The 57,671-nt window shown below is 70.4% G+C and carries 36 protein-coding genes (1 of these 36 running past the window's edge); 17 read left to right on the forward strand and 19 right to left on the reverse strand.

Annotated elements, in window-relative coordinates; translation table 11 throughout:
- Nucleotides 1-245 precede the first annotated feature (245 nt).
- The 3 genes from G4D86_RS42870 (at nt 246) to G4D86_RS42880 (ending at nt 3,248) form a co-directional block, all read left to right on the forward strand.
- Entirely contained in the window at nt 246-530 is a 285-nt protein-coding gene (locus G4D86_RS42870; protein WP_164000487.1) for a hypothetical protein, read from the forward strand.
- 154 nt (nt 531-684) lie between these two features.
- Entirely contained in the window at nt 685-2,076 is a 1,392-nt protein-coding gene (locus G4D86_RS42875) for an ammonium transporter (RefSeq protein WP_164000488.1), read from the forward strand.
- A gap of 143 nt (nt 2,077-2,219) precedes the next feature.
- On the forward strand, nt 2,220-3,248 hold the full coding sequence (locus G4D86_RS42880; RefSeq protein ID WP_164000490.1) for an alpha/beta hydrolase family protein: 1,029 nt from the start codon (nt 2,220-2,222) through the stop codon (nt 3,246-3,248).
- 3 nt (nt 3,249-3,251) lie between these two features.
- Here G4D86_RS42880 and G4D86_RS42885 read toward each other — a convergent pair whose 3' ends face one another.
- Nucleotides 3,252-3,923 (reverse strand): GNAT family N-acetyltransferase, encoded by a 672-nt coding sequence (locus G4D86_RS42885; protein WP_164000492.1) that lies wholly within the window; start codon nt 3,921-3,923, stop codon nt 3,252-3,254.
- A 235-nt stretch (nt 3,924-4,158) separates the two neighbouring features.
- Between G4D86_RS42885 and G4D86_RS42890 the strand changes: the two genes are divergently transcribed.
- The 7 genes from G4D86_RS42890 (at nt 4,159) to G4D86_RS42920 (ending at nt 14,125) form a co-directional block, all read left to right on the forward strand.
- Nucleotides 4,159-6,126 carry a serine/threonine-protein kinase gene (locus tag G4D86_RS42890; protein ID WP_164000494.1) on the forward strand — a complete coding sequence of 656 codons (1,968 nt, stop codon included), beginning with the start codon at nt 4,159-4,161 and terminating at the stop codon, nt 6,124-6,126.
- A 62-nt stretch (nt 6,127-6,188) separates the two neighbouring features.
- Nucleotides 6,189-6,992, forward strand: a complete 804-nt coding sequence (locus G4D86_RS42895; RefSeq protein ID WP_164000734.1) for a hypothetical protein — start codon at nt 6,189-6,191, stop codon at nt 6,990-6,992.
- A gap of 14 nt (nt 6,993-7,006) precedes the next feature.
- Nucleotides 7,007-7,831, forward strand: coding sequence for a hypothetical protein (locus tag G4D86_RS42900; protein ID WP_164000495.1), 825 nt, complete (start codon nt 7,007-7,009; stop codon nt 7,829-7,831).
- Nucleotides 7,832-7,964: 133 nt separating this feature from the next.
- Complete coding sequence (locus tag G4D86_RS42905; protein WP_164000497.1) at nt 7,965-9,290, forward strand: hypothetical protein; 1,326 nt, start codon at nt 7,965-7,967, stop codon at nt 9,288-9,290.
- 65 nt (nt 9,291-9,355) lie between these two features.
- The gene (locus G4D86_RS42910) at nt 9,356-10,291 is read left to right on the forward strand and encodes a vWA domain-containing protein (protein WP_164000499.1); all 936 of its coding nucleotides are present in this window, start codon (nt 9,356-9,358) and stop codon (nt 10,289-10,291) included.
- The gene (locus tag G4D86_RS42915; protein WP_164000501.1) at nt 10,291-11,271 is read left to right on the forward strand and encodes a vWA domain-containing protein; all 981 of its coding nucleotides are present in this window, start codon (nt 10,291-10,293) and stop codon (nt 11,269-11,271) included. The genes G4D86_RS42910 and G4D86_RS42915 overlap by 1 nt, the downstream gene beginning before the upstream one ends.
- Before the next feature lie 19 nt (nt 11,272-11,290).
- Complete coding sequence (locus G4D86_RS42920) at nt 11,291-14,125, forward strand: heavy metal translocating P-type ATPase (protein ID WP_164000503.1); 2,835 nt, start codon at nt 11,291-11,293, stop codon at nt 14,123-14,125.
- A 20-nt stretch (nt 14,126-14,145) separates the two neighbouring features.
- Here the strand turns inward: G4D86_RS42920 and G4D86_RS42925 are convergent, their stop codons facing one another.
- From G4D86_RS42925 to G4D86_RS42935, 3 genes are all read right to left on the reverse strand, one after another.
- Nucleotides 14,146-15,252, reverse strand: coding sequence for a hypothetical protein (locus G4D86_RS42925; RefSeq protein WP_164000505.1), 1,107 nt, complete (start codon nt 15,250-15,252; stop codon nt 14,146-14,148).
- A 164-nt stretch (nt 15,253-15,416) separates the two neighbouring features.
- Nucleotides 15,417-16,007, reverse strand: coding sequence for a HEAT repeat domain-containing protein (locus tag G4D86_RS42930; protein ID WP_164000507.1), 591 nt, complete (start codon nt 16,005-16,007; stop codon nt 15,417-15,419).
- Nucleotides 16,004-19,378 (reverse strand): eCIS core domain-containing protein, encoded by a 3,375-nt coding sequence (locus G4D86_RS42935; protein ID WP_164000509.1) that lies wholly within the window; start codon nt 19,376-19,378, stop codon nt 16,004-16,006. The genes G4D86_RS42930 and G4D86_RS42935 overlap by 4 nt, the downstream gene beginning before the upstream one ends.
- A 453-nt stretch (nt 19,379-19,831) precedes the next feature.
- On the opposite strand from G4D86_RS42935, the gene G4D86_RS42940 reads away from it, so the two are divergent.
- Nucleotides 19,832-21,244 carry an L-serine ammonia-lyase gene (locus G4D86_RS42940; RefSeq protein WP_164000511.1) on the forward strand — a complete coding sequence of 471 codons (1,413 nt, stop codon included), beginning with the start codon at nt 19,832-19,834 and terminating at the stop codon, nt 21,242-21,244.
- A gap of 75 nt (nt 21,245-21,319) precedes the next feature.
- Here G4D86_RS42940 and G4D86_RS42945 read toward each other — a convergent pair whose 3' ends face one another.
- Nucleotides 21,320-24,010 carry a hypothetical protein gene (locus tag G4D86_RS42945; RefSeq protein WP_164000513.1) on the reverse strand — a complete coding sequence of 897 codons (2,691 nt, stop codon included), beginning with the start codon at nt 24,008-24,010 and terminating at the stop codon, nt 21,320-21,322.
- A gap of 222 nt (nt 24,011-24,232) precedes the next feature.
- Between G4D86_RS42945 and G4D86_RS42950 the strand changes: the two genes are divergently transcribed.
- The 3 genes from G4D86_RS42950 to G4D86_RS42960 all read left to right on the forward strand — a co-directional run bounded on the left by G4D86_RS42950 (nt 24,233) and on the right by G4D86_RS42960 (nt 30,895).
- Nucleotides 24,233-27,622: a DUF4082 domain-containing protein gene (locus G4D86_RS42950; protein WP_164000514.1), complete on the forward strand. Its 3,390-nt coding sequence runs from the start codon at nt 24,233-24,235 to the stop codon at nt 27,620-27,622.
- 218 nt (nt 27,623-27,840) lie between these two features.
- Nucleotides 27,841-28,512, forward strand: coding sequence for an SRPBCC family protein (locus G4D86_RS42955; protein ID WP_164000516.1), 672 nt, complete (start codon nt 27,841-27,843; stop codon nt 28,510-28,512).
- Between the two features lie 238 nt (nt 28,513-28,750).
- Nucleotides 28,751-30,895 carry a catalase gene (locus tag G4D86_RS42960; protein WP_164000518.1) on the forward strand — a complete coding sequence of 715 codons (2,145 nt, stop codon included), beginning with the start codon at nt 28,751-28,753 and terminating at the stop codon, nt 30,893-30,895.
- 91 nt (nt 30,896-30,986) lie between these two features.
- Here G4D86_RS42960 and G4D86_RS42965 read toward each other — a convergent pair whose 3' ends face one another.
- From G4D86_RS42965 to G4D86_RS43015, 12 genes are all read right to left on the reverse strand, one after another.
- Nucleotides 30,987-31,340: a hypothetical protein gene (locus G4D86_RS42965; RefSeq protein ID WP_164000520.1), complete on the reverse strand. Its 354-nt coding sequence runs from the start codon at nt 31,338-31,340 to the stop codon at nt 30,987-30,989.
- A 27-nt stretch (nt 31,341-31,367) separates the two neighbouring features.
- Nucleotides 31,368-32,330 carry a hypothetical protein gene (locus G4D86_RS42970; protein ID WP_164000522.1) on the reverse strand — a complete coding sequence of 321 codons (963 nt, stop codon included), beginning with the start codon at nt 32,328-32,330 and terminating at the stop codon, nt 31,368-31,370.
- Nucleotides 32,331-32,405: 75 nt separating this feature from the next.
- Nucleotides 32,406-34,718 carry a penicillin-binding protein 1C gene (gene pbpC / locus G4D86_RS42975; RefSeq protein ID WP_164000525.1) on the reverse strand — a complete coding sequence of 771 codons (2,313 nt, stop codon included), beginning with the start codon at nt 34,716-34,718 and terminating at the stop codon, nt 32,406-32,408.
- Entirely contained in the window at nt 34,715-40,633 is a 5,919-nt protein-coding gene (locus tag G4D86_RS42980) for an alpha-2-macroglobulin (protein ID WP_164000526.1), read from the reverse strand. The genes pbpC and G4D86_RS42980 overlap by 4 nt, the downstream gene beginning before the upstream one ends.
- 182 nt (nt 40,634-40,815) lie before the next feature.
- The gene (locus G4D86_RS42985) at nt 40,816-42,108 is read right to left on the reverse strand and encodes a serine/threonine-protein kinase (RefSeq protein WP_164000528.1); all 1,293 of its coding nucleotides are present in this window, start codon (nt 42,106-42,108) and stop codon (nt 40,816-40,818) included.
- Nucleotides 42,109-42,156: 48 nt separating this feature from the next.
- A complete protein-coding gene (locus tag G4D86_RS42990; protein ID WP_164000531.1) occupies nt 42,157-42,615 on the reverse strand; it encodes a GNAT family N-acetyltransferase in 459 nt (152 codons plus the stop codon).
- Nucleotides 42,612-43,568, reverse strand: a complete 957-nt coding sequence (locus tag G4D86_RS42995) for a hypothetical protein (RefSeq protein WP_164000533.1) — start codon at nt 43,566-43,568, stop codon at nt 42,612-42,614. Before G4D86_RS42995 ends, G4D86_RS42990 begins: the two co-directional genes overlap by 4 nt.
- Nucleotides 43,569-43,582: 14 nt before the next feature.
- Nucleotides 43,583-47,578, reverse strand: coding sequence for an annexin (locus G4D86_RS43000; RefSeq protein WP_164000536.1), 3,996 nt, complete (start codon nt 47,576-47,578; stop codon nt 43,583-43,585).
- A gap of 163 nt (nt 47,579-47,741) precedes the next feature.
- Nucleotides 47,742-48,560, reverse strand: coding sequence for a hypothetical protein (locus G4D86_RS43005; protein ID WP_164000539.1), 819 nt, complete (start codon nt 48,558-48,560; stop codon nt 47,742-47,744).
- A gap of 13 nt (nt 48,561-48,573) precedes the next feature.
- On the reverse strand, nt 48,574-50,286 hold the full coding sequence (locus tag G4D86_RS43010) for a sodium:solute symporter family protein (RefSeq protein WP_164000541.1): 1,713 nt from the start codon (nt 50,284-50,286) through the stop codon (nt 48,574-48,576).
- Nucleotides 50,283-50,447 carry a hypothetical protein gene (locus tag G4D86_RS52360; RefSeq protein ID WP_205520303.1) on the reverse strand — a complete coding sequence of 55 codons (165 nt, stop codon included), beginning with the start codon at nt 50,445-50,447 and terminating at the stop codon, nt 50,283-50,285. Before G4D86_RS52360 ends, G4D86_RS43010 begins: the two co-directional genes overlap by 4 nt.
- Entirely contained in the window at nt 50,444-52,930 is a 2,487-nt protein-coding gene (locus G4D86_RS43015) for a PIG-L family deacetylase (protein WP_164000543.1), read from the reverse strand. The genes G4D86_RS52360 and G4D86_RS43015 overlap by 4 nt, the downstream gene beginning before the upstream one ends.
- A 153-nt stretch (nt 52,931-53,083) precedes the next feature.
- Here G4D86_RS43015 and bshC point away from each other — a divergent pair, with 153 nt between their 5' ends.
- The 3 genes from bshC to bshA are packed head-to-tail and all read left to right on the forward strand — an operon-like array spanning nt 53,084 to nt 56,663.
- Nucleotides 53,084-54,709, forward strand: a complete 1,626-nt coding sequence (gene bshC / locus G4D86_RS43020) for a bacillithiol biosynthesis cysteine-adding enzyme BshC (RefSeq protein WP_164000545.1) — start codon at nt 53,084-53,086, stop codon at nt 54,707-54,709.
- Nucleotides 54,706-55,503: a bacillithiol biosynthesis deacetylase BshB1 gene (bshB1, locus tag G4D86_RS43025; RefSeq protein WP_164000547.1), complete on the forward strand. Its 798-nt coding sequence runs from the start codon at nt 54,706-54,708 to the stop codon at nt 55,501-55,503. The genes bshC and bshB1 overlap by 4 nt, the downstream gene beginning before the upstream one ends.
- Nucleotides 55,500-56,663: an N-acetyl-alpha-D-glucosaminyl L-malate synthase BshA gene (gene bshA / locus G4D86_RS43030; protein ID WP_164000549.1), complete on the forward strand. Its 1,164-nt coding sequence runs from the start codon at nt 55,500-55,502 to the stop codon at nt 56,661-56,663. Before bshB1 ends, bshA begins: the two co-directional genes overlap by 4 nt.
- A 30-nt stretch (nt 56,664-56,693) precedes the next feature.
- Here the strand turns inward: bshA and G4D86_RS43035 are convergent, their stop codons facing one another.
- Complete coding sequence (locus G4D86_RS43035) at nt 56,694-57,539, reverse strand: DUF2911 domain-containing protein (RefSeq protein ID WP_205520305.1); 846 nt, start codon at nt 57,537-57,539, stop codon at nt 56,694-56,696.
- 122 nt (nt 57,540-57,661) lie between these two features.
- Nucleotides 57,662-57,671 carry the 3' portion of a hypothetical protein gene (locus tag G4D86_RS43040; RefSeq protein ID WP_164000553.1) on the reverse strand. 191 nt of this gene lie beyond the right edge of the window, so the window shows 10 of its 201 coding nt (coding positions 192-201); its start codon lies beyond the right edge, outside the window — the gene reads right to left on this strand; the stop codon is at nt 57,662-57,664.

Below are 57,671 nucleotides of genomic sequence, written 5' to 3' on the forward strand. Positions count from 1 at the left end.
CGCCGTAAGAAGGCCGGCTGGGACGAGCGCTACCTGGTCCACTTGCTGGGGGTGAAGGGCGCCTACACCCCCAGACCCTCCAAGCGGAAGCCTGCCCCACCCCGCGGATGAAGATGCGATTCCCCTGGAGTCAGGGCACACGAGCATGCGGATGTCAGGGATGGGACGTATGACTGCGTGGACAACCGTCGCCGCACGCGGCAAGGGTGCGCGACGCTACGCTTCCCATCCAGGGGGATGACGCCATGAAGAAGAAGCTCTCCGCCGTGACTCTCGTGACGGCGCTGCTCGCGTCGTCGGCCGCATGGGCGGCCGTCACCGTGCGCTACTACAACCGCGACTCGCGCGACTACACGTGGTCGGCCGTGTGTAGCGGCGTGAAGACCAGCGTGACGTTCGGCCACAGCCAGACGGCCTCGGTGACCATCCAGGGCTCCGGCCCCTGCACGGTGCAGACGGACGCCGGCAACGTGGTCCTCAAGGGCGGCGAGAACCTCGACATCAAGGACGGCAAGGTCCAGGTGAAGTAGCCGAGCAGGCGAGCGAACCAGCAGCAAGCCCCACCCAGAAGCACAAATCCCGACGAATTTAGGCCAAAGGTCTCGATACCAAGGCCACCCGGGATTGAAATTACATGAGACCAGATCCATAGTGCATTGCGTCAGTCGTCCGTGAGGAGGCGCAATGAAGAAGTGGTTGGCGGTGGCCCTTCTGGTGGGTGTGGGTGTGGCGGGCCTGCTGGTGAGTCCGGCGGCGCAGGCGCGGCAGGGGGGACCCATCAACGCGGCGGACACCGCGTGGATCCTCACGGCGACGGCGCTGGTGCTGCTGATGACGCCAGGCCTGTCCTTCTTCTACGGCGGCATGGTGCGGCTGAAGAACGTGGTGTCCACGTTGCTGCAGAGCTTCATCGCCATGGCGGTCATCAGCCTGCTCTGGGTGGTGGTGGGCTTCAGCCTGAGCTTCGGTGACAGCTTCCACGGGCTCATCGGCGATCCGCGCACCTTCTTCATGTTCAGCGGCGTGGGCGGTGAGACGCACCCGGACCTGGCGCCCACCATTCCCCTGCTGCTGTTCGCGCTGTTCCAGCTCAAGTTCGCCATCATCACCCCGGCGCTCATCACCGGCGCGTTCGCCGAGCGGGTGCGCTTCAAGGCGTACGTGCTGTTCATGGTGCTCTTCACGCTGTTCATCTACGCGCCGCTGGCGCACTGGACGTGGCACCCGGAGGGCTTCCTGCGCAAGTGGGGGGTGCTGGACTTCGCGGGCGGCACGGTGGTGCACATGTCGGCGGGCTTCGCGGCGCTGGCGGGCGCGCTGGTGCTGGGGCGGCGGACGGTGCACGTGGAGAACGCGCCGCAGACGCCGGCCAACGTCCCCTTCGTGATGCTGGGCACGGGCATGTTGTGGTTCGGCTGGTTCGGCTTCAACGCGGGCTCGGCGCTGTCGGCCTCGTCGACGGCGACGCTGGCGTTCGCCACCACGAACACGGCCTCGGCGGCGGCGATGCTGGGGTGGATGGCCTTCGACTGGCTGCGCGGCCGCAAGCCGAGCGGCATGGGCGCCTGCGTGGGCGCGGTGGTGGGCCTGGTCGCGGTGACGCCGGCCGCGGGCTTCATCACGGTGGGCCAGAGCATCGTGGTGGGCCTGGTGGCGAGCTTCGTGAGCAACGCGGCGGCGCACTTCAAGAGCCGCACCGCCATCGACGACACGCTGGACGTGTTCCCCTGCCACGGCCTGGGCGGCGTGGTGGGCATGGTGCTGACGGGCGTGCTGGCGAAGGACGTGGGCCTCATCTACGGCGAGACGCGGACCTTCATGATGCACATGCTGGCGCTGGTGCTGGTGTCGGTCTTCTCCTTCGTGGGCTCGTACCTGCTCTACAAGCTGGTGGACCTCTTCGTCCCGCTGCGTGTCACCCGTGAGCAGGAGGACCTGGGGCTCGACCTGAGCCAGCACGGCGAGACGGTGGGCGAGTTGCCCGTGGCCCCGGCACCCCACGTGCCCGCCGCCGCGAGCACGGCCCCCGTCGCGGAGCCCGAGCCGCGCGGCCCCTCCGTGCCGCTGCCGGCCTGACGGCGCGACGCTTCCGAAGCAGCCCCCGGCGCCCGTGCTCCCCCGCGAGGGAAGGAGCACGGGCGTTCGTCATCACCGCGGTGCCCGCGAGTCGCCATCACCTGGCACTTGCAATGGGTCGGTCCTCCGCGCGTGATGGAGGCATGAGTACTTCCGGACCGCGCCGCCCTCCCCTCCCCCGAGCCCTCGCGCTCCTCGCCCTCCTGCTGGGAACCACCGCCGCCGCGCAGGCCGCGGGCGTGGGCTTCCGCGAGCTTGCGTTGAAGGACCCCGTGGGCGGAGGCGCCATGACGGGCCTCGTCTTCTACCCGTCCTCGCAGTCCGCCGAGCCGCTCCCCCTGGAGATATGGCGTGTCGACGCGGGCCGGGAGCTGGAGCCCGTCCCCGGCCGCTACCCGCTGGTGCTCATCTCCCACGGCCATGGCGGCAGCCGCTGGGGACACCATGACCTCGCCACGGCGCTCGCGCGCGAGGGCTTCATCGTCGCGTCGCTCGACCACCCTGGCGCCAGCTACAAGGATGTCGATGGCCCGGCGGCCGGCACGGACGCGGTGTGGCTCGGGCGTGCGTTGCAAGTGAAGGCGCTCCTGGACGGGGTGCTGGCGGACGCGACGCTGGGCCCCTCTGTGGACGCGGGCCGCGTGGGCGCGATGGGCTTCTCCGCGGGTGGCTACACCACGCTGCTGCTGGCGGGCGCGGTACCGGACTTCGGCCGGCTGGAGAAGTACTGCCGCGCGAAGAAGCAGACCGTGCTCTGCGGGATGCTGTCGAAGGTGCGCGTCACGCGCTCGGACCTGAAGGACACGGCGGAGCCGCGCGTCCGTGCCATCTTCACGATGGCGCCGGTGGGCGTCTTCTTCGACAAGGCCGGGCTGAAGAACGTGAAGGTGCCCATGCGCCTCTACGCCGCCGAGAAGGACGAGGTGCTCCCGGTGGCGGACCACGCCGGCCACGTGCGCGCGTCGCTGCCCAAGCCGCCCGAGTACAAGCTCATCCCGCGCGCGGGGCACTACGTCTTCATGGCCCCCTGCACGCCCGAGTCGGCCCCGGAGGCGCAGGAGCTGTGCATGGACCCGCCCGGCGTGGACCGCCTGAAGCTCCACCGCGAGCTGGCCGCCGACGCGGTGCGCTTCTTCACCCGCACGTTGGCCCCCGTGCCCGCGAAGCCCTGAGCCTCAGCTGCTCTTCTTCGCGGCCGCGCGCCCCTTGCGTGCACCCGGCTTCGCGGCGGGCGCTTCCGGCATGGGACCGGTGTTGGGGCTTGCCTCGACCTCCGGCGCCACCTTCGGCCGCCGCTTGATCCGGCGCGGGGGAAGGAGGTCCGGCTCGCCGGGCACCTTCTGCGCCATGAAGATGGCGGCATCGAGCTTGTAGAAGCTGCGCGCCCGGTACCACGCCAGCGCGGCCTCGTTGTTCTCCGCCACCTCCAGTACCAGGTGCGTGCAGCCTCGCGTGCGCGCCAGGTGCTGGAGCTGATCCATCATGAAGCTGCCCACCCCGCGCCCCTGGTAGTCCGGGTGCACGGCCAGCTCCTCCACGAAGAGCGGCCGCATGCCCCGCTTCTCGAACCAGCGCGGGTTGACCCAGTTGTCGTCACCCGTGGCCTCGAAGGCGCACTCCGAGTAGCCGACAATCTCCCCGTCCACTTCATAGAGGAGCTGTTCAATCCACTCGGAGGTGTAGACCTCCATGAAGCGCCGCTTGGAGCGGGGACGCTGGTACTCAACCGTCTCGCGATTGACATCGCGGAAGACGAGCTTGAGGAACTCCCAGGTCCGGTTCAGGTCCCGGCGGTGGATGCGGCGGACGCGCACCTCGAGCGTGTCCTGGGGCTTGACCGTCGACATACGCCTGCTTCCTTAGCAGGCTGGCGGAAACCCACCAGCGGTTCCCGAGGCCGCCCCGTGTCCCCTGGCCGAAAAACCGGAGGTCTTGGACACCGGCCCCACCCTCACGGGTTCCGCCCCGCGTCAATTCCCCTCCCCGGGTCCGATACGACGACAGGAGGGTTGCCTCGTGGTGGGGTGGGAGGATGGAATGGCGGAAATTCCGCAGTCCGTCACACCCACGAGCCCCGAACCCATGACCCGACCCTCTGACGGTGACCTCCGTACCGACACCGTCTTGCGCAACACCTACAAGATTGCCTCCGTGCTGGGACGGGGTGGCATGGGCTCGGTGTACCTGGCCCAGCACCTGCGGCTTCCCGGCAAGCAGGTGGCGGTCAAGGTGCTGCGCGGCGGCGACCACCTGACGCAGGAAATCTTCACCCGCTTCCGGCGCGAGGCGGAAATCGCCTCCCGGTTGGGCCACCCCAACATCGTCGAGGTGCTGGACTACGACACGCTGGAGGACGGCACCCCGTTCCTGGTGCTGGAGTTCCTGCGCGGAGAGAGCCTCCAGTCCCGGCTGGAGCGCGGGCCGCTGCCGCTGGCCGAGGTGTTCTCGTTCACGCGGCAGATGGGCTCGGCGCTCCAGGCGGCGCACGGCGCGGGCATCGTCCACCGTGACTTGAAGCCGGCCAACGTGTTCCTGGTGCCCACCGACTCCGGCGGGTTGTTGGGCCAGCGCGTGAAGCTGCTCGACTTCGGCATCTCCAAGGTCCTCACATCGGAGACGCTGCAGACGCAGGAAGCGACCATCATCGGCACGCCGCAGTACATGTCGCCCGAGCAGGCGATGGGCAAGAACCGCGAAATCGACGCGCGCACGGACATCTTCGCTCTGGGCTGCATGGTCTACGAGATGATGTCCGGCAAGCCCGTGTTCGGCGCGGGCAGCCTGGCGCAGATGATCTTCCGCGTGGTGTACGAGCCGGCCGACCCCCTCGCCCCGCTCTGCCCGGAGGCGCCCGCGCACGCCATCGCCGCGGTGGACCGCGCGCTGTCGAAGAAGGCCGACGACCGCTTCCCGGACGTGGCCTCCTTCGTGGAGGCGCTGACGGGCAGCCCGCTGCACACGCTCTCCCCGCCGTCGGGCGCCCAGTCCATGCCGCGCGCCACTCCGAAGGCGCCCTCGGGTATCGCCCTGCCCTCGCAGGACGAGACCGAGGGCTTCGACGCCACGGTGGCCCCGGGCAGCGTGAAGGTCGTCCCCGACGGCACCGGCCGCATGGGCGTCGTGGAGGTCGGGAGTGGTGGCTCGGGCACCGGCCGCATGGGGCTGGTGCAGCCCGAGCCGCCCGTGGGAAGTGGCACCGGCCGCATGGGGATGGTGCAGCCCGAAGCGCCCGTGGGAAGCGGCACCGGCCGCATGGGCGCGCCGCTCCTGGACCCGCCGGGCCTGGAGCCCACGCTCATCTCCAAGCAGGTCGCCGCCGTGCCCCCGAGGCCGGAGCAGCCCATCACCGCGGTGACGCCGCCGGCGCAGGCCGTGCCGCAGCCCATCGCCGCGCCCGTCTCCGTGGCGCCCACGCCGCAGCCCGTCCCCGTGGCCGTGGCGCAGCCGGTGGCGAAGAGCCGGGCACCGATGATTGCCGCCGCCTTGGCGGTCTTCGCGGCGGGAGGCGGCCTCGTCTGGTGGATGGGCCGCCCCGTGACGCCGCCCACGGCGCCGGCCACCAGCACGCAGAACCCGGGCCCACAGGCAGCGGTGCAGCAGCCCGTGGTGCAGCAGGCCGCGGCCGGCACGCCCAACGGCACGCAACCCGCCGCGGCTGGCACCGATAACAACACTCAGACCGCCGTGCAGCCCCCGCCCACTACGACGCCGCCCACGGTGGCCACCACCACGACGGACAAGCCGGACACCACCCGTCCCGCCACGCGTCCGGACCCGAAGAAGGAGGAGCTGCCGGACGAGGTACAGCGGGTGTTGGACGAAGCGGCACAAGCGCTGAAGGCCCGCGACTTCGAGGGGGCCATCAAACTGGCGAGGCGCAGCCAGCGCACGAAGGAAGGCGTCATCCCCTTGGCGTCGTACGGCATCATCGTCCGCGCCGCCTGCCTGCAGAAGGACCTGACCGTGGCGAAGCAGGAATGGTCGAAGGTCGCCCCCGCGGAGAAGCCGAAGCTGCGTCAACTCTGCAAGCAGTACGACATCGAGTTCTGACCCAACAGGGCCTTTTCCAAGGGAGGCCCTCCCCGCATCCCGAGGTGATTCGCTTGAGAAACATGGTCGCAGTGATTGTCGCGGCGGTCGCGCTGGGGGCCACCTCCGGCCTGGCCGCGGCCCCCGTGGAAGCAGGCAAGGTGTACTCCGGCACCGAGGGCGAGGAAGTCGCCGTCGTCCCCCTCGCTCCGAGGGCCGCCAAGAAGTACATCCTCCGCGTGCGCGGCACGGGCTCCGAGTTCGACGGGAAGGTCTTCCCGTACGAGCTGAACGACTGGAGCACCAGCAGCACCGAGCAGTACAACTTCAAGACGCAGTGGCACGGCCGCGACTACACGACCCTGTACGTGCGCGACCAGCGCTACGAGCTGTACGTGCCCGGCCGCCAGCAGGCCATCCGCGTCACCTTCGACGAGAAGCGCACTGCGGCGCTCAAGCCGGAAGAGGTCTACGCGACGTACCAGAAGCTCCAGGCGGACGGCACGCTGACGAAGCTGATGGCGTTCGACCGCAAGGGTGAGCAGGCCCGGCACGACAAGGCCTACGCGGACACGCTCCTGGAGATGAACAACGCGTGCGGCACCTCGGTGTCGGCCGCCATCGACTGGAGCAGCGTCAACGACGACCTCCTCAAGGAGCTGAGCATCTCCAGCTACTGCGAGTCCCCCCTCACCTCGCTCAAGAGCCTGTGCGAGGCCTCCAACGTCGCGAAGCAGACCGTGCGCGAGAAGGTGAAGCAGGTCAGCTGCCGCTTCGGGCCCGCCCTGGAGACGAAGGTGGAGGCCGACCGCGTCATCTGGACGACGAGCAAGGACGCCAGCAACCAGGACACGTACGCCACGAAGTTCTTCAAGAAGAACCTGTAGCCGGAGCCTTCCCGATGAACTTCAAGCGTTTCGCAGCGGTTGCGATGTCCCTCGCGTGTGGCGCCTCCCTGGCCGCCGACCCCGTCACGCCTCCGTGGGGCAAGGAGGAGAACCTCGGCCAGAAGATGCTGATGGAGGCCACCTCCGTGTGCACCGACGGCAAGGGGCACTACGTGGTGATGGCGCCCCAGGAGGACGCCAACCAGAACGCCATGTACTACGGCGACGGGAAGACCTTCGTCGTGGTGGATCCCCCCGGTCCGTACGCGTCGTCGAACTCGTTCCTGGACCCGCGCTTCTTCAACAAGGACTCCAACCCGAACTTCCGCGGCATGGACTACCGGGTCATCTCCTCGGTGGACCTGGACACGAAGGAGAAGTCCTGCGTCCTGCGCTGCGGCACCAAGAAGATTCCCCTCACGCTGGTGGACGGCGCGCAGGCCGCGGAGCTCTTGCGCAAGGCCGAGTACCAGCCCAATCCGCAGCAGTACGCGCCCCACGCGCTGCTGCGTGACACGAAGGGCAATTACTACTTCGTGGACCGCGGCTACCAGCCGTCCCAGCAGAAGAGCTACCGCGTCTTCATCGGCCCGCGCGGCACCCTCAAGCCGCAGAAGATGACCAACGTCGTCTCCGACTCCGAGGGCGAAATCTTCTCCACCAAGAAGGGCGAGCTCCGGCTGGTGCTGGACCGCGACAAGTCCTCGATGTGGATTGAGAACACCAAGAAGACGTTCGAGCTGCGCCAGGTGCCCGTGCACGAGAACCTGCCGCTCATCTACAACGACCTGGGTGTCTACGAGGGCATGCGCCTGGGCACGCCCTGCGACGACCAGTAGCCCCACGCTTCACGGCTTTCGGCCTTCACGGGCCGGATGGAACGTCTCCTGAGACGCTCCGTCCGGCCCGCTTCATTTCAGCGGGGCCCCGCCCTTGCGAGAACCTCCCGGTTGGGACAGCGTTCCCTTCGCCGTGAGCCATCCCCGCTACTTCGTCCCCCATGCCGCCAGCGCGGCCGAGCCCGTCCGCTCGGACGCCGCCGAGATGACGCACGTGGTAGACGCGTTCCGCCTGGAGGCGCCCCACCTGCTGGAGCAGGAGTGGGTGGTCGGCGTCGATGCCGTGGGCAACGTGCACGTCGTGCCCGCGAGCGAGCGGGAATTGCTCCCCGCCGCCACGCGCGCCCAGCTCACGCACCACGAAGTGGCGTCCGGCCGCACGCCCCGCCGCATCGCCGCCTCGGAGCTGTACTTCTTCGCCGTGGAGCTGGTGGAACACCCCGCCAACGCGGAGGGCTTCAACGACCCCGTGTACCTCTACGGGCACCTGTCCGGCCCATGGCCGGGAGACGCACCCATGCGCGTGCCCGGGCAGCTCACGGTGACGCGAGGGGACGTGCTGGCCGGGCTGGTGCACGGCGCGGCGGACGCCTTCCACTACGTGCAGACGCCGGAGAGCCCGGCCGCGCCGCGCGGCTACCACGCGCTCTTGCCAGGAGACCGCCCCGAGCGCCTCGCCGAGGGCCGTGGGTTGGTGCTCGCCTGGCCCGCGGTGCCGCCCGAGTTGCAGGTGGGCAATGCCTCCAACGGCCCCATGGTGGCGCGCATCCTCCACGACGTCCTCACGCAACTGCAGGAGGACGCACACACCCACGGAGGCCCGGAGCCGCTCGCGCGGATGGAGCTGCCCGTCCCCAGCCGCGCCATGGCCATCGCGGATTTGGAGATGCGCGGCTACGAGGTGAAGGGCGACGTGGCCATCCTCCGCCGCAACCACCCGGGCCTGCTCACGCGCATGGCGGAGTGGCTGCGCGCGGAGAAGGTGAAGGTGCCTGCCGAGGCGGGAGCGCCCGGCTTCCTCGAGGTGGCGCGCAAGGCACTCGAATCGCTCCCCGGCTGGCCGAGCGAGACGGAGCGGGTGCTCCGCGCGCTCGTCCGTGCCGGTGGCAGCGCGCCCGTCTCGCGAGGCACGCCCCTGCCCATGGCGGCGGCGCCGGCGCCCAAGCGCCCCCTGCCGCCTCGCGAGCCGCCAAAGCCGCCGCGCCCGGATGACTGGATGCGGGACTTCCTGGACGCGCACGCCGCGTCGCACCCCGGCGGCGCGCAGCCGAAGCTGACGCGCGCGAAGCCGGCCTTCACCGCCCCGCCCCCGCCCGCGAAGCCCGGCACGCCCACGTGGATGACGGACTTCGGCGGGGCCGCGCCTGCTCCCCCAGCGCCCGCGAAGCCCAAGGCTCCCTCGGCCCCCTCCTCGCCAGCGGGGAAGAAGCCGGACTGGATGTCCGACTTCGACGACTGACGGCCTGCCATTGCGACGCCTGCCTGGGGGGCTGTACCGTCGCCCCACATCCGCAGGGGGAACACATGGGACACGAGAAGCCGGTAGAGCCGTTTTCCGACCTCCATGTCGAGGAGGGGAAGGTTCGCGCGGTACTGCTGCATGACCCCACCGTCGAGGGCCTGGACGTAGCCATCTACATGGACGCGTCGGGCAGCATGAAGGACGAGTACGCGTACAACACGCCCACGCGCAGCTTCCTGGAGTGGATTCGCGGCGCGCCGATGAAGGAGGCCGCCAACCAGGTCGAGCCGCAGGTGCAGTGGATGCTCGAGTACCTGGCGACGAAGGACCGCAACGGCATGCTGCGCGTGGCCTACTGGGCCTCGGGCGCGTCCGGCCGGGACGTGGAGGTGGTGGGTGAGCTGAAGGGCGTGGACGTCAAGCAGTACAAGTTCCCCGGCGCGAAGAAGCTCGGGAGCCACACCTACCTGACGCCCGCGCTGAAGGACTACGTGCGCTACCTCAAGGAGCAGGTGCCGCACGGCGCCCGCCGCGGGTGCGCGGTCATCGTCACCGACGGCCAGCTCCACGACGCGGAGGAAGTGGAGAAGTTCTCCGAGCAGGTGGCCAAGGAGATTGCCGCCGGCAAGCTGCCGCGCCTCAACTTCGTCCTCGTGGGCGTGGGTGACGGCATCGACGAGGAGCAGCTGGAGCGCATCGCTCACACCGAGTTCCCGGGCGTCGGCCACCTCTGGTGCCACCGCATCGCGAAGGAAATCACCCAGGTGGCGGAGCTCGTCGCCGTGCTGGTGGACGAGAACATGACCGTCGCGGCGGGCGGCACCATCTACGACGACAAGGGCAAGGTGCTGAAGACGTACGAGGGCCGCCTCCCGGCGGTGCTGGAGTTCGACGTGCCCGAGGGCGCGGAGAGCTTCACCCTGGAGGTGAATGGCCAGCGCTTCACCCAGCCGCTGCCGGACGAGGACCACCACGACGAGGACGAGGACCACCACTGATGGCCGGCCACGAAGCCATCGTCCGTCCGTTCTCGGACGTGCACCGGATGGGAAACAAGGTCGTCGCCACGCTGCTGCATGACCCGACGGTGGAGGGGCTGGACGTGGCCCTCTACATGGACGGCTCGGCGAGCATGGAGGACGAGTACGGGCCGCGCGGCGTGCTGGCCAAGCTGGCGCCGGTGAAGAACCTGGTCGAGCCGCAGATGCGGTGGATGCTCGAGTACCTCGCGAGCAAGGACCGCGACGGCGGCGTGCGCGTCGCCTACTGGGCCACGGGGGACGGCAGCCAGCTGGAGCAGCTGGGGGACCTCACCGCCGCGCAGGCGAAGGACTTCCGCTTCCCGGGGCCGCGCTTCTACGGCAAGGCCACGGTGATGCTGCCGGTGCTGCGCGACTTCGTGGCGCACATGAAGCAGCAGGTGACGAAGGGCGCGCGCCAGGGCCTGGCGGTCATCATCACCGACTCGCAGCTGTCCGACGGCAACGACGTGCGCGCCTACGCCACGCAGGTGGCGAAGGAAATCGCGGCGGGCCGCCTGCCCCGGATGAACTTCGTGTTCGTCGGCGTGGGCGACCAGGTGGACGAGGAGCAGATGGAGGAGATCTCCCACGAGACGTACCCGGGCGTGGGACACCTCTGGTGCCACCGCATCGCTGACCGCATGGAGGAGATGGCGGAGCTGGTGGCGGTGCTGGTGGATGAGACCATGACCGTCGCGGCCGGCGGCACCATCTACGACGAGCAGGGGAAGACCCTGAAGTCGTACGAGGGCCGGCTGCCGGCGGTGTTGGAGTTCGACGTACCCGCCACGTGCAAGGCCTTCACCCTGGAGGTGGCGGGACAGAAGTTCACCCAGCCCATTCCCGAGGAGCACGAGGACGAGGACCACCACGAGGAGGAGGAGGCGAAGCAGCCCGAGCCCGTGAGTGCCCCCTCCCCCGCCCCGTCCCGCAAGCACGGCGGCCACCGCCACTAGCCTCAGGAAGACCCACGCCATGTCCGAGCAGAAGAAGAGCACCGCGTCGTCCGGCCACGTCCACGGCCCTGGCTGCGAGCATGACCACGACCACGCGCACGAGCACGGACATGGCGAGCCTCACGTCCACGGACCGGGCTGCAACCACGGCCCGTCCCTGGCGGCGGTGAAGCCCGCCGGGAAGTTGTCCTTCAAGGAGCTGAAGGTCATCGGCCCGGCGAAGGCGGAGAAGCACGTGCACGGGCCCGGGTGCAACCATGACCATGACCACGGTCATGACCATGCACACGCCCACGGCGAGAAGCATGAGCACGGCCCCGGCTGCAACCACGACCACGGGCATGACCACGGCCATGAGCATGGTGCCAGCTGCGACCACGACCACGACCATGGGCACCATCACCCGAAGCCCAAGCGCATCCGTCCTCCCGGGCACCGTCCCGCGGAGGGCGGTGGCGCGGCGCTCCAATTGGACCTGGAGGGCGCGCTGCCGGGAGAGACGGACGACGTCGGCCGCTTCCAGAAGCTGGAGGCCGCGATTGAAGCGCACCGCGGCGTCACCGACGTGCACCTGCGCAGGGACGCGGGCCACCCCGAGGTGTGCATCCACTACAAGCCGGAGGTGGTGAGCGCCTCGCAGCTCCTCACCGCCGCGCAGCGCACCGGCGCCGAGGTGGCGGAGCGCTACAAGCACCAGACGTGGTTCGTGCGCGGGATGACCTCGGCCGACGCGGCCACCGCCATCGAGCACGGGCTGGGGAAGCTGAAGGGCGTGCTCTCCGCGAGCGTGGCGTACGCCAGCGAGCGGCTCGTCCTGGAGTACGACAGCGAGGAAGTCACGCTGAAGGACGTGGAGGCGAAGGCGAAGGCGCTCGGCTACGCGCTGGAGGTGCCCACCAGCGGCCATGCGTGCTCGCACCACGCGCACGGAGGCGGCCTGGCGCCGCTGCTGGAGATGCCGCTGGTGGTGGTCTCCGGCGTGCTGCTGGTGGCCGGCTGGCTGATTGAGCGCTTCGCGGGGCTCCCCGCCCTGGTGCCCACGGTGGTGTGGGCACTGTCCATGGCGAGCGGCGGCTTCTTCGCCATCCGGGGTTCGCTGAAGTCGCTGGTCCAGCTGCGCATCGACATCGAGACGATGATGGTGGTGGCGGCCCTGGGCGCGGCGGTGCTGGGCGCCTGGTTCGAGGGCGCATTCCTCCTCTTCCTCTTCGCCGCGGGCCACGCGCTGGAGCACCGGGCCATGGACCGCGCGCGGCGCTCCATCGAGTCGCTGGGAGCGCTCCGTCCCGAGGTGGCGCGCGTGCGCCGCGGCGGCGACGTGGTGGAGGTGCCGGTGGGTGACGTGCAGCGCGGCGAGCGCGTCGTCGTGCGCCCCGGCGACCGCGTCCCGCTGGACGGCATCATCCGCGAGGGCAAGAGCTCGCTGGAGCAGGCGGCGATTACGGGCGAGTCGCTCCCCGTCGCGAAGAAGGCGGGGGACGAGGTGTTCTCCGGCACCATCAACTGCGAGGGCCTGCTGGAGGTGGAGGTCACCCGGCTGTCCTCGGAGTCGGTGCTCGCGCGCGTGGTGGACATGGTGGCGGAGGCGGAGGCGCAGAAGGGCCCCAACCAGCGCTTCGCGCAGCGGCTGGAGCGCACGGTGGCGCCGCTGGTGATGATTGGCGCGGTGGTGTTCCCGGTGGTGCTGGTGCTGTTGGGCACGCCGGTGAAGGAGGCCATCCTCCGGGCGGTGTCGCTGCTGGTCGCGGCCTCGCCGTGCGCGCTGGCCATCTCCACGCCGTCGGCGGTGCTGTCCGCGGTGGCGGCGGCGGCGCGGGGCGGCGTGCTGGTGAAGGGCGGCATCTACCTGGAGCTGCTGGCGAAGGTGAACGCCATCGCCTTCGACAAGACGGGCACGCTGACGGTGGGCCGGCCGAAGCTCTTGAGCACGGTGCCGGCGCAAGGCGTGTCGCGCGAGGAATTGCTGGGCACGGCGGCGGCGGTGGAGTCACTCTCCGCGCACCCGCTGGCGAAGGCGGTGGTGGAGGCGGCGGCGGAGGGCGGCATCCAGGCGCCGGCCGGGAGCGACTGCGAGGCCATCCACGGCAAGGGCATCCGCGCGAAGGTGGGGGATGCGCTGGTGGACGTGGGCAGCCTCGCGCTGTTCGAGGGCGAGGCCGTCCCGGCGGAGATTGCAGCGGAAGTCGCGAAGCTGGAGGAGGCGGGCCAGACGACGATGGTGGTGCGCAAGGCGGGGCGCTACCTGGGCGTGCTGGGCATGGCGGACACGCTGCGCGCGGGTGCGCGGCACGTGGTGCACACGCTGAAGGAGTCCGGCATCGAGCGGACGGTGATGCTGTCCGGCGATAACGCGCGAGTGGCGAAGTCCATCGCCGAGCAGGTGGGGCTGGACGAGGCGAAGGCGCCGCTGATGCCGGCCGACAAGGTGGCGGCGGTGCGGGAGATGGGGCGCAAGGGCTCGGTGGCCATGGTGGGTGACGGCGTGAATGACGCGCCCGCCCTGGCCGCGGCGGCGGTGGGCGTGGCGATGGGTGGAGCGGGCTCGGACGCGGCGCTGGAGACGGCGGACGTGGTGCTGATGAGCGACGACCTGTCCCGGCTGCCGTTCGCGTTGGGGCTGGCGCGGCAGGCGACGATGGTGATGCAGCAGAACCTGGTCATCGCGCTGGGTATCAGCGGCATCCTCATCATCGCCGCCGTCTTGGGCCTCACGCAGATCAGCCAGGCCGTGGTGCTCCACGAGGGCAGCACGCTGCTGGTGGTCTTCAACGGCCTGCGCCTGCTCACCATCCGGCCCCAGGCCATGAAGCCCGCGCCCGAGCCGGCGGCGAGCGTGCAACCCGTGGTCGGCTGAGCGCGGGGCCTCCGCGGCGGCTACTTCACCGCCGCCGAGTCCACCCACGCCTCGTCGCCCTCCATGGAGCGCACCTTCACCTTCGCGCCCTGCTGCTCCACCACCTTCACGCGCGTCCCCGCTCCCAGTCCCGCGCTCGCCCGGCTCGCCGGAGCCGGCATTGCCAGCGTGTTGCTGTAGAGCTGGTCGATGCGCGCCTGGTCCTTCTTGCGCTCGATGACCAGGTTGCTCGTCATCTGCTGCGCGGCGTAGGCGCTCTGGATGTCCCCGGCCTGGGCGTTCTTCACGTCCTCGTCGTTCGCGAGCGCCTCCGCGGCCTTCTTGGACAGCTTCGCGTCCTCCTTCAGGTACGCCCCGCCCTTCTTCGCCTCGGCCACCGAGCGCACCTGGTTGCGCTGCAGGTAGAAGTGACTCGCGATGTGCAGCACCTTGCCGTCCCCGTAGCGGAACAGCACCGCCACCGGCGCCGCGCCGTACTTCTTCTTCATCTCACGGCTCTCCACCAGCACCTCCACCTTGTCCGGAGCAAGCACGCGAATGGGGTAGGACGAGCCCTCCAGCCACCACTTGGGATTCGCGTTCGCCAGGTGCAGGTGCTTGAGCAGGTTGCTGCCGCTGGACTCCTTCACCTGCACCTCCACCACGTCGTCCGCCGTCTCGCGGCCGTTGAAGGCGATGAAGCCGGGGAAGGCCTTCTCCACCACGTTCGTCAGCGCCCAGTCCGTGGTGTAGAGGAAGCCGCCCGCATTGACGAACTTGCGCACCTTCTCGAGCCCCTTCGGCCCCAGGCTGCCCGAGCAGTTGATGATGAGGAGCTGCTTCGCATTCAGCGGCGTGCGCGCGAGCTGCATCGGCGACACCACGACGTGGGGCACGCCCACCTCCCGCAGCACGTCCTGCACGCGGTCATACTCGCCGGAGACGACCACCACCTCGGCGGCCTCCACCTTCTGGAGGACGGCGTAGTCCTCCGGGCGCTCCTCCTGCATTCGGGCCTTGAGCACCTTGGCCGCCGCCTTGTTGGCGGTGGACATCTTCGCCTCGCCCAGCGGGCCTTCAGCGAGCGCGGGCAAGGCAAGGCACAACACGCCGACGAGTGCGGCGCGCAGGGTACGGGCGAGTGACATGGGGAGGCGTCTCCAGGCGGGTGCGCAGCGTGGTGACGGGCTTCAACGGGCGGGGTGGGAAAAAGGTCTCTGCCTTTCCGAGACTCCGAGCGGCGGAAGGAACGTTCATTCCGGGAACGAGCGCCCGGAAGGAGGCCCGCCCCGTCGACCGCGCCGCGTCGACGTCAGGTCGTCCCCTGCTCCCCTGGCGCCACCGTGCCGAACCGGGACAGGGCCCTGGTCGCGACATGCTTCACTTCCGGGTCGCTGTCTTCCCTGACGAGGCGCTCCAGGTCGGCCCGGAAGTCGGGCCACGCCGTGATGAACGCCGCATCAATCGCGGCGAGCCGGACCTGGGAGTCCGCATCCGAGAACCGTGAGCGGATGCGCTCCTCGATGTCCCGCTCCGGCGTCTCCCAGGCACCGAGCGCCAGGGCGAACGTCGTCAGGGCGCGCTCCTCGGCGGTCGTCGCCCGGTCGAACGCGCCGAGCAGGTCATCCACGTCCAGGAAGTCCAGCTCGGTGCTCAACGAGTACAGCCAGTCACCGTGACGGGGACCGACGACCTGGCAGTAGTCGACGGGGTAGTTGACGCACCGGAAGTAGTGGAACGAGTGCTCCGAATCCAGTCTCCAGACGTACTCGTCCGTGGCGGCGGTGGACGCCGGGAGGGTGTAGAGGAACTCCCACTGGCGCCGGGCCGCGAGCTCCTGGAGGCCCTGGGGCGCGAAGCCGGGTGCGAGTACGAGCCGGCGGGAGGTGTCCTTCAGACTCATCCTCGCCGCCCATGCCTTTGCTCGAGGAACTCGCGCGTCCTGTCACGGATGAGCTGAAGGTCATTCATGTTCAGCACCAGGACGGTGTTGTCGGTAATCATGTCGTTGAGGATGGTATTCGCCAGGGCCTCGGCGGTGGTGTTCAGCAGCGCCGCGGCGCGCGTCTGACTTCCGGAGCGCTCGGGCGTCCTCACTCCGCGCGGGGACGGGTCTCGGAGCGTCGCGACGCCGGAGGCCCCCGTCGTGGTGTCCACCCGGCTGAGGGCATGCTCGGCCAGGCGCCAATCCCGCGCCGAGCCCGCCGCCGCATGAGGTCCTCCAAGCGTCTGCGCGAGCTCCGTTCCAGGCGTCCGCCCGGCCCGCGTCGTGCGCTCCAGGGTGGAGGGAATGGTCACCATGGCCATGGGGTTGCGCACGGACTCGACGACGCCCAGCAGATTGACCGCGGCCGCCATGTGCGCCTCCTGGCGGGTGATGTTCGGCCCACCGGTACGGCCCTCGATGGCTTGCTCCTCGGAGTATCCCGCGGCACGAGAGCCGCTCCCGGCGAAGGCGCCTGAAATGACCGTCGCCGCGTTGGGCCCCGCGGCGGGGGGCGCCGCCCGGACGCCTGGAATCTCCTGGCTTCGAGGGTAGGCACCAATGGCGACGCGGCGCCCGGAGACCGGGTCGAAAGCGAAGACCTCTCCCTGTCCCGCGCTTCGAGGGGTGTTGGGACGTTGCAGGATGGCGGTGACGGGCCGCCCCTCGTGCGTGCCCATCACCCAGGACGTCTCGCCAGGAGCGCCCCGGGGCGACGTCAGCACCGTCTGGATGGCCTGAGGTCGGTTCCCGACCGCTCCCGGGTCGAACGGACGCTCTCGCGTCCCCTCGCCTGTCCTCGTGACGGCCGCGGCGGTCGGCGCGTTGGGGCCCGGTGCGGTGTAGCGACGGATTTCGTCGAGAATCACGGCGAGCGCCTGCTGGCGCTGGAGCGGGACGAGCCGGTCCACGTCCGCGGTCGGGTTGATGGTCGCGACCACCGCGCCCGACGGCTGGATGGTCAGGTCCGTCAGCCGGTAGGTCCGCTTCCAGACGGCCACCCGGAGCCGGAAGAGGCGGCCCGGCGGCCCGCGGCGCAGCAACTGCCGCACCAGGGGCCGCAGCTCGCGGACCGCGCGGTCCAGGTCGCGCTGCTTCTCCTCGGGCGTGCGCGTGTCCGCCCCGCGGACGGAGCTGGCGATGAACCGTCCCAGCCGCCGCGCCTGCGCGACAATCCAGTCCACCACCCTGTCCAGCGCGCGGTCGATGGGCTGGCGCACGCGGTTGACCACGTTCGTCACCGCGTCGCTCACGCGCCCCAGTCCGGCGATGCGCGCCAGGAAGCTGATGACCAGCGTGAGCAGCCCGGCCATCGTCTGCTCCACGCGGTTCGCCGCGGGGCCAATCTGGCCGCTGGCAATCGCGGCGAGCGAGTCGATGACGGACGCGGCGACCTGGGAGATCTGCCGCAGCCGCTCCACGAAGAACATCACCGTGTTGTAGATGGCGATGATGGCCTGGATGAACGCACCCGCCGGGTTGAGGCTCGTCACCAGGCGCGTAATCGCCGCCTGCACCACCCTGTCGCGCACGAAGGTCATGATCTGCCCCATGACCATCTCGCGCAGGTTCGTCAGGCTCTGCTGAATCTGCTCCCACGCGGCGGCGGGCCCCTGGGTGACGAGCGTCCGGACAAGGTCGAACGCCGTCTCCATCGCCCGCACCGCCGGCTCGCCCACCGCGCGCACCAGCTTCTGGCGGATGTTCTGCCACGTCAGGCCCAGCACGCTGAGCACGAACTTGACGATCTCCAGCAGGTTGAGTCCCTGCGGGATGTAGATGCCCGCCCCGCTCATCGCCCCGGTGAGCCAGCCAATCAGCGACGTACGCAGGTGCGTGAGGAACCGGCCCGCGAACTGCCGCAGGCCCTGGAGGCCCGCGCGCACCAGGTGGCCGATGAAGACCATCGGGTTGCGCAGAATCGTCCGGAACGTCGACGCCGCGCGCCGCAGGTACGTCATCACTCCCGGCGCGACGACGGAGAAGATGATTTCGAGCAGGTTCCAGACGGTGTTGCCCGCCCAGCTCAGGAAGCCGCCGATGAAGCCACCGAAGGCGCTCGCCACCCGCGCGAAGGCGCGCGGCAGCAGCACGATGTCCGCAATCTCCAATGAGCGCAGCGCCGAGAGGAACAGCCCGGGAACCTGCCGGACGAAGCCCATCAGCCCGCCCAGCGCGCCCTGGAACCACGCCCACGCGCGGCTCACCGCGTTGGCGCGCTGGAGGTTGTTCCAGATTTCCTCCTGGCCGATCAGCCTCATGAAGCCGCCAATCAGCGTCTCGGCGTTGCGCGGCACGGCCTCGCCGGTAATCGGGTCCTGCCCCAGCACCGCCTTGAGCAAATCGTAGCCGCGAGTGCCCTCGGCCAGCCGCGCGAGGGGCCGCAGGATGGCGTCCTTCACCATCCGGACGATGCCGCTCACCATCGCGCGGGCGGTGCTGATGATGCGGTCGATGGGCTCCGTGAAGATGCGCCGGGCGCGCTCCCACACGCCGCCCAGGTTGAAGATGTCGCGCCAGCTCAGCGAGTCGAGGAAGCGGTTGATGGCGTCGCGGATGGCGCCGCCCGTCACGCCCAGGGACTGAATCTGCTGCTCCACCCACGCGCCCGCGCGCTCGAAGACGCCGTGGTTGTCGAGCGCCTGGGTGATGAGCCCGCCGCCGGGCATGAACTCCACCACCGCCCGGAGGATGTTGGCCGCGCTCCGCTCCACGCGGCCCATGTTGATGGGGTTCACCCCGAGGATGATGGTGAACATGCGGTAGCCGGGGATGTTGTTCGCCCGGTCCGCGAAGTAGTCGAGCGCGTCGCTGAGGCCCAGCCGCTGCACCCCGGGCCCCGCGGTCCGCCCGCTGACGTTGAACGACTCGCCGCGAGAAGCCGCCTGCGAGGCGTGGTCCGCCTCACGCTCGTGAGGCCCGCCCTGCCCCTGCGCTGACTTCTGCACCGCCGGAGCGCCCTGCTGCTGCACGACGTGCGCGAGCTCATGCGACAGCAGCCGGACGTCCGTGGCCTGCTCGCCGCTCCCGAGGAAGACGTGGTTGCCGTAGGTGAAGGCCCGCGCGGAGAGCTGCTCCGCGGCGGTGCCCGCGCGCGCATCCGTGTGCACGCGCACGGCGCCGAAGTCGACGCCGAAGCTGCGCTCGGCGGCGCTGCGCACCGGAGGCGTCAGGGGCGCGCCACCACCGGGAGCCCCGGGCAGGGGTGGCGCCGCCACCATGGGACTGGCCTCCGGCGACGCGCTCACGGCCGGCGCGGAGGACTCCGGCTCCTGCCGCAGCTGGGCCATGGCCCTCTGGAGGCGGGGGCTGCGCCGGGCCGCACCGCCCAAGCGGACGGCCGCGCCGCCCGGTGCATTGGAGGTGGTGGCCACCGTACCCGTGCGCGAGGGGGAAGGGGCGCGCGCGGGAGCCGCGGCGGGACCTCGGGCCGGAGCGCGCGCGGGGCCCGGCATGCGTCAGCCCTCTCCGAACCGTGGCTTCAGTCCCCTGAGCACGCGCATGCCGGGAAGCATAGTCAGGCGTGGTGACGAGAGTCGAACCACACCCCCGCGTCAGTCAACGCATCGCGTCCAACGCACCTCCACATCTCCCGACGTGACTGCAAAGTCACGACATGACCCTCCGAGCATGCAGTCAATCGCTCGTTGGAATCCCAATGAGCGCTGTCCGTCCGGACGCGGACAGCGGCTTCGCGGGTAGGCGCTGGGAGGGAATACGAAACGTGGCATGTTCCGCCCCCCATGGCTGTCAGCGTCTTCGACCTCTTCAAGATTGGCATCGGTCCCTCCAGTTCCCACACCGTCGGGCCGATGCGCGCCGCGCGCACCTTCGCTCAGCGGCTCGCCGAGGGCGGCAAGCTGGAGCGGCTCTCCAAGCTCAAGGTGGAGCTCTTCGGCTCGCTCGGCGCCACCGGCAAGGGGCACGGCAGCGACAAGGCGGTGCTGCTGGGCCTGCGCGGTGAGACGCCCGAGGGCGTGGACGTGGAGTCCATTCCCGCCATCGTCACCCGCTGGCGCACGGAAGGGCGCGTGGCCGTGCTGGGTCAGCGCGAAGTGACGTTCAAGGACGGCGAGCACCTGGTGATGCACCGCCGCCGCACGCTGCCCTACCACCCGAACGGCATGCGCTTCTCCGCCTTCGCCGCGGACGGCACGGAGCTGGACTCGCGCGTCTACTACTCCGTGGGCGGAGGCTTCGTGGTGGACGAGACGGCGGCCGACGGCCAGAGCCCGATTCGCCCGGACACCACGTCGCAGCCCTTCCCGTTCCACTCCGCCGCCGAGCTGCTGGCCCACTGCGAGCGCGAGCGCCTGCCCATCAGCGCCATCATGCTGGCCAACGAGAAGACGTTGCGCAGCGAGGAGGAGATTCGCTCCGGGCTGCTGCGCATCTGGGAGGTCATGCAGGCCTGCGTGCGCCGGGGTTGCTCCAGCAGCGGCATCCTCCCCGGCGGCCTCAAGGTGGAGCGGCGCGCCGCGGCCATGTATCAGCGGCTGCTCAGCCGGCCCGAGGCCGGGCTCACCAACCCGCTCACCGTGCTGGACTGGGTGAACCTCTACGCGCTCGCCGTCAACGAGGAGAACGCCGCGGGCGGCCGCGTCGTCACCGCGCCCACCAACGGCGCGGCGGGCATCATCCCCGCGGTGCTGCACTACTACTGGCGCTTCGTGCCGGGAGCGAACGACGACGGCGTGGTGCGCTACCTCCTCACGGCCGGCGCCATCGGCGTGCTCTACAAGGAGAACGCCTCCATCAGCGGCGCCGAGGTGGGCTGCCAGGGCGAGGTGGGCAGCGCGTGCTCCATGGCCGCCGGTGCGCTCACCGAGGTGCTGGGCGGCTCGCCGCTGCACGTGGAGAACGCGGCGGAAATCGCCATGGAGCACAACCTGGGGCTCACGTGCGACCCCATCGGCGGGCTCGTGCAGGTGCCGTGCATCGAGCGCAACGCGATGGCGTCCGTGAAGGCCATCAACGCCACGCGCATGTCCATGTCCGGCGACGGGCGCCACTTCGTCAGCCTGGACAAGGTCATCAGGACGATGCGCGACACCGGCCGCGACATGAAGGACAAGTACAAGGAGACGGCGCGCGGCGGCCTCGCCGTCAACGTACTGGAAGTGGCCAACCTGAGCGTCGGCCTCCCGGAGTGCTGACGCACCGCTGAGACGAACACGGCGGCCCCCGTCACCAGGAGCCGCCGTGTCGCTACATCCGAAGCACCGGGCGCACTACCCGCGCATGTACATGGGGAAGCCCAGCTCGATGGGGTTGCCCGTGGGGGCAATCCCGCGCAGGAGCTGGTTCTTCAGGCGCCCCAGGTCCTCGCGCAGCGCGGAGGCATTGCCCGCGTAGCTGGCGAGCGGCTCGCGGTAGTCGCGCCGGCCGGCCTCGAAGTCCAGCCCGAGGCCCACGCCGCCGCCCTTGGCCTCGATGCCGCCCTTCACGCCCACCGTGGAGTACGGCAGCACGCGGCCCGTCACCAGGATGCCCGCGTCCTTCTGCACGCGCTCGATGGAGTCCATCGCGCCGTCCAGGTCGCCCTCGAACGCCTTGCCCAGCGCGCCGCTGGTCAGCACGGTGTTGGGCTCGCCGTGCAGCTCCAGCTCGCTGCGCACGCCGCCCGCGTTGCCGGCGGCGCTGCCCTCCGTCTCGTTGGCCAGCGTCAGCTTCGCGCGCGTGTCCTCGGTGATGAGCGAGCCCGCCGCGGTGACACCCGCCAGGTCCTTCCAGTTGAACCCGTCCGCGAGCGACCGGCGGAACTCCAGCGAGCCCTCGAAGCGCGTCTTGCCTCCGAAGGGCGTGGTGACGCTCGTGCCGTCCTCGGCCTTGCCGGTCTCCGCGTTCTTCGGCGGCTTCTTCCCGAGCGAGCCGGACGCGCCGACCTCGCCGCCCGCGTCGATGCGCGTGGCCAGCCACGTGGGCTTGCCGTCGGACATCTCCACGCGCACGGTGCCCTTGAGGTCCGCCTTGGCGCTGGCGGACACGCCATCCAGCGCGCCCTTCAGGCTGCCGGACAGCTCGCCGTACGCGCCCAGCCGCACCTCCACCGCGCTGACGTCCTTGCCCAGCGACGGCAGGTCCTTCGCGGACGCGCCGAAGACCTTGTCGATGATGGGCTGCGCGAGCGCCGCGGTAGCCGGACCACCGGTAGCGATGTTCGCGGAGAGGGCGCCGCTGACGGCGGACGCGCCGATGATGTCCATGGCGCGCTTGGCCTCGGCGGCCGACTCGAAGCGCAGCTCCACCTTGCCGCCCGCGGACAGGCCCGCGCGGCCGGACAGCCCGCCGCCCGCGCCCGCCGACTCGCCATTCGCGTCCGCGCCACCCTTCGCGCCGAGCTGGCCCATGACGCCCGCGCTGATTTCACCGTCCACCGCGATGACGTAGGGCTTCTTGTTCTTCAGCTCCAGCGTGCCGTTGGGGCCCTCGCGCACCATGTCCGGCGGGAAGGGCTTGCCGTCCGGGCCCTTGTTCTGCGCCAGCGGCACCCAGTCGCGCTCGCGCGTCACCTCCACCTTGCCCTTGGCGCCCAGCTCTCCGAAGGCGAAGGCGCCCTTGGCACCGGCGCCCAGGGTGAACTTGTCGTTGGGCCCCAGCTTGTCGATGGCGGAGCGGTACTCCACCGCCGTGGCCACGGCCTTCGCCATCTCCGGGGCGTTGGCCACCGTGTCGCCGGTGCCGTGCAGCAGCCCGGACGCCAGGCCCAGCGCGTCGCTCGGGTCGGGGATGGGCTTGAAGTTGGGGATGGGCAAATCCTTGCCCGGGATGATGGCGTTGGCGATGTCGCCCGTGCCTGGCAGGTCCGGGAGGACGCTGTTCACGTCGTCCAGCCGGTCGCCCGCGAAGTTGAGCGCGCCGCCCAGCGCGTCCGCCACCGGGTTGGCCTTGTTGGCCACCTGCTCGATGAAGCCGGGCCGGCCATTGAGGCCCTCGTTGATGGCCTTGTTGATTTCCTGCTGCGCTTCCGGATTGCGGTCCTGCGCCTTCAGCTCGTTGGACAGCACGCCGAAGAACAGGGCGTTGGCCTGCGCCGCCTCGGGCGTCTCGCCCTCCTCGATGACCGCGCGCGCCGCGCCGGCGAACTGGTCGCCGTCGTCGAGGTCGAGGTGGTCATCCTGCATCTTGTGCGAGAAGGCGCGGGCAATGGCGGCGCCGCCGTCCGGCCCCGGCCCGCCCAGCACGGTGGCTCGGGAGAGGTCGCGCAGTGTGCCCTGCAAGTCGCCCGAGTCCATGCGGTCGTCGTCGCGGTTGACGGCCTCGCTGATGCGCTCCACCTGCGGCGCGGCGCTCTGGGCCAGCAGGCGCCGGTAGCCCGGGTCCTGGTTGGTCTCCATCAGCCGGCGCAGCTCGGCGGCGCCCTCGCGGCCACCGCGGTCCGTCTCGCGCTGGAGCGACTGGAGGTCCCTCGCCACCGCCTGCTTCGGGTCCGCCACGGACGTGAAGCCGAGCAGCTTCTGCTGGTCCGGCTTGGACAGGCGCGTCGCGTCCACCGCGTCGTGGATGCTGTCCAGGCCGCCGTACGGCGTCTGCTTCCCGGCGAGGCGCGCCTGGGCATTGGCGTCGTGACTCTTGTTGATGGCGGCATTCGCGGTGTCGAGCGCCTTCTGCTCGGCCTTCGCCGCGGTGTCCGTGAGGGCCTTCGCTTCCTTCTCGGCCTTCGCCGCCTCACCGGACTCCTGCGTCAGCTTCTTCGCCAGCGCCGCGCGGCTGCCACCGGGCGCCGTGTCCATCCGGTCCACGAGCTGGTCCGACTGTGCCCGCTCACGCGCGGCCTTCGCCTGGGCCTCCGCCGCCGCCTTCGCCGCCGCCTCCGCGGCCTTGCGCGCCGCCTCCGCCGCCCTGCGCGCCGCCTCCGCCTGCCGCTGCGCTTCGAGCGCCGCGGCAGAACTTCCTCCACCAACTCGCGTGGGACCCGGCATTGGACTCCTGAAGAAGACACGGCGCACGGCCGCAAGATGGGAACTTCTCTATTTTCTCACCAGGCTGGGAAAAGTTGCATGGGGCCACCCGGCCCCGGCCCGTGTCGGGTGGGATACTGATTCGTTGCGTTGTGAATGCTGCAAACAGGCGGAAGGATGGGAAGTCGCGGATAACCCCCTGCCGCACCAGCGCTCCCCCCGGAGCGCTAGAGGACCCCATCAATGACATCCATCCAGCCAGGACCCACCCGGGTCATCCAACACCTGCTCACGCGTCTGACCCTTGCGCTCGCCTTCGTGCTGACGGTGCTGCCCATGGGCCGCGCGTGGGCGCAGCCGACGTATTCCATCTTCCCCGCGAACAGCACGCCCGCCGTCGCCTCGGTGACCAACGACTTCGCCGCCGTGGAGCTGGGCGTGAAGTTCAAGGCCGACGTGAATGGCGACATCGTCGGGCTGCGCTTCTACAAGGGCGCGAGCAACACCGGCACGCACGTGGGCCATGTCTGGAGCGCCGCCGGTGCGCTGCTGGGCACCGCCACCTTCACCAATGAGACGGCCTCCGGCTGGCAGCAGGTGACGCTCACCACGCCGGTGCCCGTCACCGCCGGCACCACCTACGTGGCCTCGTACCACGCGCCGGGTGGCGCCTATGCCTTCACCGACTTCGGGCTCTCCGCGGGCGCGGATGCGCCGCCCATGCACGCGCTGGCCGGGCCCACCAACGGCGGCAACGGCGTCTTCGCGTACGGCACCGCGGGCACCTTCCCCACCAACAGCTTCCACGACGCCAACTACTGGGTGGACGTGGTCTTCCGCCCGGCCGCCCCCGTCACCCTCTGGCCGGCCACCGCCACGCCCACCGTCGCCTCGGTGACCAATGACTCCACCGCGGTGGAGCTGGGCGTGAAGTTCAAGACCGACGTGAGCGGCAACGTGCTGGGCATCCGCTTCTACAAGGGCACGGCCAACACGGGCACGCACGTGGGCAACTTGTGGAGCGCCGCGGGTGCACTGCTGGGCACCGCCACCTTCACCGGCGAGACGGCCTCCGGCTGGCAGCAGGTGACGTTCGCGACGCCGGTGGCCATCGCCGCCAACACCACGTACATCGCCTCGTACCACGCGCCTGTCGGCTCCTACGCCTTCGACAACGGCGGGCTCGCGGGGGGCCTGAATGCTCCCCCCCTGTACGCGCTTCCCGGCACCACGAGCGGCGGCAACGGCGTCTACAAGTACGGCCCCGCCGGCACCTTCCCCACCGACAGCTTCCAGAACTCCAACTATTGGGTGGACGTGGTCTTCCAGGCCACGGGCGCGCCGCCTCCGACGCCGCCTCCCGCCGGCAACACCTACAGCCTCTTCCCCGCCACCGCGACGCCGGCCAATGCCACGGCCAACGACACGTCTTCCATCGAGGTGGGCGTGAAGTTCCGCGCGGACGTGGACGGCAGGGTGAAGGGCCTGCGCTTCTACAAGGGCGCGGGCAACAGCGGCACGCACGTGGGCAATCTGTGGAGCAGCGCCGGGGCGAACCTGGCCAGCGCCACCTTCACCAGCGAGACGGCCGCGGGCTGGCAGCAGATGAGCTTCGCCACGCCGGTGTCCATCACCGCGGGCACCACGTACGTGGCCTCGTACCTCGCGCCGTTCGGCGGCTACTCCTTCGACTCCAACGGCCTGGCCAGCGGCGTGGACGCGCCGCCCCTGCACGCGCAGCCCGGGACGACGAGCGGCGGCAACGGCGTGTTTGCCTATGGCGCGCTGTCCACCTTCCCCAACAGCAGCTACCAGAACTCCAACTACTGGGTGGACGTGGTCTTCGAGCCGACCAGCGCCCTGCCCCGTCCGGGCCTCTTCGGCTCCGGCCCGGTGCTGGTGGCCACCGACCCGACCAACCACTTCACCGACTACCTGAAGGAGGTGCTCAAGGCGGAAGGGCTCACCACCTTCGCCACCACCGACGCGGGCAACATCGGCGGCTCGGTGTCGCTCAATGACTACAAGGTGCTCATCCTCGGCGAGGAGACGCTGAGCGCGGCCCAGGTGACGCTCGTCACCAACTGGGTGAACGCGGGCGGCAGCCTCATCGCCATGCGCCCCGCGGCCAACCTCGACGCGCTGCTCGGACTCAACGCGTCCGCGGGCACGCAGGACAACGGCTACCTGCTCATCGACACCACGCAGGCGCCGGGCACCGGCCTCACCGCGGAGACGATGCAGTACCACGGCACCGCGGACCGCCACACCGTGGCGTCCGGCACGCGTGCCGTGGCCACGCTGTACTCGGACGCCACCACGCCCACCACGTACGCGGCCATCACCCTGCGCACGGTGGGCAGCGGCACGGCCATGGCCTTCGCGTTCGACCTGGCGAAGTCCGTCGTCCTCACGCGCCAGGGCAACCCGGCGTGGCAGGGGCAGAACCGCGACGGCTCCTCCATTGGCCCGGGCGCGCGCGCCAGCGACATGTTCTACGGCAACGCGTCCTTCGACCCGAAGCCGGACTGGGTGAACCTGGGCAAGGTGCAGATTCCCCAGGCGGACGAGCAGCAGCGGCTGCTGGCCAACATGATTCACCTCACCAGCGCCACCCCGCTGCCGCGCCTCTGGTACTTCCCCAGCGCGAAGAAGGCGGTGGTGGTGATGACGGGCGACGGGCACCCGGGCGGCGCAATCAATCAGCGCTGGCAGAACTACCTGACGGCCAGCCCCACGGGCTGCAGCCTGGATGACTGGCAGTGCGTGCGCGGCACCGTCTACGACTTCGTCGGCGGGCTCACCGCGACGCAGGCGACGAGCTACACGACCCAGGGCTTCGAGTACGCCCTCCACATCAACACCAACTGCGGCGACTACACGTCCACCTCGTTGGACCCGCAGTTCTACACGCCGCAGCTCGCGAGCTTCGCGTCGTCGTACCCGGGCATTCCCGCGCCCACCACCAACCGCACGCACTGCATCGCGTTCAGCGACTGGGCCACGCAGCCGAAGGTGTCGCTGAGCCACGGCATCCGGATGGACACGAACTACTACTACTGGCCGGACTACTGGGTGCAGGACCGTCCGGGCATGTTCACCGGCTCGGGCCTGGCCATGCGCTTCGCGGACGTGGACGGCACGCCCATCGACGTCTACCAGCTCGCCACGCAGATGACGGACGAGTCGGGCCAGTCCTACCCGCTGCACATCGACACGCTGCTGGCCAACGCGCTCGGGACGAAGGGCTACTACGGCGCCTTCAACGCCAACATGCACGTGGACTCGGACCCGTCCGCGGGCGCCTCGGGCTCGGCGGCCATCATCGCCTCGGCCCAGCGCGACGGCGTGTCCGTCATCACCGCGAAGCAGCTCCTCGCGTGGCTGGACGCACGAGAGGCCACGAGCGTGTCCTCCGTCGCCTTCACCGGCACGGTGCTCACCTTCACCGTGGCCTCGCCGGCGCGCAACCTGTCGCTCATGGTGCCCACGCGCACGGCGGCGGGCCGCACGCTCGTCTCGGTGAGCCGCAACGGCTCGGCGGTGACGACGACGACGCAGACCATCAAGGGCGTGGGCTTCGCGTTCATCAATGGCGCGCAGGCCGGCACCTACACGGCCACCTACAACTGAGTCGCTCCCCACCCCGTCCCACGGGGTGAGACACCGGCGGCCCGGCGCGGAGTCTTCGCGCCGGGCCGCACTGTTTTCGCGCGAGGTGCGTGGACAGGCCCGACCCGACGTGGAGGGTGAGAGGGGCGGCGGGGTGCGTCTTGCGTCGGGTTGCCCGAGGGCTCTATGACGCGCCCCGGCCCGTCCCCCATTGGGCCCGTCCAAAGGACACACACCCCATGCTCAAGAAGATTCTCGGTGGCCTCGCCGCCGTCATCCTCGTGCTCGTCGGCGTCATCGCCACCCGTCCCGCCGAGTTCAGCGTCCAGCGCAGCGCCACCCTGCCCGTGCCGGCCGACGCCGCCTTCGCGGTGGTGAATGACTTCCACCGCTGGAAGGAGTGGTCGCCGTGGGAGAAGCTGGACCCGCAGCAGAAGACCACGCACACCGGCGCGGAGTCCGGCACCGGCGCGGTCTACGCGTGGGTTGGCAACGACGATGTCGGTGAAGGCCGGATGACCATCGAGGAGAGCAAGGTCAACGAGCTCGTCCGCATCAAGCTGGAGTTCATCAAGCCCTTCGCGGCCGTCAGCACCACCACCTTCACCTTCAAGCCCGCCGAGGGCGGCACCGAGGTGACGTGGGTGATGGCCGGCAAGAACGACTTCATGAGCAAGGCCTTCAGCATGTTCGTCGACATGGACAAGATGGTGGGCGGGGACTTCGAGCGGGGCCTGGCCAGCATGAAGACGGTGGCCGAGGCCGACGCGAAGAAGCACGCCGAGGCCGAGGCCGCGCGCGTGGCCGCCGAGAAGGCCGCCGCCGAGAAGGCCGCCGCCGAGGCCGCTGCTGCCGCCGCCGTCGCGCAGCCCGCCGAGGGCGCGCCCGTCGTCGCCGAGCCCACGCCGTGATGAGCCGCTGAGCTTCACCGCGCCCCGTGCGATGCGGGCTTTCCGCTACCGGGGCGCGGCGCCGTTTCGCGCGCTCGTGGACATTGTCCCCGCGTGAAGCGCGCCGCAGTGCCCACTCGCGGACGCCTCGCGGGCACCTCGCGGACGCGACGCTGCACCTCGCGACAACACCAGCATACAGACCGCCTGTGCCGTTTCTTCCGGCACGTTCACCTTCCCCCGCTGGTGACAGGTCTCTATGCGTCTGCGCAAAACCGCCGCGAAGAATCCCCCCACGTCCCTGAAGAGTGAGAGCCTCGAGCCCCACCGGATGCACTCGGAAGGGCAGTTCCTCACCACGGACCAGGGGATTCCCATCTCCGAGACGGACAACTCGCTGAAGGCGGGCGTCCGCGGCCCCACGCTCCTGGAGGACTTCCACTTCCGCGAGAAGATGATGCGCTTCGACCACGAGCGCATCCCCGAGCGCGTGGTGCACGCGCGCGGCGCCGGAGCCCACGGCTACTTCCAGGTCTACAAGTCGCTGGAGAAGTACACGCAGGCGCGCTTCCTCACGGACCCGTCGCTGCGCACGCCGGTGTTCGTGCGCTTCTCCACCGTGGGCGGCTCGCGCGGCTCGGCGGACACCGTGCGCGACGTGCGGGGCTTCGCCACCAAGTTCTACACGCCCGAGGGGAACTTCGACCTCGTGGGCAACAACATGCCCGTCTTCTTCATCCAGGACGGCATCAAGTTCCCGGACTTCGTGCACTCGGTGAAGCCCGAGCCGCACAACGAAATCCCCCAGGCCTCCTCAGCGCACGACTCGCTCTGGGACTTCGTCTCGCTCGTCCCGGAGACGTCCCACATGGTGATGTGGCTGATGTCGGACCGCGCCATTCCGCGCAGCTTCCGGATGATGGAGGGCTTCGGCGTCCACACCTTCCGGCTCGTCAACGCGGAGGGCAAGGCGACGCTGGTGAAGTTCCACTGGAAGCCGCTGCTCGGCACGCACTCCATGGTCTGGGACGAGGCGCAGAAGGTGTCCGGCAAGGACCCGGACTTCCACCGCCGGGACTTGTGGGAGGCGATCGAGGACGGCGACTTCCCCGAGTACGAGCTGGGCCTGCAGCTGATTCCCGAGGAGGACGTGCTCAAGTACGGCTTCGACCTGCTGGACGCGACGAAGTTGCTGCCGGAGGAATTGGTGCCGGTGCAGCGGGTGGGCAAGCTGACGCTGGACCGCAACCCGGACAACTTCTTCGCGGAGACGGAGCAGGTGGCCTTCTGCGTGGCCAACGTGGTGCCGGGCATCGACTTCACCAATGACCCGCTGATGCAGGCGCGGCTGTTCTCGTACCTGGACACGCAGCTGACGCGGCTGGGCGGGCCCAACTTCGCGGAGCTGCCCATCAACAAGCCGGTGGCGCCGGTGCACAACCACCAGCAGGACGGCTTCGGGCGGCAGACGATTCCGACGAGCCGGGCCAACTACCACCCCAACTCGCTGGGCGGCGGCTGCCCGTTCCTGGCCAACCCGAAGCAGGCCTTCACGCACCTGCAGGAGCGCGTGGACGGGCGCAAGATTCGCCAGCGGAGCGGGAGCTTCAACGACCACTTCAGCCAGGCGACGCTCTTCTACAAGAGCCTGTCGAAGCCGGAGCAGCAGCACCTGGTCGCCGCGCTGGAGTTCGAGGTGGGCAAGGTGGAGCGGAAGGAGATTCGCGAGCGCGTGGTGAATCAAATCCTCGTGAATATCGACCTGGACATTGCCCAGCGGGTGGCGCGCGCGGTGGGCGTGGCGCCGCCGAAGGCGGTGAAGCCGTCCAAGGCGGGCAAGAAGGCGAAGAACGCGGTGGAGGCGTCACCGGCGCTGAGCCTGGAGAACACGCCGAAGGACTCCATCAAGACGCGGAAGATTGCCGCGCTGGTGGCGGACGGCTTCGCGGGGAAGGAGCTGGCCCACGTGCGCAAGACGCTGGAGGGGCTGGGCGCGATGGTGGAGGTGGTGGGCCCCACGCTGAGCCCCGTCACCAGCATGGAGGGCGAGCAGGTGGTGCCGCACAAGACGTACCTGACGGCGTCCTCGGTCCTGTACGACGCCGTCTACGTCCCGGGCGGAGAGAAGAGCGTGGCGGCGCTGAAGCGGGTGCCGGTGGCGGTGGACTTCGTGCGCGAGGCCTTCGTCCACTGCAAGGCGCTGGCGCTCTCCGGTGAGGCGGGGACGCTGCTGGACACGGCGGGCGTCAGCCAGCTCGCGCTGCCGCCTCCGACGAAGGGCGTGGAGGGTGCGCAGGGCGTGGTGCGGAGCGTGAAGACGGAGACGAAGGGCTTCAGCCAGCTCTTCGCCGACGCCATCGCCGCGCACCGGCACTGGGCTCGCGAGGCACCTCCGCCGGCGTAGGCGCGCTCAGGCGCGGATGACGGTGACCGAGCGGCCCGAGGGAGTCCGGGCCTGCTCGGCCCGGGTACGCTCGGCGATGGAGGGCTGGCCGCTATACGGGCTTGCGCTCAGGACCGACAAAGAGCGTCTCGGGTATCCACGGCTCGAAGGAGCGAAACGTCACCCGCTCAATGCGATTCTCTCGGACGTGGATGTCGGCAAGCGCATGAGGGTGCCGGCAGCTCCCGCACCACTCGCTCCCCGCCATGTAGCCAACGGCGATGACCTCGTGCCATTCCGGGGAGCCATAGGTCTGACGCCTGGTCCCTTCCCAGCGGAGAACGTCGCCCACGGCGTAGTGCGGCATGTCGCCCACCGCGCCCAGATAGAACTGCCAATCCGCCGATGACGCCACACCGCAACGAGGGCATTCAACCTCGGCTGTCACCGTCGCGAAGAGGGCCATTGCGTCAGTCTATCGCTCGCTGGCGGCTCAGCCCGGCATCCGCCCCACGTACAGTCCCAGCACGAAGGCCAGCACGGCGAGGGTGGCCACCCAGAACATCGGGACCCCCTTCGGCCGTGCACTGACCGGAGGGGCGACGCGCACCGCCGCCTGCTCCTCCGGGACGATGATGCGCACCTTGATGACGGCCTTCGTGAGCACGTCCTCCACGTCCGCCAGGAAGCGCTCGTACTCATCCGCCCGCATCTCCAGGGGCTCGCCGTGATGGCTCTCATACCGTTTCGCCACGCCCTCGAAGTTGCGCAGCTGCGCCTCGCGCTTGGACACGTCCACCCAGCCGCACATCAGCGAGGGCGAGTTGCCCTTCCGAGGCACGAGGGAAATCGCCTGCCGCGCCAGCTTGCCGCCCGCCGTGCTCGGCCCTTCCGGCTCGTCGATGCGCAGCACCCGATGCGGGCCCCGGCCATACATCTTCGAGGCCAGCGCGCGCCGCAGCTCCTCCGCGAGCAGCGCCGAGTGGTTCGCGAACATCGTCCGCAGCGCCGGAGACTCCTCCTCCGCCGCGACCTTCCCCTTCGCGGGCTCCAGCGGATTGAGCCGCACCACGCCCACCTTCTCCGGTGCCGGGCTCGTCCGCTTCTCCCCGCCCTTCGCCAGCCAGCCCGTCGCCGGCTTCGCGTTGGCCTTGCCCGCGGGCTTCTTGCTCTGGATGTCCGTGGCGACGTCCGCCGGCTCCCGTCCCTTTCCGGCCGCCTTGCCCGCCCGCGCGGGCTTGTCCTCCATGGGCCCCATGCGCGTCGCATTCGGGTCGCCCGCGCCCAATGGCGCCATGCGCGTCTCGATGGGCCCCGTCTCCAGGGGCGCCATGCGCGTCTCCTCGGGACGGCTGAGGATGGGGATGTCCCGCGTCGCGTCCGCGTCCTCTTCTGGCGCGATGCGTGTCTCGTCGGAGCGCCCCGGATTGGCGGCCCTCCTCTTCCCGTTGGACATGTGCGGCCCTCTCCCGGCGGAGCATACTTCAAGGCCGGGGCCCTGCCCGTCAACGGAGGCCCCGGGCCACCGTCCTCAAGGCACCAGGCGCACCGTCAGCGTGCGCGCGTCGGAGCGGCCCTGGTCATCCACGGCGCGCACCACGTAGGTGCCCGGCCGCGCAGCCCAGTGCAGGGGCTCGCCGCGCGGCGCGGTGCCCACGAGCTGCTCGTCCACGAACCAGAACACCCGCCGCACGTCCGCATCCGTCACCACCGCCAGCGGCACCGTCTGCGGCGCCGTCGCGGACACGCGCAGGTTGTAGTCCACGCCTTCCTCCGGCGTGGTGATTTGCGGCGCGGTGCCCTCGCTCGCGCGCTGCTCCAGCCCGCACGTCGCGTCCTCGGCGGGCGGCACGCGCCGGGGCATGCCCGCCTTCTGGAACAGGCGCAGCAGGTCCGACGGCCAGAACTCGAACACCTCCGCGCGCGTGGAAGGCCCGGGCGCGCACGTCCGCAGGCCCGTGCGCGTGTCCACCAGCACCTCGCGGTGCACGTCGCAGGCGCGGATGGGCGAGATGCCCGGGATGAACCAGGTGCTCGCCTTGCGGTGACAGTGTGGCCCGGGGATGCCGCCGGACAGCGCGCACACCTGCACGCGGCTGACGCCGGGCGGCGGGGATGGGTGCACACGCCGCACGTCCGAGTCCTTCGAGCGCAGCGAGTCCACCACCTCGAACATCAGCGGCGCGGCGGCCGTCTGTCCCACGAAGGCCGGGTTGGGCTGCCCGTCGAAGTTACCCACCCACACCGCGACGACATACGGCCCCACCACGCCCACGCTCCACGCATCCCGGAAGCCGGTGGACGTGCCCGTCTTCCACGACACCGGCACCGTGTCCCGCGCCCACTCGGCGCGGAAGGACTGCGCGGGCCTGGGGCCCTTCGCCAGCGCATCCAGCACCATGAAGCTGGCCTCGGCGCTCAGCATCCGCACGCCCTCGTCGCGGGGCGCATCCACGGACAGCCGCAGCGGGCGGAGCACGCCCCCATTGGCGAGCATGGCGTACAGCTCCGTGAGCTCCACCATGGACACGCCCGCCGAGCCCAGCGCGAGCGACAGGCCGTAGTACGACTCCTCGCGCAGGCCCGTGACGCCGGCCTGCCGGAGGAAGCCATACAGCCCGGGCGCGCGGAGCTGCTTCGCCAGCGCCACCGCGGGGATGTTGCGGCTGCGCACCAGCGCTTCCTCCGCCGCGAGCGGCCCCACGTATTCGCCGTCGAAGTTCTCCGGGTCATACCCTCGGAAGCCGGTGGACGCGTCCTTCAGCATGGTGCGCGGGTGGAGCAGCCCCTGGTCGAAGCCCAGCCCGTAGATGAAGGGCTTGAGCGCCGAGCCCGGCGAGCGCTTCGCCTGCGTGCCATCCACCTGCCCGTCGATGCCCACGTCGAAGAAGTCCGCCGAGCCCACCGCCGCGCGCACCTCCAGCGTGCGCCAGTCCACCAGCATCGCCACCGCGTTGCGGATGCCCACCTCGCGCCGCCGCTCCACGTACTGCCGCACGTGACGTTCCAGCAGCCTCTGCATGGAGAGGTCCAACGTGCTCTTCACGCTGGAGCCCACGGGACTGGCCCGCAGCGCCCGGCCCACGAAGTGAGGCGCGAGGAAGGGCAATTCCTCCGGCGTGCGCACCGGGAGCGGCTGGGACAGGTGCGTCCGGCGCTCGGCGTCCTCCGGGTGGAGCACGAGCCACCGCTCGAACAGGCGCAGCCGCGCCGCCGTCAGCGCACCGGCGTCCTTCCCCGGGTCTCTGCGCGCGGGGCTCTGCGGGACGACGGACAGGGTGAGCGCCTCCGCCAGCGTCAGCCGCTCCACGTCCTTCGCGAAGTAGACGAGGCTGGCCGCCCCCACGCCCTCCACGTTGCGGCCATACGGCGCGAGGTTGAGGTACGCCTCCAGGATTTCGTCCTTGGAGTAGGTGCACTCCAACTGCAGCGCCCGCAACATCTGCCACAGCTTGCCGCCCGGCGTGCGCGACTCGATGCCGTAGCGGATGCGGGCCAGCTGCATGGTGAGTGTGGAGCCGCCCATGCGGCGCCCGCGCGCCAGGTACGTGCTCCACACGGCGCGGACCAGCGCCACGGGGTTGACGCCGATGTGCTCGCGGAAGTGCTGGTCCTCGTGGAGCAGCGTGGCCTCCACCAGTACCGGGGGAATCCGCTCCAGCGGCACCCAGAGCCGGTACTTCTCGTCCGGCGACAGGGTGAGCCGGAGCAGCCGCCCCTCACGGTCGAACACCGCCTGCGAGAAGCCCAGCTCCTCGCGCAGCGGCGGCCGGGGCACCGCGGCGTACAGCACCGCGAGCCCCACCACCGCGAGCAGCCACCGGCGCAACCCGCGACGCTTCACGGCGTGCGCACCGTCACCTTCGTGCCCACCGAGCGCGCCCGCACGCCGCGGTCATACATGCCCTCGGCGAAGGCCGGCGGCATCACGAACGCGCCCGTGTTGGTCGCCTTGATGCGGTAGATGTACTCGGTGACGGTGTTGCCCACCGTGCCGTAGAGCACCACCCGGTCCTCGCGCACGTCCACGTACTCGGGCGAGAACGACGAGCGGTCGCTGCCCACCGGCGGCACCCAGCTGCCCGCGACGGGCTCGGGCTCCTGGTAGTACGACTCCTCGCCCTCCCCTTCGTCGGACGCGTCTTCGGAGCTCTCGGAGGACTCCTCTGACTCGGACTCCTCCTCGGAGGGCGCGGCCGGCTTCTCCATCACCACCTCGAAGCCACCGGGCAACAGGTCGGTGATGGCCACGTGGGAGATGTTGTCGCCCACCGCGCGCAGCTTGAGGTGCACCTCCACCTCGCCACCCAGCGGCACCTCCGTCACCACCTTGCCGTCCAGCCCCTGCAGCTCGCGCTGCACCTCCAGCCGCTGGACGATGGGCTGCGTGGGCACCTCCAGGTCGTAGCCGGCCTGCGTCACCTGGAAGAAGAGCGGCGCGTCCGAGGCGCTCTGCACGCGCACGCCGGTGGCCTGCTCGGAGAAGGCCACCTGCGGGAAGAGGCCGTCCGGCAGGGTGAGCGGACGGAGCGAGTCCGCCACCTTCTCCAGGATGGCTGCCCCGCTGCGCGACGGCATCCCCTGCGCGCCCAGCGCCTGGGCATACGCCTCCAGGCCGAGGATGGCGTACGCGGAGGACAGCGTGTTGAAGCGCTCCTGGGTGATGGGCTGCGACATACCGACGAGCATGTCGCCGGTGACGGCCTTGAGCCGCTCCGGGAAGTGGCGCGACAGGAGGTAGAGCACCTGCGAGTCGTAGACGAGCCCGTCATAGAGCGACGCGTAGTCCGACTCCTGCGGCGTGCCCACGCGCACCTTCTTCAGCGCGGCGTCGGCCTCCTTATCCTGCTTGAGCAGCTTGTGCGTCGCCGCGAGGTACGCGGCCGTCAGGTCCGTGGGCCAGGCCTCCGCGGCATTCGTGTCCAGCCAATCGCGCAGGGAGACCACCGTCGGGCGGGACACCTTGCCGTTGCGGGTGAGCACGTACTGCGCATACGCGATGTTGCGCGCCTGGCTCAGGTCCGACGGCGTGTGATTCACCAGCACGGTCAGCCACGTGAGGCCACGGTTGAGCACCTCCGGCGGCACCGCGAAGCCGCGCTCCTTCGCCTCGGTGAGGAAGTGCAGCGCGTAGATGCTCGGCAGCGTGGGGGCGTACGAATTGGCCGCCCACAGGCCGAAGGCGCCCTCCTCGTTCTGCCGCGTGCGCAGCGTCTGGAGCGCGGCGGCGAAGGAGGCCTCGGCCACCTGCGGCCCCTGGCCCATCAGCTCGCGCCGGCCCTTCAGCACCACCGCCGGGAAGGCGCGGCTGACGAGCTGCTCGGTGCACCCGTAGGGGTACTTCTCCAGGTACGTGGACAGGCCGCGCGCCAGGCCCAGGGGCAGCGGCGACGCGCTGACCTCCAGCGTGCGGTAGGCCCCGTGCATCTTCCGGGACACCGCCACATCCGCCTTGCCGTCCTTGAGGTGACCGCCCGCCACGGACGTGAGGTAGGGCACCGCGGGCCGCACGCTCAGGTCCACCGACTGCTTCACGCGCTCCTTGCCCATGGACGCGGTGAAGGCCAGCGTCCCCGAGCCGAGCACCGACTTCGCCCGCACCCGGAACGTCGTGCTCGCCTCGCGGCCCTCGTCGATGTCGAGCGGCCGCTTCGCCTCGTCCAGCACCTCCAGGTGCTCGGACGTCTTCAGCTCCAGCGTCACCTTCGCGCCCTTGCCGGAGCCCTCCACGCTGTTGGCCACCGCCACGCCCACGTTGAACTCGTCCCCGGGCGCGACGAAGGTGGGCACGCTGGGCGTAATCACGAACGGCCCGCGGATGATGGTCCGCTTGCTGGCGGAGCCCACCGACTCTGTGCCCACGGCGACGGCCATGACGCGCAGCTCGCCGTTGAAGGAGTCCGGCACGTTGTAGACGAGGTCTCTCTCCGTCTCGTCGATGTCCACGACGCCGGACCAGTACGCCACCGGCTTGTCCCGCTTGCGCTTGAAGGGGTTGAGATTCTTTCCAATCGCGGCCGCGCCCTCGTCGTCGCCGCCCATGGCGGACACGGCCCTGGACACGGAGAACTCCGGCAGGAGCAGGTCGAGAATCTGGCCGGTGCGCACCTCCAGCGCGCGCTTCTTGAAGAAGTGCGCCAGCGGGTCCGGCGTCTGGTAGCCGGCCACCTGGAGGATGCCCTCGTCCACCGCGAACACCACCACCTTGCCGGCGCGGTTGCCTCGGTAGCGGATGCGGTACGGCTCACCCGGGCGGCCCTTGTCCGCGCTGGTGAGCGTCACCTGCAGCGCGCGGCTATCGCGGCTCACGGAGAACGGCACCACGCCGTAGCTCAGCGGGCTCATGAAGATTTCCTGCGAGTCCATGGCGCGGACGAACGTCACGTTGACGTAGCCGTTGCCCTCCAGGCCCGGCGGCAGGCGGATGGTCTGCACCGTGCTGGTGGCGTCCGCCTTGAACCACTTCCAGGCGTAGACGCGGTCTCGCTCAATCGTGATGAGGCCCGCGCCGGTGTAGGGCGCCTTGACGCTCAGCTCGATGTCGTCGCCCGGCGCGTAGTCCTGCTTCGCGAGCTTCACCTCCAGCTCCGCGTTCTTCTCCAGCGCGCGCGTGAGGTTGGCCTGGCCCGCCACGGAGTACTCCACGCGGCTGAGCTCGGTGCCCTCCGCGTCCTTCACCACCACCACGAAGTCACCGGGCTGCTCGGTGGACAGCGCGTACTTGAAGCCCGCCTCGGCGATGGGCAAATCCCGCGTGCGCACCGTGATGTCGCGGCGCACGGACTGGTAGCGGTACGTGCCGTTGGACTGCTGCGTGAGCACGGACACCCAGCGCTGTTCGATGAGCTCCGCCTTCAGTCCTTGCACGGCGAGCTTCTTCAGCGTGGGGTCCACGGCGATGAAGTCCACCGAGCGCGAGGAGCCCTGGCTCAGGTAGTACAGGCCGCCGTCCGGCTTGAAGCCGACGAGGTACGGCAACGGCGACACCAGCAGCGACGCCTCGGACGACACGCCGCGCCCGCCCTCCGCCTCGTAGCCCTCCGCGAGGAAGGACACGCGCCAGGTGGCCTTCTCGAACTTCTCCAGGCCCAGCTCCAGCTCCACCTCGCCATTCTCGTCGGTGGTGGTGTCCTCCAGGCGCTCGGTGAAGCTGCGCGGGGCGCGCAGCGGGTCATGGAAGAGGTAGCCGGGGTACTTGCGGAAGCTGGGGTACGCCGGGGAGAGGGACACCTCGGCGGACACGCGCCGGTCGGCGGCGGGGATGCCGAAGAGGTTCTTCAACGTCACCAGGCCCTTGAGGTCCTTCGGGGGCACCCAGCCCTCGGTGCGCTCGGCGCTGAAGCGCGTGGTGATGCGCATGCGGTCGGGGAGGAACTCCTCCACGCGCACGGTGGTGGAGCCGAGCAGGCTGCCGCGCTGGCCGTCCTTCACCACGTACAGGTTCACCTGGTAGTTGCCCGTGGGGGACGTCTCCTCCGTCGTGTACTGGAGCCCCTCCAGGCCCACGGCGGAGAGGGAGAGCTTCTTCTTGTGCACCTCCAGGCCGCGCGGGTCGATGACGGCCGCCTCCAGCGGGACGCCGGTGGGCGGACGGCTCCAGTCGGACGCCTTCACCACCAGGGCCACGTGGAAGGTGTCCCCGGGGCGGTAGAGGCCGCGGTCGGAGAAGAGGAAGGCGGAGAGCCGGTCCGGCGTGGAGCCGCTCTCCACGCCGCCCACGTCGAAGCGGCTGAAGTTGAGCTGCCGGTCGTACCGGTTGACGGGGATGAAGGCGAAGTCGTCGCCCTTGCTCGCCAGGTACACGATGGGCGCACGCTCGCGGACGAAGTCCGTCAGCTTCGGGAAGGCGGCATGGCCGTCCACGTCCGTGGTGGCGCTCACCACCGGCAGGCCGTTCTTCCCCAGCACGCTCACCGTCACGCCCTCCGCGGGCTGGCCGGCGCCGAGGCTCTGCACGAAGACGTCATGCGAGCCGTCCGCGTTGTCCTTCACCACCAGCCCCAGGTCCGTCACCAGCAGGAGCCGCGCGTCCTCCTTGCCGGTGGTCTGCTTGTGCACCGGGTCCCAGCTCTGGACCTTGAAGAAGAACAGGCCGCGCCGCGAGGACGAGGCGTTCTCCGGCGTGAGGTAGGGCGCGAGGTCGAACGCGGCGTACTGCGCCTTGCCACGGCCGGCGCCCTCCAGCGGGCGCACCTCGGTGAAGGACTCGGAGATGTTCTCCTCGTTGAAGTTGTAGGAGCTGAACTCGGGGTGGGCGAAGCGCCCTTCCGTCTGCGTAATCAGGTGGTTGAGCTGGTCCGGCAGCACGCGGCCGAGCGCGAAGCGCAGCGCCTTCACGTCGCGGGACATCACCGTCACCTTCTTCTCGCCCGCGAGGCTGAGCAGCGCGCCCTCGTGGAGGATGCTCACCTCCTCCGGGTAGGCCGGCACCTGGAGGATGGTGTCGTAGCGCTCGGCCAGCACGTAGCCGCCCGCGGACTGCGTGCCCTTGTTGAGCCGCACGTAGAGCGAGCGCCCCACGTCCGCCTGGACGCGGAAGCTGTGCAGCGTGGCGAACGTCGTGTCCGTGGGCACCGCGTCCAGCTTCAGCTTCGCGGAGGCCGGCAGCAGCTCCTCGCCAATGGTCGCCACGCCGTAATCACTCCACACGGCGTTGGGCACCACGGGCTGGCCGTCCTTCGCGGGCCGGTCCTTGGGGAGCACCCAGACCTGGAGATTCTTTCGCAGCTCCGCCTCGGAGACGCCGGTGGTGAGGTTGAGCACCAGCACCTGCTCCGGCTCGTAGCGGTCATTGCGAACGAGCGACACCTCGGAGCCGCCCACGTGGAAGTACGTGAACATGCCGGGAATGGTGACGCGGCGCTCCTGCCGGTCCGACGTGCCATCGCCGCCCCGTGCAGCGCGGATGCCGGGCGCCACCATCAGCGTCATCGGCGTGTCGTTCTGCGGGATGGAGATGAGGTCCGACTGGAGGTACGCCTGTCCCTTGAGCTTGTCGTAGGTGACGTTGAACGGGAAGCTGTCGGAGCTCGCGCCGAGCAGCCCGCGCTTCTCCTCGCCCAGCCGCAGCGACAGGTTGCGCACGAGCGTCGCCGGGTCCACCGCGTGGGAGAACGTCAGCGTCGCCACCACGCGCTTCTCCTTCGGATTGCGCGGGTCCTCGTAGAACTCGAGGTTGGAGATGGACGCGGAGAAGGGCGCGGACTTGAACGTCGTCTCGTACGCGTCCAAGAGGACGTGGTCCGGGAACAACAGCGTGCGGTCCAGCGCGACCTTGTATTCCTGCCCCACCGCCCAGTCCTCGGCCGGGGTGAAGGTGAGCATCTGGTCACTGGCCCAGCGCCACTCGCCCTTCACCACGGGCGTCATGGTGATGCCGGCCGTGACGGGCTTGCCGATGGCCTCCAGGCGCGCCACCGAGCCGGTGAAGTGCAGGTACACCGGCATCGGCTGGGACTGCTCCTCCAGCTTCGTCAGCGGAGGGTTGGTGGCGGAGAGCGCGTAGCTCACCGGCTTGGGGCGGTTCTGGTACCAGCGGTAGCCGGCATCCGCGCCCACGACGAGCAGCACCAGGGCGAGGAGTGAGAGGGCGAAGCGCCCGGGACGCTGGCGGACCTTGTCGACGCCCTGGCGCGCGGTGCGCGCGGAGGCGCGGCCCAGCGAGGCGGCCCAGGCGGGCGGGGTCCAGCGAAGCTCTCCGAATACGCGCGTGAGGAACCGCGGTCGGGGCGGAGTGGGTTCCGATTCGTTTGAGGACATGGGGTGGGGTGCGGCGCGAGATGCCTGCCCGGGAAGGAGCAAGCAGGGGGCCAGCTACGGACGATGAAAGCACGAGTCGGGCCGTGGAACGAAGCCTGCGGACGCGGGCGGCCAGCCACGGGGGCCTGTGCGCGTGGAGCCACGCCTTCACGCCCGTGCGTGGCTGCCCGGCCGCTTGCCCGCTAGTGGGAGCCGGACGACGTGGACGAAGAGGAGGACGCACCCGGCCAGGGCGTGCGGAAGTTCCGGTGCGAGCCGCCTCCCGGAGGCGCGGACCTCGACGGCGGGGGCGGCGTCCCCGGACGGACGGGGACGACGGCGGCGGGTGGGTCCTCCACCACCACGACGGGCTCCTGGTCGATGAGCCCGCCCGCGAGGAGCGCTCCGGCGAGCAGCATGGCCAGGGACACGCCCACGAGGACCCGGCGGACGATGCGCCGCTTCGAGAGCGCCGGGGCGGCCTCGGTGGCGACCTCCCCCACCGCTCGAACCTCCGACTCCAGGGACGCCGGCTGCGCGGTGGCTCCGTCTGCCTGGGACAGCGGGGTCACCGTGCCCTTCCGGGCCCCGGCAGCCTCCGAGGGAGGCGCGGCCCGGGCGGCCCGCAGGGCGGTGAGCGCGTCCGTCGCTGAGGCGAACCGCTCCGAGCGCTTCTGCGCCAGCAGCCGCCGGAGGAACGCCCGGAGCGGCGCGGAGCCCTGGACGTGCTGCTCGAAGGACAGCGCCAGCCCGTCGTCGAGCAGGTCCGCCGGCATGCGGCCACTGAGCGCGTGGACCAGCGTGGCGCCCAGCGCGTACAAGTCACTCGACGGCTCCACCGTCCCGCCGAGCTGCTCCGGCGGCATGTACCCGAAGGTGCCGACCAGGGTGGCCCCGTGCGTGACGTCCCGCGCCAGGTGCCGGGCCGCGCCGAAGTCCACCAGCGCCGCGCGTCCGTCCGGGCGGAGGATGAGGTTGGCCGGCTTCACGTCGCGGTGGATGAGCGCGGGCGTGCGCTGGTGCAGGGCCTGGAGCGTCTTCAGCACCTGCGAGGCCAGCGTCCACGCCTCGTCCTCGTCCAGGCGCTTGCGCTCGATTCGCTGGAGGAGCGACTCGCCCTCCAGGAACTCCTGCGCGAGGTACAGCCGCGTGCCCACGCCGCTGCCCTCCTTGAAGCTCGCGACGAAGCGAGGGATGTCCGGGTGGCTCAGCGAGCGCAGCACGGCGGCCTCGCGCTCGAAGGCGTCGAGCTGCTCCGTGCCCGGCACCAGCGCGAAGAGCAGTTCCTTGAGCGCCACGCCACGGCCATCCGCGCCCACCGCGAGGTACACGCGCCCGTGCACCGACTGGGAGATGACCCGCTGCACGCGGTAGCCGCCCGGGGCCACGGCCGCGCCGCAGTGGCCACACCGCGAGCCTTCGAGCGTGGCCTCGCACACCACGCATGCGGCCCGTCCGTCCTCCCGGTGGCCCGTGACTGATTGGATGCGCTCCACGGTGAACCTCCCGGGCCGCGGGTGATGCGAATAACGAGCCACTGAGGACTAGGAGCGGCGGTAGACGTCAGGGTCGTGCCGCTCCATGAAGCGCTCCGGGCTCTTCAGGGGGCGGAACCCGTAGCGCTCGTACAGGCCATGCGCGTCACGTGTGGCGAGCATGAACCGCCGCAGTCCCTGCAGGTCCGGATGGGTGGAGACCGCCTCCATCAGCCACTTGCCGAGCCCCTGCCCCTGGACCTCCTCCAGGACGAAGACATCGCAGAGGTAGGCAAAGGTCGTGCGGTCGGTGATGACGCGCGCGAAGCCCACCTGCCGGTCCCCGGCGTACAGCCCGAAGACGAGGGAGTTGCGGACGGCCCGCTCCACCGTCGCCCGGGGAATGCCTTCACTCCAGTAGGAGCGAGACAGGTAGCCGTGGACGACATCCAGGTCGATGCGAGCAGGGTCATCGGAGACGACGAAGCCCTCGTCCCCTCGGACCTCGAATGGGCGGGACGGGCTCATCGCGCGAGCGTCCAGCCTTCGGCACCGCGGCCGAACACCATGCCAGGGCCCTCGCCCACCAACGTGGCCGCGCGGTAGAGCACCTTGAACAGCTCCTGCGCGCCGCTGCCGGTGCCGCGCTCGACGACCTTGCCCTTCTCCGCCTCGGACCAGCGGAAGGGCTCGCCCGCGCCGCGCACCTCCAGCGCCGTCACCACCGCCGACACCTTCGCGGAGAGGCCCGCCACGTCCGCCTCGTCGAAGGCCCCGTCGCGGCGCAGCTCCACGAAGGAGGCACCCCGCACGGTGGCGGTCCGCCACTCCCAGCCCTTGGCCGCGCCCGCCGCCAGCGCCTGCTTCCAGGCCGCGGCCTCGAGGTTGGAAAGAAAGGCCCAGCTCTGCGCGGCCGGCTTCTCCGCCGCGAAGCGCTCCACGGGCGGCGACACCTGCCAGTCCTCCGCCGCGAGCACCGTGCCCTCGCGGAGCCGGAAGGCGAGCGTGTTGCTCAGCTCGGCGAAGCGCGCCTCGTACACGTCATCCACGGAGCGGGTGCCGATGAGCTGCTCCAGCGAGGTGCCGCCCAGCGTGGTGGCGCCCTGCTGCATATCGCGCGCGGCCACCTCCATGGTGCGACCGAAGAGGAAGGTGGCCAGCCCCCGGCGCTCCTCGCGGCTGTAGTGCTCGCGCGCCACGACGATGCCGCCCACCGTGGCGGACAGGGCACGGAAGAAGGCCAGGTCCCACCGCGCGGGCCCCGTCTCCTCCACCACCAGGAAGCTGCCGCCATCGTCGCGCAGCTTCTGGACGCGCCAGCGCAGCGTGCCCGGGCCGGCCACCGGCGCCTGTCCCCCGGGCGTGAGCCGCTGGCGCGAGAGCACCTTGCGTTGCACGCGGGAGAGCGCCGCTGCGATGCGGTCCGCCGCGGCCTCGGGGCCGACGCCAGGCGCAAAGCAGTCGATGAAGTGGCCAGCCATTCTTCAGGTCTCCGTCAGAGGTTGTTGAACGAGTAGGCCCCGGTCGCCGGGTCGAACACAACCTCCATTCTGCCGTCGGCGGCCTGGATTTCGATGCGCTTGACGGAGCTGCCGTCGAGGGTCGGCCCCAGGGGCGGCGGGCTGTTGCCCTTCAACGGTCCATTCCAGGCGGCGGCCACCTGCGCGCGCGTCTTGCCCTCCACCTCGATGAAGACCTCCACGTTCTTCATGCCGGTGTGCTGGGCATGCTCCAGCGCGCCCTGCGCCATGGAGCGGGCCGCGGACACGTCCGTGCTCGCCGGGACGAACTTGAGCTGCATGGGCCGCTTCGGGTTGCCGATGGTGCCGTCGATGCCCGGGTACGAGCGGCCCGCCGCGTCGTCGCCGAAGATGTGCACCTCCTCGCCCCGCGCCGCCGCGAGCTTCTGCGCCTGCGCCAGTTCGTGCGCGTCGGGCGGCCGGGCCTCGTAGTGCACGGTGATGTTGCCGTTCTTCACCGTGTGGGCCAGCTGCGGGTTGATGGGGTCCAGCAGGTTCTCCGTGTGCCGCGCGCGGCTGGGCGAGCGCAGCGCCGCGACGTCCGCGGCGATGTCGTTCACCTGCTTGTTGCGCACGGCCTCCGGCATGCGGCCGAGCACCGTCTCCACGTTGGCGCCGCTGCTGGACGTGCGCGCCGCCCAGATGTCGAACGCCTCGCGCTGCTCCGGCGTGGCGTAGGCCGCGCGCGTCGTCTGCTCCAGCGCACCCGGCGTGCGAGCCGGACCCGCCGCCTCCAGCTTCAGGTTGAACGGGCCGGAGCCCGACCCGTCCAGGCGGATGCGCTGCCCGGCGGGCAGCGTCTCGGCCTGCTGCACGGCGCGGTTCAGCTCGGCCATGCGCTGGATGAGGTCATCGCGCGTGCCGGCCTGGGCCGAGGTGGCGCGAATCCAGTCGTCCATGCCCTCCAGCCGGCCGGTGGCCTTCAGGTCCGCCGCGTGGTCGATGAGCTTCGTGAGCGAGGACTCGTCCGGGCGCAGGGCGCCGAGGCCGGATTCAATCTGCTTCAGCTCGGCGACGTGGCCGGCGAAGACGCGCTCGGTGTTCTTGTCGAACTTGGCCACGTAGCCGCGGCCGACGTCCAGCGAGTGCACCTGCACCTCGTGGATGCGCAGCTGCGCCTCCACGTTGGCAATCTCCTTCTCCAGCGACGCGCGCTCCGCCACCGTCGCCGCGTCGGGCTTGCCGGCCGTGGCGCGGATGCGGTCGTCGATGCGCTGCTGCATCCCCTCCAGCTCGCCGAGGATGCCCTTGAGCTTCTTCACCTCCAGCTGGGACTCGAAGCCCTGGGTACCGAAGCCGGGCCGGCCCGTCATCGCCTGGGTGATGCGGTCCTTGAGCTGGCGAATCTGGCCCATCGGCCCCTCGTACTTCTGCAGGGCGCGCGCCGTCTCCAGGTGCGACTGAATCTGCGCGGGCGTGGCGTGAGGCCCCGCCTCGATGTGCACGCGCCCGTTGTCGTAGCGCACGCGCGTGGTGTTGCCCGGCAGGTCCGGGTTGTGCACCACGGGGATTTCGCGCGGCCGCGCCATGCGGGACGCGCCCTGCATGGCGCTGTCCATGCCCACGCTGGTGCCCGCACCGAACACGGTGCCGATGGTGCCGTCGCGCACCGCGCGGTTGCCCACCTGCGCCAGGCCCGGCATCAGCCCGTTCTGCCAGGTCTCGCTCTGCATCGCCTGGTCCGCCGCGCCGCCGGTGGCGCCGCCGATGCCGCCCTCCCACGCACCCTGGATGGCCGCGCCCTTCAGCCGCTGCGCCACGGTCTGCTTGACGACCTGCTCCGCGCCCTCCACCGCCGCCACCGAGCCGCCGCCCAGGCCCTTGGGCACCGGAATCACAGCGGTGGCGCCCTCGACGGCACCCAGCGCGCCCTGCTGCATCAGCCCGTCGGTGCCGAGCGAGTCGCCCTTGAAGTACGCCTGCGTCGCCACGCGCGTGCCCGCGCCCAGCGCCGCGTAGCCCGCGACGGCGAGCGGCGTGGCCGCGCCGCCGGTGGCCACCACCGCGGCCGTCGTCACCACCACCACGGCGGCCGTGGCGGCCATGTCCGCGGTGCTGTCCTTCGTCTCCTGCACGTCCTTGACGTCGTCGGTGGAGTAGCCCACGCGGCGGTTGGCCGCGTCCGTGTTGCCGGAGGAGATGGCCGTCTCCGCCGCGTCCAGGTTGCGCTCCAGGCGCGCCGAGTCCGACTCGCCCTTCGTCCACGTCTGAATCGTGTCGATGACGCCCAGGCCGCCGCTCTGCTCGAACTTCTGCTGGGCCCGCAGGCGCGCCACCTGCTGCTGGGCGGCGTCCGGCGCGTTCATGTCCACCGCGCCCAAATCAAACATCTGGTCGACGATTTCGAACTTGTCGCGGCCGCCCAGCTCCGACGTCAGGTCCGAGCGCAGGTCCTTCTTGTAGAGGTCGCGGTAGGCGGTGGTGATGTCGTTGATCTGCGCCTTGGACTTGTTGCCCAGCACCTCGCGCAGGGCCGCCTCGTCGGTGCCCGCGCCGTCCATGGCGCGGTGCAGCCGCTCCGCGTCCGCGCGGGCCTGGCCCGCCTTGTCGTTGGCGGCCGGCGGGTTGAGGTAGCTCAGGCCCACGGCGGCGTCGTTGCCGCCCCAGCCACGCACCTCGCTCTCCAGCGAGCGGTGGGTCTGCTTCTGGAACTCCGCCTTGAGGGCGGGCAGGTCCTCCGGCTTCGTGTTCTTGAGCACGTCGATGATGGCGCTCTTGTCCGCGCCGAACCACCCCTGCGTCGCGCTGTTGATTTTCGCGGCGTCGGCGGCGGCGGGGTTGCCCTCCAGCATGCCGCGGGCTCGGGTGTAGTCCTCCTTGGACAGCTTCTTCTGCATTTCCGCCTGGAGGGCGGTGTCCGCGAGGAGGATCTTCTTCTGCTCGGGCGGCAGGCCCTCGATGGTGTCGAAGACCTTCTGGCTGTCGGCGCCGAAGAAGCCCTGGAGCGCGTCATTCACCTTGGAGCGCGCGGCGCTGGCCTCCAGCTGGTTCACCTGCGCGGGCGCGGTGGCGCTGGTGGTGGCGAGCAGGCTGCTCAGCTGCGTCTTCTGCGCGCCGTTGAGGCTCGGCTCCAGCGCCTTGCGCATGAACTCCTCGGGCGAGGAGGCCTGGATGTCCTTGTGGTCCTTCCCGTACATCTGCTGGAAGGAGCGGGCAATGGACTGACGCTCGGAGGGGCTGGCCTGCTGCAGCGTCTTGAGGATGGCGTCCTTGTCGCCGAACCAGCCCGTCTGCTGCTGGATGGCGGCGGCGCCCGCGTTGCCCTTGTTGCCAGAGAGGATGCTGTTGGCGCGGGTGAGATCGTCGCCGCTCAGCTCCTCGCGGATGGTGCTGTCCAGGTCAAGGTTGTAGTGCTCCTTGAAGGACTGGCGGATGAGGGCGATGTCCCCCGGCGACTTCTTGTCCAGCGCGCGGAAGAGGGCGTCCTCGTCGGTGCCCCAGCCGGTGAGTCCGCCCTTCATGGCGCGGTACAGCTCGGTGGCGTCCTTGGCGGCCTGGTCCTTGGTGTAGCCAGGGGTGACGCCCGGCGGGCCCGCGGGGGGCTGGCGCTGAGTGGGCGGCGCGGCGAGGGGCGGCGCGGGGACGAAGGAGCTGGCGTTGGACGCGCGGTTGCCGGCGTTCCTCGCGGACGTGGCGGCCTGCTGCGCGGCGGTGTTGGCGCGCGCGACGGCCTGCTCGGCGCGGGTCAGCTCACTCTTCGGGGCGCCCTGCTTCTGCGCCTGCGCGAGCGCCGTCTGGGCCTGCTTCAGGGCGTCCTGGGCCTTCTTCGCCGCGGCCTCTGCCCGGGCCTGCGCCTGGGCTGCCTGCCCCGCCTGGGCCCGGGCCGCTTCCGCCGCGGCGCGAGCGGCCTCTTCCGCGGCGCGCTGTGCCTCGCGCGCGGCGCGCTCCGCCTCCGCGGCCGCCGAGTTCTGACCGGAACCACCTGCCTCGCCAGTTCCCGTGGTTCGGGTTCCGCCCTCGTTGATTCTCATGACCCCCACTCCGCGCACTATCCGCGCATGGCGGATGAATGAATACACGGGCCCCGACCCCAGTTGGAGCCCGCGCGTCTCTCTGGAGAGTTTATCGGAGAAGAGGGGGTCAGAGTTGCTTCACCCCCTGAACGGCTGTCCCCTGCCAACGTGCGGGGTGGGATCAGCCTTCCTGCTCCTCCAGGCGAATCTTCACGTCGGTGACGATGCGCATCCGCCGTGGTGGGTCCTCCTTGTCGGAGGACAGGTCGGCCTGGACGCGCATCTCCATCTCGCTGCGGGTGGGCCACAGCCGGTCCAGGCGGAACAGCGTCTCGCCCTTCGTCTGGGAGCGCAGCATCATCCGCTCTCCACCATCCGCACGCGTCTGGTACTCCGGCGGTACGGGCTGCTCGCGCGAGGTCTGCTGGATGAGGAAGCGGGTGGTGAGTCGCTCACCGTCGACGGCGGCCAGTTCGAAGCTGGCGGAGCCGCTGGCCGCCATGGGGCCGGAGCCGTAGAGCGGCTGCTCCCAGCGGGCCCCGACGCCGATGGGCTCCTGCGGGAAGGGGTTGCCGACGAACTGGAGCGCCGTGGCCAGCTCCTTCAGTTCCTTGCGGCGCTCGGGCGCGAGGCTGGCGGGCAGGTGGAGGTCGAGCGTGTTGCCCCGCCGCCCCGCCGTGCCCTTGCCGGTGAGGCCCGGCAGGAAGGCCAGGCTGTCGCGCATGGCGTCCACGTTCTGCTCGGCCGTGCCGGGCTGGACGAGGAGGTCCACCGCGTCGAGCGTGAAGTCGTAGCGCACGTCGCCCTCGGGGGAGACGGACTGGACGTGGATGATGAACGTCATCCGCGTCGCGGGCACGCGGGGGGCGGGCTCGGAGCGACCGCCCGTCTCCACCGTGACGGCGGAGGCATGAATGGCGGTGACGACCTGCTTCGACCCGGACTGGGGCCGGAGCACCATCTGCCGCCGAGGCTCACGACCCTGGGTGACGAGGCTCATGGGAGAAAAGCTATCACGCACCCGGGGCGGGAATCGGCTCCGCCTGCCGAGGCAGCACGGCCTGGAGCAACAGCCCCAGCACCACCACCAGCGCGCAGCCAATCACGTTGAACCACAGGTAGCCGATGTCGCTGAGCAGGAAGAGGCCAATCACCGTGGCCTGCGAGATGACCGCCGCACCGAAGACGGCATGGCCGCGCACGTGCTTGAGGAAGAAGGCCACCAGGAAGATGCCCAGCACCGTCCCGTAGAAGATGGACCCGAGGATGTTCACCGCCTGGATGAGGTTGTCGAGCAGCGACGCGAACGTGGCGAAGCTCACCGCCACCAGGCCCCAGAACACGGTGAACAGCTTGGACGCCACCAGCACGTGCCGGTCCGACGCATTCGGGCGGAAGACGCGGCGGTAGAAGTCCACCGTCGTCGTCGCGCCCAGCGCGTTCAGCTCACTGGCGATGGAGCTCATCGCCGCCGCGAGAATCACGGCGATGAGCAGCCCGAACAGGCCGCTGGGCAGCCAGCGCTTCACGAAGCCGATGAAGATGTAGTCCGAGTCCTTCGTCTCCACGCCCGGCAGCGCGCGGGCCACCACCGCCTTGGCCTCCTTGCGGATGTCATTGGCGTGCTTCGCCGCGCCCCGCAGCGCTTCTCGTGACGTGGACTCGGCGGCCGCGTCCCCCGCCTCGCGCGCCGCGAGGAAGCGCTCCACCTCGGCCCGCTTGGCGGACTGCGCTTCTTCCCACCGCGCCTCGACGGCGGCGAATTCACCGGCCTGCGCGGTACCCTGCACGCGCTCGCGAAGCGGCTCGTTGAACAGCAGGGGCGGCGTGCTGAACTGGTAGAAGACGAAGACGAGGACTCCGACGAACAGGATGAGGAACTGCATCGGAATCTTCAGCACGCCGTTGAAGAGCAGCCCCAGCCGGCTCTCGGAGATGGAGCGCCCGGTGAGGTAGCGCCCCACCTGCGACTGGTCCGTGCCGAAGTACGACAGCGATAGGAAGAAGCCGCCGGTGATGCCGGACCAGAAGTTGTAGCGGTCCTGCACATTGAAATCGAAGCTCACCACGTTCATCCGGCCGAAGGCGCCCGCCACGTCCACGGCCTTGCCGAACGAGACGTGCTCCGGCAGCCGCCAGATGATGACGAGGGCGGCCACCACCATGCCGCCCATCATCACCACCATCTGCTGCTTCTGCGTCTGGCTGACGGCGTTGGAGCCGCCCGTCACCGTGTAGAGGATGACGAGCGCCCCCATGGCCACCACCGTGGGCTCCAGCGGCCAGCCGAGGATGGAGGAGAGGATGATGGAGGGCGCGTAGATGGTGATGCCCGCCGCCAGCCCGCGCTGGATGAGGAAGAGGAACGCGCCCAGCAGCCGCGTCTTCAAATCGAAGCGCGACTCCAGGTACTCGTACGCGGTGATGACGTTCAGCCGGTAGTAGATGGGCACGAAGACGGCGCTGATGAGCACCATCGCGAGCGGCAGCCCGAAGTAGAACTGCACGAAGCGCATCCCGTCCTCGTAGGCCTGCCCGGGGACGGAGAGGAACGTAATCGCGCTGGCCTGAGTGGCCATCACCGAGAGGCCGATGGTGGGCCACTTCAGCTCGCGGGCCCCACGCAGGTAGTCCTCCGTGGTGTGGGCGCTCCGGGCCTTCCACAGCCCCCACACCACGATGAACGCCGTCGTCCCGACGAGGACCAACCAGTCGAGCAATGTCACGAGTACGCCTCGGTGAGCGCCCAGAACAGGGCGACGAGCAGAGCGAAGGTGCCGAGCACCACGAAGTAGATGTTGCGCCACGAGCCGAGCAGCGGCGGCGCATCATCCATCTCGGGCCGGGGTGCGGGGGACTTCTCCAGGGACGGACCAGGGGTGCTCATTGCGCGAGGATGTTCGCCAGGAGGCGGTAGGCGCCGGGAACACCGGCGGGGAGCTGACGGAAGAAGGCGAGCCCCGTGTACACGAAGACGCCCTTGCCATGACGGGCGACGAGCAGTGAGCCCTTGAGTGGCGCCTCACCCGCGTCGTTCATCGCGAACACGGGCCGGTAGTGTTCATTCCACGTGGAGGCGAAGTAGAGGCCCCGCTCCTGCACCCAGCCCTCGAAGTCCGCGGCGGACAGCGCGTTGGGAGTCCGCAGCAGCGGCTCGTTCGGCGTGACGGGCTTCATCGCCGCCGTCTCGTCCGTCACGCGCTCCCGGCCAATCTCCAGTGGGTACGGACCGACGAAGGTGGTGAGCGGGCCCACGCGGCTGTTGGTGTTGTACTGGACCACCAGCCGCCCTCCCCCCTCCACGTACTTGAGCAACCGCTCGCGGTGCACGGCGAGGCGCGGGTTGGCGTTGAAGGCGCGCACGCCGACGAGGATGGCGTCGTAGCGCTCCAACTTCTCCCCGGCGAGCCGCTCCTCGGGAAGCACCGTCACCTCGTAGCCCACCGCCGCCAGGCTCTCCGCCACGCGGTCGCCCGGCCCGGGGATGTAGCCCAGGCGCTTCACCTTCGTTGCCAGCGTGAAGGGCACCAGCGTCGCCTCCGACGGCTGGCGCACCGCGAGCGGCGGAATGTGCTCGTGCGCCACCGTGCGGACGCGCCACGACTCGAAGCGCCCTCCGCTCTCCACGACGGCGCGCAGCCGGACCTTCTCCGTGGCCCCCTTCGGCGGCGTCACCTGGAAGACCACGGTGCGCTCGTCCCCCCGCGCGGCGAACTGGAACGGCACCTCCGAGGGCTGCACCTTCCAGCCCTCGGGCACGTCCAGCCGGGCCTTGCCGCTGACGTCCGCGCGGCCCGCGGCCAGGACCACGGAGACGGGCTGGGTCTCACCGTTGGGGAACATCAGCACGTCCCGCTCCAGCGTCGCGGTGACGGCGGGGACGATTTCGAAGGCGCGATACAGCTCACCGCGCACGGGGTCCGTCCACACGAAGACCACCGGCCGCGTCACGTCGAAGCGCCGGCCGTTGGCCTCATAGACGAACGTCACCGTCAGCGCGGGGTCGCCCTCGGGCCTGCCGGTGAGCTTGCGGTCCGCTTCGTCCAGCGTGTAGAGGCCGCCCGTGACGGGCCTGCGCATCCAGTACGGCGTGGTGATGGCCGCGTACTGGGGCAGGGCCACCTTCCGCGTCAGCTTGAACAGTGCATTCACGGCCAGCTCGGAGCCGGCGGCCACGGACTCCCCTCCAGGGAGCGTCACGCTCACCAGCCGGAGCGCGGCGGGCGAGCGGTTCAGCGCCATCAGGCTCAATTCCACCTGCGAGCCCGGCACGGCCGAGGGCTCCGTGGCGCGCGCCTCCAGGAACAGCCCCGCGCACGCGGCGATGAGCTCCTCCGTCTCGCGCAGCTTGATGGCCCGCCACGGGTTGTCTTGCGGCAGGGACGTCAGCGCATCATGGACGCGGACGAGCGCGGGCACGCTGCGATGCGGCGCGCGCACGTCGAAGCCCTTCTGCGCCTCGTCCACCGCGCGGGCCACGGCCTCCGCGCCGCTCCAGCGCTTCCACGTGAAGTCCAGCCCCTCGAACACGTCCGCCTTCGGGCGCGTCCCGTCCAGCGGAGAGAAGTACTCCAGCAGCGGCCCACGCTCGGCGGGCACGCCGAAGCCCTGGCTCTTGTGCTGGCTGCGGCTCTCCGCGGAAATCTCTCCCCACGAGCGCCCGAGCAGCGCGTCGTACCCGCCCACGTCCACCTTCAGGTAGCCGGACATGTCCGCGTTGGCGGGCAGGCTCCAGTTGGAGGTGTTGTGCAGCAGCCGGTCCGCCTTCCAGGGACTCACCTCGGAGAGCTGCTCGGGGAAGCGCTTGGGGTCGGCGGCCGCGGTGAAGGCCTCCGCCGCGAGGAGCGCGGACGCGGTGTGGTGCCCGTGGTTCGGCGGCTTCGTGGTGAAGCGCGTGACGATGACGTCCGGCCGGAAGCGGCGGATGGCGAGCACCACATCCGCCAGCACCTCGTCGTGGCCCCAGATTTTCAGCGCCTCGTCCGCGCTCTTCGTGTAGCCGAAGTCGCGCGCCCGGGTGAAGAGCTGCTCGGCTCCGTCAATGCGCCGCGCCGCGAGCAATTCATAGGTACGGATGAGCCCGAGCATCGCGTCCTGCTCGGTGCCGATGAGGTTCTGCCCGCCGTCACCGCGCGTGAGGGAGAGGTAGCCCGCGCGCAGGCCGCGCTCGCCCACGAGATACGCGAGGAAGCGCGTGTTCTCGTCGTCCGGGTGGGCGGCCACGTAGAGCACGCTCCCCGTCGTCCCCAGCCGTCGCAGCCCCGCGGCGATTTCTCCCGCATGGGGTTGTCGTGGCGCCTGTGCGAGGGCCGTCGACCCGACTCCAAGACTCATGACCAACGCCATTCCCAAGCCGAGCAGGTTCCGCATTCGGGCGGACCCTATAACAAGGCACTCGCACCCGCGCGCGTGACCTTCAATCGCCCGCAATCGTCATTGACGCGATTGGCCAGGGAATAAGTGCGCGGCGTGCGTGTCCGTTGCCGTGCCCGTCCACACCGGACCTGTTATCAAGCCCGCCCCGTGACGTCCTCGTTCTCTGCCGTGTGGCTCCGTGGAGATGCGCGAGCGCTCTCCTTCCTCCCCGACCGCTTCCGCCACCCGGCCGCGCGCGCCGAGGCCGTGGCCGCAGCCGCGTCGCGCACCGTGTCACCGGCACTGCTCGACGTGCTCGTGGCCCGCAACGCGCGCCTCGCCCCCAGTCCCGCCCGCGAGCGCAACCTCGAGCTGCTGTCACGCCCAGGTACCGTGGCCGTCGTGACGGGACAGCAGATGGGCCTGTTCCTCGGCCCGCTCTTCACGCTCTACAAGGCCGCCGCCGCCATCACCGCGGCCCGCGCGCTCACGGAAGAGACGGGCCGGCCCTGCGTCCCCGTCTTCTGGCTCCAGACGGAGGACCACGACCTGCCGGAGGTCGACCACTGCTTCATCCCCCGCCCCACCGGCGGTCCCCTGCGCCTGGCGTTGGACCTTCCCGACGCGGCCGCCTCGCGAGTGCCCATCGCCCACCGTCACCTGGGCCCGAGCGTCACCGCCGCGCTCGCCACGCTGCGCGCCGAGCTGGGTGAGGAGCCGCACGCGCACGAGCACCTGGCCATGCTGGAGCGCGCCTACCGCCCCGAGGCGACGCTGGCGGAGGCCTTCACCGAGGTGCTCTCGCACGTGTTCGCCGAGGAGGGACTGGTGTTCCTCGACCCGAGGGATGCCCGCCTCGCGCCGCTCGCCGCGCCCGTGCACCGCCGCGCCATCCTGGAGGCGGAGGCCATCTCCACCGCGCTCGCCGCCCGGGTGCGGGCGCTCACCGACGCCGGCTTCGCTGAGCAGGTCCACATCCGCCCTGGCTCACCGCTCGGCTTCTTCTCACCGGACGGCGTCGACGGCCCGCGCTACCGCCTGGACCCCAGCGGACCCGACACCTGGAGCCTCGTCGGCCACCCGGCGGGGCACACCGTCACGACGGCCGAGCTGCTCGGCTGGCTGGAGCGGGAGCCGCTCCGCTTCACCACGTCCGCGCTGCTGCGACCCCTCTTGCAGGACACGTGGCTTCCCACGGCGGCGTATGTCGGAGGCCCGGGCGAGGTGGCCTACTTCGCGCAGCTCGCCCCGCTCTACGCGCACGCGGGTCTACCGATGCCGCTCGTAGTACCGCGCGCCCGCTTCCGCGTGCTCGATGACCGCACCCGGCGGTGGCTCGGCAAGCTGGGCCTCCAGCCCGACGAGGTGGGCACGCCGCGCGAGGAGTTGCTGACGCGCCTGGCCGCACGCGACGCCACGCAGCCGCTCGAGTCCCCCGAAGCCCTGGAGGCCCGCCTCTTCGGCGCCTTCGCCTCGGAGCTGGACCGCTTGAATGACCCGATGCTCGCGGTGGACTCGACGCTCCAGGACGCGCTCCAGCGCACCCGGGGCACCGTGCGTGTCGCCGTGTCCCGTCTCACGGGCCGGTACGCCCGCGCGCTGGCCCGGCGAGACAGCGTCGCCGCCGAGCGGGTGGACCGCGTGCGCACGTACCTCACCCCGAATGGCGAGCCGCAGGAGCGCGTCCTCGCCATGCCCTCCTTCGCCTGTCGCATCGGCACGCGCGCCTTCACGAAGCAGGTGCTCGACGCCTGCGTGCCCTTCTCCGGTGACCTCCGGGATTTGACGCCATGAGCGAGTCCTACGGCCTCGACGTCCTCGCCTTCGGCCCGCACCCCGACGACGTGGAGTTGTTCTGCGGCGGCCTCCTCGCGCGCATGGCGGGCCAGGGCTACCGCACGGGCATCATCGACCTGACGCGTGGCGAGAAGAGCTCACGCGGCACGCCCGAGACACGCGCCCAGGAGACGGACGCCGCCGCCCGCGCGCTGGGTCTGTCCCTCCGGGAGAACCTCGGCCTGCCGGATGGCTGGGTGAATCCGTGGGCCGGCTTCGAAGCTCCCGAGCCCGAGCGTGCGCGCACCGCCGCCGTGGCCCGCGTGGTGGAAGTCCTCCGCCGTCTGCGCCCGGAGTTGGTCGTCGTCCCCTGGGAGGAGGAACGTCACCCGGACCACGAGGCCACCAGCACGCTGGTGACGCGCGCGCTGTTCTTCGCCGGAGTCCGCAAATTCGAGGCGGAGCCCCCCGGCGCGCCCTTCACGCCGAGGCAGGTGCTCTACTACCCGCTGCGCCACCTGACCGAGCCGAGCTTCGTCGTCGACGTGTCCTCCGTGTACGAGCAGAAGCGGGCCGCCGTGCGCTGCTACGCGAGCCAGGTGCAGCCCCGCCCGGACGCGCCTCCCACGCTGGTGGGCTCACCGCTGTCCCTCTCTTCATTGGAAGCCCGGGACGCCTTCTACGGCGCGCAGGTGGGCGTGGCGTACGGCGAGCCGTATGTCGTCCGCGAGACGCTGGGACTGGCAGACCCGGTGGAGCACTTCCGCCGGAATAGCTTCGCGCGCCCCCTGTTCTTCCCCCAACGCCGATGACTGACACGCTCAACGTAGCCATCACCTGCTTTCCGACCTTCGGCGGCAGCGGCATGGTGGCAACCGAGATTGGCCTCGCCATGGCGGACCGGGGCCACCGCGTCCACTTCATCGCGAAGGACCTGCCGGTGCGCCTGCACGGCACCAGCCGCAAGGTCTACTTCCACGAGGTGACGGAGAGCGACTACCCGGCGCTCCAGCACTCCAGCACGTACCCGATTGCGCTCGCCTCCAAGATGATTGAGGTGGCCAGCTACGAGCGCCTCGACGTGCTGCACGTCCACTACGCCGTCCCCCATGCCACGGCCGCGTGGATGGCGCGCGAGGTGCTGGGCGACAAGGCACCGCGCATCGTCACCACGCTGCACGGGACGGACACCACGCTGGTGGGCATCGACCCCAGCTACCTGCCGATTACGCGCTTCTCCATCCTGCGCAGCGACGCGGTGACGACGCCCTCGGACTTCCTCCGCCGCGCCACGTGGAAGGGCTTCGACATCCCCGAGAGCGTCCCCATCGACGTCATCTTCAACTTCGTGGACACGCAGCGCTACGCACCGAGGCGGAACCGCGCCTGCCTCCTGCCCCTCTTCCCGGACCTGCGCGAGCCGGAGCCCGTGCTCATCCACGTCTCCAACTTCCGCGCGGTGAAGCGCATCACCGACGTGGTGGGCATCTTCACCGAGGTCCACCGCCAGCGCCCCGCCCGGCTGGTGATGATTGGCGACGGCCCCGAGCGCACGTCCGCCGAGCGCCATCTCCGCGGACTGGGCCTGGAGGACCGCGTCGCCTTCCTGGGCAAGCAGGACCGCTTCGAGGAGCTGCTCGCCGCGGCGGACGTCTTCCTCCTCCCCAGCGAGCAGGAGAGCTTCGGCCTGGCCGCGCTGGAGGCGCTGAGCTGCGGCGTCCCCGTGGTGGCCAGCGACATCGGCGGCATCCCTGAGCTCGTCACCCATGGCGAGACGGGCTTCCTCGCGCCGGTGGGTGACCTCACGGCCATGGCCGGGCACGTGCTCACCCTGGTCCAGGACGCGGCCCGCTGGCGGGCCTTCTCGCGCCGCGCGCGGGAGGTGGTGCTCGAGCGCTTCCAGCTCGGCCCCGCCATCGACCGCTACGAGGCGCTGTACCGCCGGCTCGCGAGGGGAGCCCCCCAGCGCTGAGGGGCTCCCGGCCTGCGAGCCTGGGGGCTGCTACTTGTTCTTCCAATCCGCGAGGGCCTTGGAGACCTGGTCGCGGAAGAAGAAGTTCTTGTCCTTCTGGCCCAGATCCCACGCCGCCTGCGCGGACTTGCGGGCCTCGGCGTAGTTGCCCATGCGCCCGAGGATGTCGGCGCGAATCCACTGGTTGTACCAGTTGGACTGGACGGCGACGGACGCGTCCGCCTGCTTCAGCGCGCCCGGGAGGTCCTTCTGCGTGTCGGCCATGTAGCGGGCCGCGTTGGCGAGCATCCGCGACCAGCCGTCCACCGCCGCCTGGATGTTGGCCTTCGCGTGCGCGGCCGAGTCCACCTGGATGGGCACCGAGACGCGCAGCTTCTCCCACTCCAGGTCGAGCGACGTCGCGTCGTCCGTGGTGTTGGAGAAGATGAACGTCAGCCGCTCGCGGCTCGGAATCTCGGTGGTGGTGGCGGCCACCGTGGCCACGTCGTTGGAGGCCACGTACGGCGCGGGCGTCGCCCACAGGCCCAGCTCCTTGTTCAGCATCACCTTCCAGCCCTTCTGCGAGGGCAGGGTGACGATGGAGTACGTGCCCGCGGGCACGGCCTTGCCACCGAAGGTGACGTCGCGGCTGAAGGTAATCTTCGTGGCCGCGTTGGCGCCGGTGCGCCACGGCTTGTCGAAGGGCACGACGTCTCCCCAGATCTTGCGGCCCTTCACCCCCGGGCTGGAATAGTCGATGGAGATGTCGGTGACACCCACCCGCTGCATCACCTTCGCGGAGGGGCTGGGGGCGGGGAGCTCGAGCTGGGCGGCCGCGGGCGTGGCCACGAGGGCCACGAGCGCGGACAGCAGACATCCGAGGGCCAGGTTCTTCATCGTCCTCACTTCGTCCTTTCTCAACCCATTGGGCTGAAGAGCGGGCGGAGTGTAGCGACGCGACGTGGACCTTCCACACTTTCGACGCGGGCTCGCACCGCGTCATGGCACGGGCCGGTGCGTCACCAGCCC

The sequence above is a fragment of the Pyxidicoccus caerfyrddinensis genome (assembly GCF_010894405.1).
Classification (GTDB): Bacteria; Myxococcota; Myxococcia; order Myxococcales; family Myxococcaceae; genus Myxococcus; species Myxococcus caerfyrddinensis.

What these genes read in the sequence shown, in the direction of transcription:
- G4D86_RS42990 (WP_164000531.1), bottom strand. Translation starts at nt 42,615, where the DNA reads ATGAGCCCGTCCCGCCCATTCGAGGTCCGAGGGGACGAGGGCTTCGTC.
- G4D86_RS42885 (WP_164000492.1), bottom strand. Translation starts at nt 3,923, where the DNA reads ATGTCGACGGTCAAGCCCCAGGACACGCTCGAGGTGCGCGTCCGCCGC.
- bshA (WP_164000549.1), top strand. Translation starts at nt 55,500, where the DNA reads ATGACTGACACGCTCAACGTAGCCATCACCTGCTTTCCGACCTTCGGC.
- G4D86_RS42895 (WP_164000734.1), top strand. Translation starts at nt 6,189, where the DNA reads ATGGTCGCAGTGATTGTCGCGGCGGTCGCGCTGGGGGCCACCTCCGGC.
- G4D86_RS43035 (WP_205520305.1), bottom strand. Translation starts at nt 57,539, where the DNA reads ATGAAGAACCTGGCCCTCGGATGTCTGCTGTCCGCGCTCGTGGCCCTC.
- G4D86_RS42920 (WP_164000503.1), top strand. Translation starts at nt 11,291, where the DNA reads ATGTCCGAGCAGAAGAAGAGCACCGCGTCGTCCGGCCACGTCCACGGC.
- G4D86_RS42995 (WP_164000533.1), bottom strand. Translation starts at nt 43,568, where the DNA reads ATGGCTGGCCACTTCATCGACTGCTTTGCGCCTGGCGTCGGCCCCGAG.
- G4D86_RS43015 (WP_164000543.1), bottom strand. Translation starts at nt 52,930, where the DNA reads ATGCGGAACCTGCTCGGCTTGGGAATGGCGTTGGTCATGAGTCTTGGA.
- bshB1 (WP_164000547.1), top strand. Translation starts at nt 54,706, where the DNA reads ATGAGCGAGTCCTACGGCCTCGACGTCCTCGCCTTCGGCCCGCACCCC.
- G4D86_RS42915 (WP_164000501.1), top strand. Translation starts at nt 10,291, where the DNA reads ATGGCCGGCCACGAAGCCATCGTCCGTCCGTTCTCGGACGTGCACCGG.
- G4D86_RS42875 (WP_164000488.1), top strand. Translation starts at nt 685, where the DNA reads ATGAAGAAGTGGTTGGCGGTGGCCCTTCTGGTGGGTGTGGGTGTGGCG.
- G4D86_RS42910 (WP_164000499.1), top strand. Translation starts at nt 9,356, where the DNA reads ATGGGACACGAGAAGCCGGTAGAGCCGTTTTCCGACCTCCATGTCGAG.
- G4D86_RS43005 (WP_164000539.1), bottom strand. Translation starts at nt 48,560, where the DNA reads ATGAGCCTCGTCACCCAGGGTCGTGAGCCTCGGCGGCAGATGGTGCTC.
- G4D86_RS42945 (WP_164000513.1), bottom strand. Translation starts at nt 24,010, where the DNA reads ATGCCGGGTCCCACGCGAGTTGGTGGAGGAAGTTCTGCCGCGGCGCTC.
- G4D86_RS42940 (WP_164000511.1), top strand. Translation starts at nt 19,832, where the DNA reads ATGGCTGTCAGCGTCTTCGACCTCTTCAAGATTGGCATCGGTCCCTCC.
- G4D86_RS42890 (WP_164000494.1), top strand. Translation starts at nt 4,159, where the DNA reads ATGACCCGACCCTCTGACGGTGACCTCCGTACCGACACCGTCTTGCGC.
- G4D86_RS42870 (WP_164000487.1), top strand. Translation starts at nt 246, where the DNA reads ATGAAGAAGAAGCTCTCCGCCGTGACTCTCGTGACGGCGCTGCTCGCG.
- G4D86_RS42935 (WP_164000509.1), bottom strand. Translation starts at nt 19,378, where the DNA reads ATGGCCCAGCTGCGGCAGGAGCCGGAGTCCTCCGCGCCGGCCGTGAGC.
- G4D86_RS42980 (WP_164000526.1), bottom strand. Translation starts at nt 40,633, where the DNA reads ATGTCCTCAAACGAATCGGAACCCACTCCGCCCCGACCGCGGTTCCTC.
- G4D86_RS42930 (WP_164000507.1), bottom strand. Translation starts at nt 16,007, where the DNA reads ATGAGTCTGAAGGACACCTCCCGCCGGCTCGTACTCGCACCCGGCTTC.
- G4D86_RS42900 (WP_164000495.1), top strand. Translation starts at nt 7,007, where the DNA reads ATGAACTTCAAGCGTTTCGCAGCGGTTGCGATGTCCCTCGCGTGTGGC.
- G4D86_RS43000 (WP_164000536.1), bottom strand. Translation starts at nt 47,578, where the DNA reads ATGAGAATCAACGAGGGCGGAACCCGAACCACGGGAACTGGCGAGGCA.
- G4D86_RS52360 (WP_205520303.1), bottom strand. Translation starts at nt 50,447, where the DNA reads ATGAGCACCCCTGGTCCGTCCCTGGAGAAGTCCCCCGCACCCCGGCCC.
- G4D86_RS42955 (WP_164000516.1), top strand. Translation starts at nt 27,841, where the DNA reads ATGCTCAAGAAGATTCTCGGTGGCCTCGCCGCCGTCATCCTCGTGCTC.
- G4D86_RS42925 (WP_164000505.1), bottom strand. Translation starts at nt 15,252, where the DNA reads ATGTCACTCGCCCGTACCCTGCGCGCCGCACTCGTCGGCGTGTTGTGC.
- G4D86_RS42970 (WP_164000522.1), bottom strand. Translation starts at nt 32,330, where the DNA reads ATGTCCAACGGGAAGAGGAGGGCCGCCAATCCGGGGCGCTCCGACGAG.
- G4D86_RS42880 (WP_164000490.1), top strand. Translation starts at nt 2,220, where the DNA reads ATGAGTACTTCCGGACCGCGCCGCCCTCCCCTCCCCCGAGCCCTCGCG.
- G4D86_RS42965 (WP_164000520.1), bottom strand. Translation starts at nt 31,340, where the DNA reads ATGGCCCTCTTCGCGACGGTGACAGCCGAGGTTGAATGCCCTCGTTGC.
- G4D86_RS42960 (WP_164000518.1), top strand. Translation starts at nt 28,751, where the DNA reads ATGCGTCTGCGCAAAACCGCCGCGAAGAATCCCCCCACGTCCCTGAAG.
- G4D86_RS42950 (WP_164000514.1), top strand. Translation starts at nt 24,233, where the DNA reads ATGACATCCATCCAGCCAGGACCCACCCGGGTCATCCAACACCTGCTC.